The 57,671-nt window shown below is 38.8% G+C and carries 65 protein-coding genes, 1 other RNA gene and 1 pseudogene; 47 read left to right on the plus strand and 20 right to left on the minus strand.

All coding sequences use genetic code 11. From position 1 onward, the window contains the following. The 5 genes from GWJ01_RS09750 to GWJ01_RS09770 form a co-directional block, all read left to right on the plus strand. On the plus strand, positions 1–393 hold a 393-nt coding region (locus tag GWJ01_RS09750; RefSeq protein ID WP_161711027.1), incomplete at its 5' end, for a hypothetical protein. A gap of 72 nt (positions 394–465) precedes the next feature. Then, a complete protein-coding gene (locus GWJ01_RS09755) occupies positions 466–849 on the plus strand; it encodes a RusA family crossover junction endodeoxyribonuclease (RefSeq protein ID WP_036904907.1) in 384 nt (127 codons plus the stop codon). A gap of 17 nt (positions 850–866) precedes the next feature. Further along, positions 867–1,574 carry a phage antirepressor KilAC domain-containing protein gene (locus GWJ01_RS09760; RefSeq protein ID WP_161711028.1) on the plus strand — a complete coding sequence of 236 codons (708 nt, stop codon included), beginning with the start codon at positions 867–869 and terminating at the stop codon, positions 1,572–1,574. After that, on the plus strand, positions 1,574–2,599 hold the full coding sequence (locus GWJ01_RS09765) for a DUF968 domain-containing protein (RefSeq protein ID WP_161711029.1): 1,026 nt from the start codon (positions 1,574–1,576) through the stop codon (positions 2,597–2,599). Before GWJ01_RS09760 ends, GWJ01_RS09765 begins: the two co-directional genes overlap by 1 nt. A 28-nt stretch (positions 2,600–2,627) precedes the next feature. Further along, positions 2,628–3,023 carry an antiterminator Q family protein gene (locus GWJ01_RS09770; RefSeq protein ID WP_161711030.1) on the plus strand — a complete coding sequence of 132 codons (396 nt, stop codon included), beginning with the start codon at positions 2,628–2,630 and terminating at the stop codon, positions 3,021–3,023. 98 nt (positions 3,024–3,121) lie between these two features. Here GWJ01_RS09770 and GWJ01_RS09775 read toward each other — a convergent pair whose 3' ends face one another. After that, entirely contained in the window at positions 3,122–4,000 is an 879-nt protein-coding gene (locus tag GWJ01_RS09775; protein ID WP_161711031.1) for a hypothetical protein, read from the minus strand. Between the two features lie 7 nt (positions 4,001–4,007). Beyond that, the gene (locus GWJ01_RS09780; RefSeq protein WP_161711032.1) at positions 4,008–4,523 is read right to left on the minus strand and encodes a hypothetical protein; all 516 of its coding nucleotides are present in this window, start codon (positions 4,521–4,523) and stop codon (positions 4,008–4,010) included. Between the two features lie 234 nt (positions 4,524–4,757). On the opposite strand from GWJ01_RS09780, the gene GWJ01_RS09785 reads away from it, so the two are divergent. From GWJ01_RS09785 to GWJ01_RS09795, 3 genes are all read left to right on the plus strand, one after another. Continuing rightward, positions 4,758–5,027 (plus strand): hypothetical protein, encoded by a 270-nt coding sequence (locus tag GWJ01_RS09785; RefSeq protein ID WP_161711033.1) that lies wholly within the window; start codon positions 4,758–4,760, stop codon positions 5,025–5,027. Further along, positions 5,027–5,497 (plus strand): lysozyme, encoded by a 471-nt coding sequence (locus GWJ01_RS09790; protein WP_161711034.1) that lies wholly within the window; start codon positions 5,027–5,029, stop codon positions 5,495–5,497. The genes GWJ01_RS09785 and GWJ01_RS09790 overlap by 1 nt, the downstream gene beginning before the upstream one ends. Positions 5,498–5,639: 142 nt before the next feature. Continuing rightward, positions 5,640–6,104 carry a lysis protein gene (locus GWJ01_RS09795; protein WP_161711035.1) on the plus strand — a complete coding sequence of 155 codons (465 nt, stop codon included), beginning with the start codon at positions 5,640–5,642 and terminating at the stop codon, positions 6,102–6,104. Positions 6,105–6,112: 8 nt separating this feature from the next. On the opposite strand, the gene GWJ01_RS09800 is transcribed toward GWJ01_RS09795, so the two are convergent. Then, complete coding sequence (locus tag GWJ01_RS09800) at positions 6,113–6,607, minus strand: hypothetical protein (RefSeq protein WP_036901031.1); 495 nt, start codon at positions 6,605–6,607, stop codon at positions 6,113–6,115. 86 nt (positions 6,608–6,693) lie between these two features. Between GWJ01_RS09800 and GWJ01_RS09805 the strand changes: the two genes are divergently transcribed. The 21 genes from GWJ01_RS09805 (at position 6,694) to GWJ01_RS09900 (ending at position 26,290) form a co-directional block, all read left to right on the plus strand. Further along, entirely contained in the window at positions 6,694–7,041 is a 348-nt protein-coding gene (locus GWJ01_RS09805; protein ID WP_161711036.1) for an HNH endonuclease, read from the plus strand. Between the two features lie 213 nt (positions 7,042–7,254). Next, complete coding sequence (locus GWJ01_RS09810; protein WP_074924471.1) at positions 7,255–7,725, plus strand: phage terminase small subunit P27 family; 471 nt, start codon at positions 7,255–7,257, stop codon at positions 7,723–7,725. Positions 7,726–7,727: 2 nt separating this feature from the next. Then, positions 7,728–9,467 carry a terminase large subunit gene (locus GWJ01_RS09815; protein ID WP_161711037.1) on the plus strand — a complete coding sequence of 580 codons (1,740 nt, stop codon included), beginning with the start codon at positions 7,728–7,730 and terminating at the stop codon, positions 9,465–9,467. Further along, positions 9,464–9,625: a hypothetical protein gene (locus GWJ01_RS18705; RefSeq protein WP_006533924.1), complete on the plus strand. Its 162-nt coding sequence runs from the start codon at positions 9,464–9,466 to the stop codon at positions 9,623–9,625. The genes GWJ01_RS09815 and GWJ01_RS18705 overlap by 4 nt, the downstream gene beginning before the upstream one ends. Further along, positions 9,615–10,844, plus strand: coding sequence for a phage portal protein (locus GWJ01_RS09820; protein WP_161711038.1), 1,230 nt, complete (start codon positions 9,615–9,617; stop codon positions 10,842–10,844). Before GWJ01_RS18705 ends, GWJ01_RS09820 begins: the two co-directional genes overlap by 11 nt. Beyond that, the gene (locus tag GWJ01_RS09825; protein WP_006533922.1) at positions 10,834–11,439 is read left to right on the plus strand and encodes an HK97 family phage prohead protease; all 606 of its coding nucleotides are present in this window, start codon (positions 10,834–10,836) and stop codon (positions 11,437–11,439) included. Before GWJ01_RS09820 ends, GWJ01_RS09825 begins: the two co-directional genes overlap by 11 nt. A gap of 15 nt (positions 11,440–11,454) precedes the next feature. Next, entirely contained in the window at positions 11,455–12,687 is a 1,233-nt protein-coding gene (locus GWJ01_RS09830; protein WP_202611182.1) for a phage major capsid protein, read from the plus strand. A gap of 85 nt (positions 12,688–12,772) precedes the next feature. Continuing rightward, a complete protein-coding gene (locus tag GWJ01_RS09835; protein ID WP_161706121.1) occupies positions 12,773–13,075 on the plus strand; it encodes a head-tail connector protein in 303 nt (100 codons plus the stop codon). A 6-nt stretch (positions 13,076–13,081) separates the two neighbouring features. Next, positions 13,082–13,408, plus strand: a complete 327-nt coding sequence (locus tag GWJ01_RS09840; RefSeq protein ID WP_161706122.1) for a phage head closure protein — start codon at positions 13,082–13,084, stop codon at positions 13,406–13,408. Next, complete coding sequence (locus GWJ01_RS09845; protein ID WP_161711040.1) at positions 13,395–13,784, plus strand: hypothetical protein; 390 nt, start codon at positions 13,395–13,397, stop codon at positions 13,782–13,784. The genes GWJ01_RS09840 and GWJ01_RS09845 overlap by 14 nt, the downstream gene beginning before the upstream one ends. Beyond that, the gene (locus GWJ01_RS09850) at positions 13,784–14,185 is read left to right on the plus strand and encodes an HK97-gp10 family putative phage morphogenesis protein (protein ID WP_161711054.1); all 402 of its coding nucleotides are present in this window, start codon (positions 13,784–13,786) and stop codon (positions 14,183–14,185) included. The genes GWJ01_RS09845 and GWJ01_RS09850 overlap by 1 nt, the downstream gene beginning before the upstream one ends. A gap of 11 nt (positions 14,186–14,196) precedes the next feature. After that, positions 14,197–14,670 (plus strand): phage tail protein, encoded by a 474-nt coding sequence (locus GWJ01_RS09855; RefSeq protein ID WP_161711041.1) that lies wholly within the window; start codon positions 14,197–14,199, stop codon positions 14,668–14,670. Continuing rightward, positions 14,670–15,020 (plus strand): phage tail protein, encoded by a 351-nt coding sequence (locus GWJ01_RS09860; RefSeq protein ID WP_036904969.1) that lies wholly within the window; start codon positions 14,670–14,672, stop codon positions 15,018–15,020. Before GWJ01_RS09855 ends, GWJ01_RS09860 begins: the two co-directional genes overlap by 1 nt. 258 nt (positions 15,021–15,278) lie before the next feature. Continuing rightward, a complete protein-coding gene (locus tag GWJ01_RS09865; RefSeq protein ID WP_161711042.1) occupies positions 15,279–18,587 on the plus strand; it encodes a phage tail tape measure protein in 3,309 nt (1,102 codons plus the stop codon). Further along, on the plus strand, positions 18,588–19,187 hold the full coding sequence (locus GWJ01_RS09870) for a hypothetical protein (protein ID WP_036904973.1): 600 nt from the start codon (positions 18,588–18,590) through the stop codon (positions 19,185–19,187). Then, positions 19,184–19,765 carry a hypothetical protein gene (locus GWJ01_RS09875; protein ID WP_036904975.1) on the plus strand — a complete coding sequence of 194 codons (582 nt, stop codon included), beginning with the start codon at positions 19,184–19,186 and terminating at the stop codon, positions 19,763–19,765. Before GWJ01_RS09870 ends, GWJ01_RS09875 begins: the two co-directional genes overlap by 4 nt. A gap of 23 nt (positions 19,766–19,788) precedes the next feature. Next, positions 19,789–20,397 carry a hypothetical protein gene (locus GWJ01_RS09880; protein WP_036904977.1) on the plus strand — a complete coding sequence of 203 codons (609 nt, stop codon included), beginning with the start codon at positions 19,789–19,791 and terminating at the stop codon, positions 20,395–20,397. A 56-nt stretch (positions 20,398–20,453) separates the two neighbouring features. Then, a complete protein-coding gene (locus GWJ01_RS09885) occupies positions 20,454–20,852 on the plus strand; it encodes a DUF6950 family protein (protein WP_036904980.1) in 399 nt (132 codons plus the stop codon). Next, positions 20,853–23,816, plus strand: a complete 2,964-nt coding sequence (locus tag GWJ01_RS18840) for a phage tail tip protein J-related protein (RefSeq protein WP_237585711.1) — start codon at positions 20,853–20,855, stop codon at positions 23,814–23,816. It abuts the gene before it with no gap. Between the two features lie 2 nt (positions 23,817–23,818). Further along, entirely contained in the window at positions 23,819–24,865 is a 1,047-nt protein-coding gene (locus GWJ01_RS09895; protein WP_161711043.1) for a hypothetical protein, read from the plus strand. Between the two features lie 36 nt (positions 24,866–24,901). After that, the gene (locus GWJ01_RS09900; RefSeq protein WP_161711044.1) at positions 24,902–26,290 is read left to right on the plus strand and encodes a phage tail fiber protein; all 1,389 of its coding nucleotides are present in this window, start codon (positions 24,902–24,904) and stop codon (positions 26,288–26,290) included. 39 nt (positions 26,291–26,329) lie between these two features. Here GWJ01_RS09900 and GWJ01_RS09905 read toward each other — a convergent pair whose 3' ends face one another. From GWJ01_RS09905 to smpB, 4 genes are all read right to left on the minus strand, one after another. Next, complete coding sequence (locus GWJ01_RS09905) at positions 26,330–26,563, minus strand: DNA polymerase III subunit theta (RefSeq protein WP_161711045.1); 234 nt, start codon at positions 26,561–26,563, stop codon at positions 26,330–26,332. 132 nt (positions 26,564–26,695) lie between these two features. Next, on the minus strand, positions 26,696–27,514 hold the full coding sequence (locus GWJ01_RS09910; RefSeq protein WP_161711046.1) for a hypothetical protein: 819 nt from the start codon (positions 27,512–27,514) through the stop codon (positions 26,696–26,698). 184 nt (positions 27,515–27,698) lie between these two features. After that, positions 27,699–28,065: a transfer-messenger RNA gene (gene ssrA / locus GWJ01_RS09915) on the minus strand. 59 nt (positions 28,066–28,124) lie between these two features. Further along, a complete protein-coding gene (smpB, locus tag GWJ01_RS09920) occupies positions 28,125–28,607 on the minus strand; it encodes an SsrA-binding protein SmpB (protein WP_088495016.1) in 483 nt (160 codons plus the stop codon). 156 nt (positions 28,608–28,763) lie between these two features. Between smpB and GWJ01_RS09925 the strand changes: the two genes are divergently transcribed. Further along, positions 28,764–29,198 (plus strand): SRPBCC family protein, encoded by a 435-nt coding sequence (locus GWJ01_RS09925; RefSeq protein WP_109401897.1) that lies wholly within the window; start codon positions 28,764–28,766, stop codon positions 29,196–29,198. Then, the gene (locus GWJ01_RS09930) at positions 29,188–29,484 is read left to right on the plus strand and encodes an RnfH family protein (protein WP_375804068.1); all 297 of its coding nucleotides are present in this window, start codon (positions 29,188–29,190) and stop codon (positions 29,482–29,484) included. The genes GWJ01_RS09925 and GWJ01_RS09930 overlap by 11 nt, the downstream gene beginning before the upstream one ends. Positions 29,485–29,689: 205 nt before the next feature. Here the strand turns inward: GWJ01_RS09930 and bamE are convergent, their stop codons facing one another. The 3 genes from bamE to nadK form a co-directional block, all read right to left on the minus strand. Further along, positions 29,690–30,052, minus strand: a complete 363-nt coding sequence (bamE, locus tag GWJ01_RS09935) for an outer membrane protein assembly factor BamE (RefSeq protein ID WP_161711047.1) — start codon at positions 30,050–30,052, stop codon at positions 29,690–29,692. A 113-nt stretch (positions 30,053–30,165) separates the two neighbouring features. Next, entirely contained in the window at positions 30,166–31,827 is a 1,662-nt protein-coding gene (gene recN / locus GWJ01_RS09940; protein ID WP_161711048.1) for a DNA repair protein RecN, read from the minus strand. 87 nt (positions 31,828–31,914) lie between these two features. Next, positions 31,915–32,814 carry an NAD(+) kinase gene (gene nadK / locus GWJ01_RS09945; protein ID WP_083629114.1) on the minus strand — a complete coding sequence of 300 codons (900 nt, stop codon included), beginning with the start codon at positions 32,812–32,814 and terminating at the stop codon, positions 31,915–31,917. A gap of 100 nt (positions 32,815–32,914) precedes the next feature. Between nadK and grpE the strand changes: the two genes are divergently transcribed. Then, positions 32,915–33,526, plus strand: coding sequence for a nucleotide exchange factor GrpE (gene grpE / locus GWJ01_RS09950; protein WP_161711049.1), 612 nt, complete (start codon positions 32,915–32,917; stop codon positions 33,524–33,526). A 117-nt stretch (positions 33,527–33,643) separates the two neighbouring features. Here grpE and ung read toward each other — a convergent pair whose 3' ends face one another. After that, complete coding sequence (gene ung, locus GWJ01_RS09955; protein ID WP_109392965.1) at positions 33,644–34,324, minus strand: uracil-DNA glycosylase; 681 nt, start codon at positions 34,322–34,324, stop codon at positions 33,644–33,646. 334 nt (positions 34,325–34,658) lie between these two features. Between ung and grcA the strand changes: the two genes are divergently transcribed. Continuing rightward, the gene (gene grcA / locus GWJ01_RS09960; protein ID WP_023581591.1) at positions 34,659–35,042 is read left to right on the plus strand and encodes an autonomous glycyl radical cofactor GrcA; all 384 of its coding nucleotides are present in this window, start codon (positions 34,659–34,661) and stop codon (positions 35,040–35,042) included. Between the two features lie 149 nt (positions 35,043–35,191). Here the strand turns inward: grcA and srmB are convergent, their stop codons facing one another. Then, positions 35,192–36,556 (minus strand): ATP-dependent RNA helicase SrmB, encoded by a 1,365-nt coding sequence (gene srmB / locus GWJ01_RS09965; protein ID WP_161711050.1) that lies wholly within the window; start codon positions 36,554–36,556, stop codon positions 35,192–35,194. A gap of 265 nt (positions 36,557–36,821) precedes the next feature. Here srmB and trmN point away from each other — a divergent pair, with 265 nt between their 5' ends. The 12 genes from trmN (at position 36,822) to acpS (ending at position 47,406) form a co-directional block, all read left to right on the plus strand. Beyond that, the gene (trmN, locus tag GWJ01_RS09970; protein ID WP_109392967.1) at positions 36,822–37,577 is read left to right on the plus strand and encodes a tRNA(1)(Val) (adenine(37)-N(6))-methyltransferase TrmN; all 756 of its coding nucleotides are present in this window, start codon (positions 36,822–36,824) and stop codon (positions 37,575–37,577) included. A gap of 295 nt (positions 37,578–37,872) precedes the next feature. Continuing rightward, positions 37,873–38,451 (plus strand): RNA polymerase sigma factor RpoE, encoded by a 579-nt coding sequence (rpoE, locus tag GWJ01_RS09975; RefSeq protein ID WP_006533574.1) that lies wholly within the window; start codon positions 37,873–37,875, stop codon positions 38,449–38,451. A 38-nt stretch (positions 38,452–38,489) separates the two neighbouring features. Then, positions 38,490–39,116, plus strand: coding sequence for an anti-sigma-E factor RseA (rseA, locus tag GWJ01_RS09980; protein WP_202611181.1), 627 nt, complete (start codon positions 38,490–38,492; stop codon positions 39,114–39,116). A gap of 47 nt (positions 39,117–39,163) precedes the next feature. Then, complete coding sequence (gene rseB, locus GWJ01_RS09985) at positions 39,164–40,132, plus strand: sigma-E factor regulatory protein RseB (RefSeq protein ID WP_109401890.1); 969 nt, start codon at positions 39,164–39,166, stop codon at positions 40,130–40,132. A 13-nt stretch (positions 40,133–40,145) separates the two neighbouring features. Further along, positions 40,146–40,610, plus strand: a complete 465-nt coding sequence (gene rseC / locus GWJ01_RS09990; RefSeq protein ID WP_099659371.1) for a SoxR-reducing system protein RseC — start codon at positions 40,146–40,148, stop codon at positions 40,608–40,610. A gap of 301 nt (positions 40,611–40,911) precedes the next feature. Continuing rightward, entirely contained in the window at positions 40,912–42,708 is a 1,797-nt protein-coding gene (gene lepA / locus GWJ01_RS09995; protein ID WP_075673666.1) for a translation elongation factor 4, read from the plus strand. Between the two features lie 14 nt (positions 42,709–42,722). Beyond that, the gene (gene lepB, locus GWJ01_RS10000; protein WP_109392972.1) at positions 42,723–43,694 is read left to right on the plus strand and encodes a signal peptidase I; all 972 of its coding nucleotides are present in this window, start codon (positions 42,723–42,725) and stop codon (positions 43,692–43,694) included. A 195-nt stretch (positions 43,695–43,889) separates the two neighbouring features. Beyond that, positions 43,890–44,570, plus strand: coding sequence for a ribonuclease III (gene rnc, locus GWJ01_RS10005; protein WP_069367822.1), 681 nt, complete (start codon positions 43,890–43,892; stop codon positions 44,568–44,570). Next, a complete protein-coding gene (gene era, locus GWJ01_RS10010) occupies positions 44,567–45,475 on the plus strand; it encodes a GTPase Era (RefSeq protein ID WP_109392973.1) in 909 nt (302 codons plus the stop codon). The genes rnc and era overlap by 4 nt, the downstream gene beginning before the upstream one ends. A gap of 9 nt (positions 45,476–45,484) precedes the next feature. Beyond that, positions 45,485–46,225, plus strand: a complete 741-nt coding sequence (gene recO, locus GWJ01_RS10015; protein ID WP_109392974.1) for a DNA repair protein RecO — start codon at positions 45,485–45,487, stop codon at positions 46,223–46,225. A gap of 69 nt (positions 46,226–46,294) precedes the next feature. Next, a complete protein-coding gene (gene pdxJ / locus GWJ01_RS10020) occupies positions 46,295–47,026 on the plus strand; it encodes a pyridoxine 5'-phosphate synthase (protein WP_109401889.1) in 732 nt (243 codons plus the stop codon). Beyond that, positions 47,026–47,406, plus strand: coding sequence for a holo-ACP synthase (gene acpS / locus GWJ01_RS10025; RefSeq protein WP_098942282.1), 381 nt, complete (start codon positions 47,026–47,028; stop codon positions 47,404–47,406). Before pdxJ ends, acpS begins: the two co-directional genes overlap by 1 nt. 41 nt (positions 47,407–47,447) lie before the next feature. Here the strand turns inward: acpS and GWJ01_RS10030 are convergent, their stop codons facing one another. Both GWJ01_RS10030 and GWJ01_RS10035 read right to left on the minus strand, forming a co-directional pair. Continuing rightward, a complete protein-coding gene (locus GWJ01_RS10030; RefSeq protein ID WP_075673672.1) occupies positions 47,448–47,708 on the minus strand; it encodes a YfhL family 4Fe-4S dicluster ferredoxin in 261 nt (86 codons plus the stop codon). Positions 47,709–48,064: 356 nt separating this feature from the next. Then, positions 48,065–48,241: pseudogene (locus GWJ01_RS10035) on the minus strand (type II toxin-antitoxin system HicA family toxin); the annotation flags it as partial. A 197-nt stretch (positions 48,242–48,438) separates the two neighbouring features. On the opposite strand from GWJ01_RS10035, the gene GWJ01_RS10040 reads away from it, so the two are divergent. Together GWJ01_RS10040 and tadA are read left to right on the plus strand one after the other, a co-directional pair. Further along, a complete protein-coding gene (locus GWJ01_RS10040; protein WP_161711052.1) occupies positions 48,439–49,074 on the plus strand; it encodes a LysE family translocator in 636 nt (211 codons plus the stop codon). A gap of 107 nt (positions 49,075–49,181) precedes the next feature. Beyond that, entirely contained in the window at positions 49,182–49,712 is a 531-nt protein-coding gene (gene tadA / locus GWJ01_RS10045; RefSeq protein ID WP_109392977.1) for a tRNA adenosine(34) deaminase TadA, read from the plus strand. A 3-nt stretch (positions 49,713–49,715) separates the two neighbouring features. Here tadA and GWJ01_RS10050 read toward each other — a convergent pair whose 3' ends face one another. From GWJ01_RS10050 to mltF, 6 genes are all read right to left on the minus strand, one after another. Continuing rightward, positions 49,716–50,264, minus strand: coding sequence for a fimbrial protein (locus tag GWJ01_RS10050; protein ID WP_109392978.1), 549 nt, complete (start codon positions 50,262–50,264; stop codon positions 49,716–49,718). Continuing rightward, positions 50,264–51,334: a fimbrial protein gene (locus tag GWJ01_RS10055; RefSeq protein ID WP_109392979.1), complete on the minus strand. Its 1,071-nt coding sequence runs from the start codon at positions 51,332–51,334 to the stop codon at positions 50,264–50,266. Before GWJ01_RS10055 ends, GWJ01_RS10050 begins: the two co-directional genes overlap by 1 nt. A gap of 25 nt (positions 51,335–51,359) precedes the next feature. Next, on the minus strand, positions 51,360–52,124 hold the full coding sequence (locus GWJ01_RS10060; protein WP_109392980.1) for a fimbrial biogenesis chaperone: 765 nt from the start codon (positions 52,122–52,124) through the stop codon (positions 51,360–51,362). Positions 52,125–52,154: 30 nt separating this feature from the next. After that, positions 52,155–54,641, minus strand: coding sequence for a fimbria/pilus outer membrane usher protein (locus GWJ01_RS10065; RefSeq protein ID WP_109401887.1), 2,487 nt, complete (start codon positions 54,639–54,641; stop codon positions 52,155–52,157). A 178-nt stretch (positions 54,642–54,819) separates the two neighbouring features. Then, positions 54,820–55,368, minus strand: coding sequence for a fimbrial protein (locus GWJ01_RS10070; protein ID WP_109370973.1), 549 nt, complete (start codon positions 55,366–55,368; stop codon positions 54,820–54,822). An 812-nt stretch (positions 55,369–56,180) separates the two neighbouring features. Then, entirely contained in the window at positions 56,181–57,653 is a 1,473-nt protein-coding gene (mltF, locus tag GWJ01_RS10075) for a membrane-bound lytic murein transglycosylase MltF (RefSeq protein WP_075670448.1), read from the minus strand. Positions 57,654–57,671 lie beyond the last annotated feature (18 nt).

The following is a 57,671-nucleotide window of genomic DNA, read 5'->3' on the forward strand; positions in this document are numbered from 1 at the left end:
ATGAAAATCACAGAGCAAATCTTAGCGTTGTACAAAGTCGGTGAAGTAGTAGATCGCGACATTGTTATTCGTTATTTAGACACTAATTTAGCTGGCGCATCAAGAGCACTGGCACACCTTTGGACTTTAGGTGCATTAGTCAGAATTAGCGAAGAACGTCCATTACGCTACAGAGTAACTAAAGAGGCAGAAAGAGTTTATTCAGCAATAACAGAATCACGTAAATCAGGTGAGTCAGTCTACATTGAAAAGTTGAATATTCAGAAGGCTAAAAAATGCTCGTTGCCAACTATCAAATGGGTAAAACACGCCACTTCTAATTTTGCACTCATGGGGAAATTACCAACCGAGCCCTACGATTCATTAGTAAGTTCAGTAAGAGGTAATCACTAATGCTAACTAAATACATTTTGTTCGTTGGTTTTTGGTTTGTAGTGACATTGCTAATTGGCTTATGGGGGACTTATGCCTGAACTCATGCTCACATTGCCATTTCCACCTAGTGTTAACTCGTATTGGAGAAACATTAAGGGTAGAACGCTGATCAGTGAAAAAGGGCGTAAGTTTCGAATTAACACCATTGCTTCTGTATATGAGCAGTTAAAACGAAAACCCAAAGCTATTAAAGAAAATGTCTCTGTCCTGGTTCGTTTATACCCACCAACAAAACAGCGCAGGGACATTGATAACTTTTTAAAGGCCCCATTTGATGCATTAACACATGCGGGTATTTGGGAAGATGATCAGCAGGTAAAGCATATGGATGTGATGTTAATGGAAGTCGTAAAGGGTGGAAAGTTAGAAATCACTATCCGCTCATTTAATAACGTGATGTACGGACACGAGTAAGCGTGGAGAGAAATAGCATGATGCAAAGAACAATGGAAGTTTCAGCATTACCTGCAATGAATCGCGAATTAACTATGTCGAGTAGAGATATTGCCAGTTTAACGGGCAGTAATCACTCAGATGTTAAACGTTCTGCAGATAGGCTTTTTATTGCTCAAATTTTAACCCAGCCATTGGCTGAGTTCCCTTTTGAGCATAATGGCAATCAATATACTGAATACCGTTTTAATAAAAGGGACTCACTAGTGCTGGTGGCTCGATTGTCACCTCAATTTACAGCGAAAATTGTCGATCGGTGGCAGGAACTGGAGTCAAAAATGCAACCAATCATTCCTCAAACATTACCAGAGGCATTGCGATTAGCTGCAGACTTGGCAGAAGAAAAACAAAAGCTAGAAAGTGAGTTGGCGATTGCCATGCCTAAGGCTCAGTTTGTTGATAATTATGTTTTATCCACTGGTTCTATGACATTTCGACAAGTGTGTAAATTACTGCAGGTGAAAGAAACGGATTTTCGCTGTTTTCTAATAGATAAGAAAATCATGTATCGCCTGAATAATACTTTTACGCCTTATCAAACCCATGTAGACCTTGGTCGCTTTGAGATAAAGACAGGCACTAACCAAACCAATAACCATGCATTTGCACAATCACGGTTTACCGCTAAAGGCGTTAAGTGGATCGCAGGGTTATGGGCTGAATATAAAGTAGGGGATATCATCTAATGAAATTACTGTTAACACCCTACATTCAGCCAGAACTTGGTGTTGTGTTACTTAAACCGGGTGCTGAATTACTCGAGCAATTTAAAAAGCACCATCGTGTGATTATCAGTGATGTGCCTAAAAGTTTAGATGTGTTGCCCTCTGGTGCATTAACGGGTGATGAACAGCCTATTTTAAACAATAAGCACATCGTCCAATTTCTTAATAGCAAAAAAGTGATCCATACCATTGATAAAGTATCACCGATGGATACGTGGGTTATCCGTAATATCAAGTGCTGCCAGATTGATAATGATGAAGATAATTACCATCATCACGAATTAGTAACGACATTTCATGAAGCGGGCGTGATCCGCACTTGTTGGCATCATGATAACCATATTAGAAATTCATTTGCTGGGTGGGTTGCTGAATTAGCTCATAAAAATCGTATCAATTGGATGTTGGATACTATTCGTTTTCGCTTGAGATTAGATGATGACCACCAGCTAACGATACCTGATTTTTTCTCATTTGCGGTTATGCATAACTTGGTTGATGAATTACCCGAAGCGATATTGCGCCAGATTTTAAATTGGTCAGATAAACAAGAAGAACGCAGAGTTCACGGTGGTTTTCCAGAAGCTGACATTATCCCAAGCAACGTAACAGCATTATCTGCAATGAATGAGCGGTTAGATGCCATAAAGCCGGTTATTAAAGTTGCGGTTGATCCTGAGCCACCAGCGTCATTTCTTCTTAAACCTAAAATGCAACGTTGGGAAAATACCAACTGGTTGCAATGGGTGAAGACTCAACCATGTTGTGTGTGCGGGCAACAGGCTGATGATCCGCACCATATTATTGGTCATGGCATGGGTGGAATGAGCACTAAGACTCATGACTTATTCACTATTCCATTGTGTCGCATTCATCATGACGAGTTACATCGTGACCCAAAACAGTGGGAAGCCTCTCACGGCAATCAACTCGATTTGTTATTTCATTTTTTAAACCGTTCATTAGGCATCGGTGCATTTATTTAACGTGTGTACGGCACGAGGAGTATTAGGCATGAGAGATATGCAGGAAGTTTTATCGCGTTGGGGAGCATGGTCAGCGAATGAGGGTAATAGTGTGGATTACTCATCAATAGCTGCAGGGTTTAAGGGATTGCTCCCGAGCACAAACAAAAGTCGTGTTTCTTGCTGTGATGATGATGGAATAATTATTGATTCAGCTGTTGGGCAATTAATAAAAGTAGGAAGGAAAGACGAATACGATTTGATAGAAAAACACTATATAAAGAATATTTCAAAATCAGCAATCGCAAGGGATATGAAGTGTTCAGAGGGTAAAATTAGACAAAAACTCATGATAGCAGAAACCTTTATTGATGCTTGTTTAATTATGACTGGTGTAGTTTTAGAAATGGATGAATGGACAAATAAAACAACAATTGACAGTTAAATGCTTTTCGTTACGAATTTTGGGTGCTAATGTGATAAGAGTGAATACGTTGTCACCTAACTTATAGAATGAAACCTCGCGCATAGCGAGGTTTTTATTTATTTGTTAACAGGTCTTTTTGAGTTAGATCTATAAATGGTTTTACTTATCTCAGAAGTAAAATAGTCTTCATCAAGGAATGTTAATAGGTTTTTTATTTCTTTTTTGGTGGTCGGCATAGCTATCACTTCAACCCCAGATGCATCAGTTGTTGTTTTGAGGTCAAATTTAACTTTTTTTGCAGCAGATTTTAATTTTTTTAAATCAATGTCTAATACGCCTGAATTATTAATTAAGGTAATTTTAGTTCTAACGACAGTATCCGCCACTGAAAGTAAATCAAATCCAACTTCTGTTTTAAATTTACAATGTTGACTAAAAGATTTCACATCGTCGTCAGTTGCTTCACTAAAATATTTTTCCATATCAAAAATGGATCTTAATCGTTGAAAGCTTTTAAATTTAATCGTCTTTCCTTCTATTACTGCGACAAGCTTATCATCTAGATTAAATCCAACTCCATCCATCATGGAAAAGGTTTTTTTACTCAGCCACAGAGAGCGATCTATGTTGAGTATTTGACCTTTGTTAAATGACTGAATGGCTATTTTATCTGGACTGTTTGGGAATGCAGTACAAACAAATAAACATTTTATTCCTGACATAGGAATTTTTTTATGGTCAAGTTTGGGTATTGCAGTGTTTCTATTAATAGCATCGATTAGAGGTAATGCTTCATCGAAATCATCTAGAAAAAAACACTCATTATATCTAGGGGAATACCCAGCATAAAACTCGATTTGTTGGTCGTAATGGCTTTTGAAATATTCAAATTGTTGTTGAAATATTTCAGTAACTTTTTTATCTGTAGCTTTATCTGTGACTATTCTAACAATAGGGATAGCAACATCCTTATCCATGAGAGCAAATAATGGCATATTAGTATCATCCAACATGTAAGTAAGTGTAATCAGTTAGTTGTACAACTGTGAATTTTTTATTCTTTATATCTAAAATAACGTCTTTAGAGATTAGAACAAAACCGACCCCAGTATCATCTTCTGCTTCATAAAACTTATATCCCATCGCTGATAATAATGGATTGAAATTATAGTTTTCAGAAAATGAAATATAGAATAATAAAGAAGCGTAAAAAAATAGAGCATACTTCCAATCAGTAGAGATAGAATCCGTGCCTAAGAGAGGGAACAAGTAGCTTATGAAGTAGTTTGTTACCTCTTTATTAGCTGGTGATATTGAATCAATGTTTTTAGTTAGTTCACATAATCGTTGCTTAGCAATATGTATAAAAAATACACAAGAAAAAAAGCTTAAAACACAAACAGTCACGGACGAATAGACAAGCCACATAGAGTCTTTGATAAATCCAATGAAAGCAAGGGTTATACACACTGGTGCAATTGAACTTGCTGTTAGTAATAATCTGGCTAGTTTATTCATAAACTGTTTCCTTTCCCTAATATACTGTTTATTTATACAGTATAGTATAGAAAAACACATCAAACCATAACTAAGCGCCGCCTGAATGTGGGGTGCTATTATAGGTACTACAAAGAATAGCCTAGTTAATGATTTAGGTTAAGAGATTCTTCTTATTACGCACTAATCACTTCACACAATAACTGTGTGCCTGTATTCCTTTAACTAAACTCGGACACTCCGTAGGGGGTGTATATGCGCATGGAAAAATTGACCAATGCTACCTACGGAACGGCTGGCTTAACCGCCTTTTTTGCAAGTCTCTCACTTTATGAATGGGGATTTGTAATAGGGATGGGATTCAGCATGCTCCTTGGATTAGCAACTTACTTTATGACACAGCGAGAACAACGGAAACGAACAGCGTTATTTGCTGAATTAGTTCATCGCAATTGTTCTAGCGATCAGCAAGACATAGAAAAGATAGTTGGCGAGATGCTAACTAAAGCTAAAAAGGACATTTAATGAATCTAAAACAAAAGGTAGCTGCAGTTGCGAGTGCTGGTGCGGTAAGTATTGCGATAACAGTGATTGGTTACTTTGAAGGTGTTCGTTATGAACCTTATCGTGATGTTGCTGGAATTCTGACGGTTTGTTATGGCCACACTGGAAACGACATCATTCAAGATAAGACATACACACAGCAAGAATGTGATGAATTACTGCAGAAAGACTTTATCAGAACTCAACAGCAAGTTGATGTCCTGGTTAAAGTGCCAGTCGATGATAAAACAAAAGCTTCTCTATATTCCTTCGCTTTTAATGTGGGTACCACAGCTTTTGCACGTTCTACGTTGCTAAAGAAATTAAACGCAGGTGATCAGTATGGCGCTTGTGAAGAAATGAAACGCTGGGTTTATGCTGGTGGAAAAGTATGGAGAGGGTTAGTCAGTCGTAGAGATGCGGAGTCAGCACTATGTCATGGAAACCTTTAATTATCATTATCAGCTTTATCCTCATATTACTCATCACGGTTGCTGGTGGCATTTATCTCTCGATTGATAATTCATGTATTAACGATAAAGCAAGCTTAGACAAGCGCTGTCAGATAGCTCTCTCACATCATCGGTACTAATTATGAAGCATTGGAAACTTTACATTGTCATTGTGATAGTGGGTATTATTGCTGGTGGTGGCGTACTGATTAATGCACAAGCGAAAAGAATTAACACACTGACAGAAAACAACAAAGAACTTATGTCCACACTCGAAGAGCAAAAAGCTATCAATACTGATTATCAAGTACGCATAGAGCGACTAAATCAACTTGATACAAGGCACACACAGGAGCTTGTTAATGCAAAGAATGAAATTAGTCGCTTGCGTGATATTAGTGAGCGTAATCCTGAACGGGTGTACATCAAAGCCGAGTGTCCAAAAATCCCCACCACTTCCACCACCAGCATGGATGATGCAACCACCGCCAGACCTACTGACACCGCTATCCGAAATTATTGGTTACTCAGAGAGCGAATTGCACAGTCAGAGCAAATAATTAAAGGACTACAGAATTACATCGATACTCAATGCAATATTTATTAATCAGTTAACTACTTATTTAGCTTAATTTCATCAGCTAATTGTATTGCTTTATTAGCTAGGTTAAGTAATTCTTTCAGTGTGTCATAGCTGTGACCATTGGCGCTACAAAAGGATTCTGGCTTAAAATCTTGCACTATGGCTTGTAGTATTTGGTGAAAAATAACTAAATTTTTAGCAGTAGTTGGCTTTAATAAACCTACGTATGCAATATTCGCATCATAAAAGCGAGCATAGTTATCAGGAATCAGGATGTTGAATGATATCGATTGATCTTTGGGAAGTGTTTGTAGTGTACTTTCTAGATCTGTGATATATCCCCTTATATTAATTATCTCAACTAATGATTCGACTTCAGCAATAAATCCTGCTGTATATATTTCAACATTTCTCCTATGTCTTCTTCTTTCCATGTATAAGCCACTACAGGCAGTAATTCCTGCACCAATAAGAGAACCAATTAGAGCTGTAACTGCGGGGAAAATAGTAGGGTTGAAAATATTCATAATAAAAAATCCTTATATTTTGATAGTTACTAATAATAACCTGAACTCATGTTAATAATAGATATAGATTTTTTTAAGGAGATCGGATGCCACCTCGCATACCTCGCGCATGTCGTAAACAGGGATGCGCTAAGACAACAACAGAACGTAACGGTTACTGTGAAGACCATCAGAACCTAGGGTGGGAAACCCACCAGCAAGGTAAGAGCCGCCATCAACGTGGTTATGGTACCAAGTGGGATAAGTTACGAGCTCGTATACTCAAGCGTGATAAGTATCTGTGCCAAGAATGCTTAAAAGCAGGGCGAGCAACCGAAGCAAAAACAGTTGACCATATAATTGCTAAGGCGCATGGGGGTACCGATGCGGAAGAGAACCTTCAGTCGTTATGTATTCCATGCCATAGAACTAAGACCGCAAAAGAAAGAATCTAATATTAAATATAACCTATTGATATATATTAATTAAATAAACCTGTAAAAATATTTATCTTCATCTTGAAATTATAACGTATAGGGAGGAGGGGCGGGTCAAATCCCTACCACTCTCGCCACCTAGGACCGCCCCCTTACCTCTTTTCACATCACCGCAGGTTAGAAAACTTTTTTTGGGGAACCCCAAGCAATTATTGATAGGAGATTTCTATTATGGCTGGACCGCCTAAAACCCCGTCACATCTGCAATTGGTGAGGGGGAACCCATCAAAACGACCGATTAATAAAAAAGAGCCAAAACCGCCAAAAGGGGTACCCCCAACTCCGAAGCATTTCACTAAGCAAGGTAAGTATTGGTTTAAGCGTATTGCTGAAGAACTTGATGCAATGGGTGTCATGAGTCAGATGGATGCTAAGGCATTGGAGTTACTCGTCGAAGCTTACACTGAATATCGACATCATTGTGATGTTCTCGATAAAGAAGGCTATACCTACAAAAACAATACAGAAAGTGGATTGATGATAAAGGCGCATCCATCTGCTGCAATGAAGGCAGACGCATGGAAACGTATTCGCGCCATGTTAAGTGAATTTGGTATGACTCCCGCTTCTCGAACAAAAGTCACCATGAAGACTCCAGCAGAAGAGGATCCATTTACAGCATTTTTAAAAGCGAGAGATTAAAGATGGCAAAGGTTATTGATGGCATTCGTTATGCTGAGAAAGTAGTGACAGGGAAAATTGTTGCAGGTGAATTGGTTAGGCTTGCTTGTCAGCGGTTTCTCGATGATTTAAAGGAAGGTGAGAAACGAGGAATAACGTTTAGTGAACCTCGTGCTCAGCATATTTTGAATTTCTATAAGTTTGTTCCTCACGTCAAAGGTGCATTGGCGGGCAAACCCATAGACCTGATGGATTGGCATATTTTTATTCTCATCAATATCTTTGGGTTTGTTCGTCCATTAACTGATGAAAGTACGGGTGAAGTAGTCCTTCGTAACGATGGTAGCGGACGTCCTGTTATGGTTCGTCGATATCGAACAGCTTATAACGAGGTGGCGCGAAAAAATGCAAAATCCACATTGTCATCGGGTATTGGGCTGTATATGACCGGTGCTGATGGTGAAGGTGGTGCCGAAGTTTACTCAGCAGCTACAACGCGTGATCAGGCTCGTATTGTATTTGAAGATGCGAAGAACATGCTGAAAAAGTCCAAAGCGACATTGGGGCGTTTATTTGAATTTAATAAACTCGCTATTTATCAAGAAGAAACTGCCTCTAAGTTTGAACCGCTTTCCAGTGATGCTAATAATCTTGATGGTTTAAACATTCACTGCGGTATTGTTGATGAATTGCATGCACACAAAACTCGTGATGTGTGGGACGTATTAGAAACCGCTACCGGTGCGCGTCTGCAGTCTCTTCTTTTTGGTATCACGACCGCAGGTTTTAATAAAGAGGGGATTTGTTACGAGTTACGGGATTACGCGATTAAGGTTCTTCGTGGTCAAGTGGATGATGATTCTTTCTTTGGCATTATCTATACGCTAGATAAAGACGATGACCCCTTTGATGAAACCGTGTGGCAAAAGGCAAATCCGGGGCTCGGTATTTGTAAACGTTGGGATGATTTACGTCGTTTAGCCAAGAAAGCCAAAGAGCAGGTCTCTGCACGGATTAACTTCTTCACAAAACACATGAATATTTGGGTAACAGCCGAATCTTCATGGATGGACATGATGAAGTGGGATGATGCACCTGAACTCGCACCTCAACATGAATTAAAAACCTATCCATTATGGGTGGGCGTTGACCTTGCTAATAAGATTGATATTTGTGCCGCGGTAAAAGTGTGGCAACAGCCTACCAATGGGCATGTTCATGCTGATTTTAAATTCTGGTTACCTGAGGAGAGATTAGAACGCTGTTCTCGCCAAATGGCTGAACTTTACCGAAAATGGGCAGATATGGGGTGTCTTGAATTAACTGATGGTGAAGTTGTCGATCACGCTCAAATTAAAGAAGAAATCATAGCGTGGGTGGATGGTGAAAATTTAAAAGAACTGGGTTTTGACCCGTGGAGTGCGACACAATTTAGTTTATCACTGGCTGAAGAAGGGTTACCCCTTGTTGAGGTTGCTCAAACGGTGCGTAACTTTTCCGAATCCATGAAAGAGATTGAAGCACTGGTTTATGCAGGTAAGTTTCATCATAGCCAACACCCTGTTATGAACTGGATGATGTCGAACGTCACAGTTAAACCGGACAAAAACGACAATATTTTCCCTAATAAATCTACACCCGAGGCAAAAATTGACGGCCCTGTTGCACTATTTACAGGCATGAGTCGATTATTGGTGAATGGTGGCAGTGGTGGTGACTTCCTTTCCTCTTTAGATCCTAACGAAGACCTTTTATTCCTATGAAAAACTTATTACTTGATATCACTGCACTGGCTGGTGTTGGTGCGGTTATGGCGGGGTGTTATCTAAAATATGGTGTTGCTAACACGCTGATTATCGGTGGTTGCATTGCAATAACCTATGCCTTGGCGGTAGCTATGAGGGGGAAACGTGTTAATTGATGCTCTATTTCGCAACGACTCACCCAGTTTAGAGAACCCTAACACACCGATTACGGCTGACTCTATTGATAATGACGGATTATTTACGGCTGATGTGTATGTTAGCCCTGAAACATCCATGAAATTAGCAGCAGTCTATGCCTGTATTTATGTGCTTTCATCGTCTATTGCCCAGATGCCACTTCATGTAATGCGAAAGTCAGGTAATAGGGTAGAAACTGCGCGTGATCATCCTTTGTTTTATTTAGTTCATGATGAGCCTAACGAGTGGCAAACAAGCTATAAATGGCGCGAAACAAAAGAGCGTCATGTGCTGGGGTGGGGGAATGGTTATACGCACGTTATCCGTAATCGAAAAGGCGAGGTGACAAATTTAGAAGCTTGTATGCCGTGGGAAACGACACTGCTTAATACTGGTGGTCGATACACTTACGGCGTTTATAACGAATTGGGGAATTTTGCCATTAGTCCTGATGACATGATCCATATTCGAGCGTTGGGGAACAATCAGCGTATGGGGTTAAGTCCCATTGCTCAGCATGCGGAAACCATCGGTATGGGGATGAGTGGACAGAAGTATACCAGCTCCTTCTTTGGAGGGAATGCACGTCCTGCGGGGATTGTGTCAGTAAAAGGGGATATACAGCCAGCGGGCTGGGAGCGACTGAAGGATATGTGGCAAAAAGCTTCCCGAATGCTACGAAGCCAAGAAAATAAAACCATGCTTTTACCTGCGGATCTGGATTACAAGGCGCTAACAGTTTCGCCTGTTGATGCTCAATTGATTGATATGCTGAAACTTAATCGCTCAATGATTGCAGGGATCTTCAATGTGCCAGCTCACATGATTAATGACCTCGAAAAAGCTACTTTCTCAAACATCTCAGAACAATCCATCCAGTTTGTACGACATACCATCATGCCGTGGGTAGTGAACTGGGAGCAGGAGTTAAATCGACGCTTATTCACTCGACAAGAGAGAACAGCCGGATTTTATGTGCGATTTAATTTAGCGGGATTACTACGTGGAACACCAAAAGAACGTGCTGATTTCTACCACTTTGCGATTACGGATGGTTGGATGAGCCGTAATGAGGCGCGTGCCTTTGAGGATATGAATCCTGTTGATGGTCTTGATGAAATGCTAGTGAGCGTCAATGCGACTCAGTTCGCAGGGGGAAAAACAGAAGAACCGAAAGGGGATAACGATGAGCAGTGAAAAAGAAACACGATGTTATGTCGGTGAGGTTCGGGCGGAAGCAGGAGAAGAAAATAAACCGACACATATCGTGGGTTTAGGCTCTGTTTTCGATTCCCGATCTGAGCTGATTTATGGGTTCCGTGAAATCATTAAGCCGGGCGCATTTGATGATGTACTCAATGATGATGTGCGCGGGTTATTTAATCACGATCCAAATTATATTTTAGGGCGAACAACCGCAGGAACCTTGTCGCTTAGCGTCAATGAACGTGGGCTTGTTTACGATATTACGGCACCTGATACACAAACCATTCGTGATTTAGTGTTGGCACCGATGCAACGTGGCGATATCAATCAAAGTTCTTTTGCATTTCGAGTGGCGCGGGACGGTGAAGACTGGTACCAGGATGATGAGGGTGTTGTTATTCGTGAAATAACCCGATTTTCTCGACTCTATGATGTCAGTCCTGTCACCTATCCTGCGTATCAAGATGCAGACTCTGCAGTTCGTTCAATGAATGCATGGAAAGAAGCCAGAGACAGTGGCGATCTCCAAAAAGCAATTAATCAAAAATTGGCGCGTGAGCGTCTTATGACTTTACTCAATGCATAAGGTAATACTATGACTATGAAGCTTCATGAATTAAAACAAAAACGTAACACTATCGCGATTGATATGCGCGCCATTCACGAAAAAGTGGGTGATGATGTGATGACAGAAGAGCAACGCACCCAATGGAATAAAGCGCAAACTGAACTTGAAAATTTAGATGCACAAATTCAGCGTGAAGAGCAACTACGCTCATTAGATCAAGATTTTGTTGATGACAAAGAGAAAGAACAGCGTGGCCAACAACCGAATAACCCTGAAACAGAGCAAGCAGAGCGTCGCAATCAAGCGTTTGATCGCTTACTGCGCTGTGGTTTTGGTGAACTTACTGCTGAAGAGCGTCAAGCGGTAAAAGAGATCCGCGCTCAAGGCACCTCACCGGATGAAAAAGGGGGTTACACTGTTCCTACTCAGATGTTAAATAAGATTGTTGATCAAATGAAAGCCTATGGTGGTATTGCAAGTGTGGCTCAAATTTTATCGACTGCCACCGGTCAAGATATTACGTGGTCAACATCTGATGGCACTAATGAAGAAGGTGAATTACTGGGCGAAAACACCGCAGCAGGTGAACAAGATGTTGAGTTTGGCACCGCCATTTTAGGGGCTAAAAAACTCACATCAAAAATCATCCGTGTATCCAATGAGCTACTGCAAGATAGTAGTGTAGATATTCAAGCGTATCTGGCCTCACGTATTGCTCAGCGCATTGGTCGCGGTGAAGCAAAATACTTAATTAAAGGTACTGGTACAGGAACACCTCAACAGCCTTCAGGTTTGGAAACAGCGGTGACAAGCACGGTTGAGGCATCAGGTGCGTCATTAAACTGGAAAGATATTGCCGAATTAGAGCATGCGATTGATCCTGCTTACCGCAATAGCCCTAAATTCCGTCTTGCTTTTAATGATGACACACTGAAAAACCTAAAATTAATGGAAGATGCACAAAAACGCCCTTTATGGCTTCCGTCCATTTCAGGTGTTGCCCCTGCACAAATTTTAGGTATGCAGTATGTAGTTGATCAGGCGATCGACAAAATGGAAGCGGGTAAAAAATTCATCTTCTGTGGTGACTTTGACCGCTTCATTTTACGTCGTGTGACCTACATGACCCTGAAGCGTTTGGTTGAGCGTTATGCTGATTATGACCAAACTGCGTTCTTAGCCTTCCATCGTTTTGACTGTGTGCTTGAAGATACCTCTGCTATTAAGGCATTGGTGGGGAAGGGTACGAGTAGTACTAATAAATAAGCATTAGTAAGTAATAAACCAGTCACCGCTTAATTGCGGTTTTTTTGTGCCTGCGATCGGGATAGGTCGCAGGTATGGGGGATTTATGCCACTACCCACACTAGAAAAATTGAAGCAACAATGTCGATTAGATGAGGGCAGTACATTAGAAGATGAATTACTAAAAACTTATCTGATAGCGGCAAAACAACGCGCTGAAGGGTATATCAATCGACATCTCTACGAAAAAGATATTCCAGAGGGAGATCCTGACGGCCTATTAATTACTGATGATATTGAATTGGCCCTTATGTTAGCGGTTGGAAATTTCTATGAAAATAGAGAAACGGCCGTGTTACCCGCAGGATTTAAGTTATTACTCGATCCCTATCGTCATATTAATTTGTGAGGAATGATGAAAGCCGGTGAACTCAATAAACGCATTTCTCTTTCTCACTATGTTACTGAACGTGATGATTTAGGGAGTGAAAAGGTCGTTTCAAAAAAAGTGGCTGAGGTATGGGCTAAAGCAGAATCGATGTCGAACCGTAAAATTCGTACCGCTGACCAAGATCAGGTCATTGAAACTTATCATTTCACCATTCGTCCCCGTTCTGATGTTGATATGGGGTGGCTGGTGGGCTATCAGGGGCGACTATTTACCGTTCGCGCTGTTGACCGAAATCAGTCTGATAGAACCATTATTACCACGGAGGCGAATATTCAACATGATAGAAGTTGATATTAAGGCTGATCTTGAACGAATTACAGGCTTACTAGCTTATCCGCTAAAACTTCCTTCAGATAAATTAGAAGGGGTTATCTATCAACGGATTAGTGATCCCAAGATAGACTCTGGATTAGCATGTACCTCACTGGTTCAAGCTCGCTTTCAAATCGTTATCCAAATTCCCGATGATTATCAAAAGGCATTAAAACTGGAATCGACTCTCTGTCGTGAGTGGGAAGCTATTCAACACAGTTATATTGGCAACTACCCTGTTCAAACTGTTCAGCGAGGCAATTTTCTGCAGGACATGATTGAGCAAACGGAAAATCGTAAAATCTACCGCATTTATCGTGATTTTATTATCACTTATCCCGAGGGTGCAACGTGATAACCAACCTTAGCGTGACAGGGTTGGATGAATTAGGTCGGAAATTAAAGCAGTTAGAAGTTGAGTTAAAAACCAAAATATTACGTGAAGCAGGGCGAGAAGCCATGCAAGTTGTGAAAGATGATATGGAAGCGCATGCAGGGTTTGATGCAAAAAGCACTGAACCTCATATGCGAGACAATATCACCATCAAAACGACACGAGTAAAAAATACGAATGGGGCTGTTATGGTCACCGTAGGGCCGACAAAACCTCATTATATGAAAGCTCGCGCTCAAGAGTTCGGCACCATCAAACAAGTTGCTCGTCCTTTTATTCGTCCAGCCCTCGATTACAACCAACGTGCGGTGCTCAATACCTTAACTGAGCATATTCGCCATGCCCTTTCTTTATATACTTAGGAGTAAAAATAATGGCAGATCAAAAAACATCGCCAGAATACGCCATGCTTCCCGCGGGCACTATTGTGAAATTTGGTAAAGCGGGTGATACCGTTGAACAAATGAAGCCACTGGTTAACTGTAAGGCATTAGGTGCCACAGGACAATCAGGGAGCTTTGTTGACGTCACGACACTCATCGATAAAAACAAACAATTTATTTCTGACTTACCGGAAGGACCTGAAAAGTCGTTAGGCTTCATTGATGATCCAGAAAATGAAAACTTTGTTGCGTTCTTGAATGCAGCAGAAAAGCGTGAAACGGTGCAGTTTTACTGCGAGCTTCCTAATAAACGTACCGCAACCATGATCCTTTCATTGTCAGGCTGGGAATTAAATGACATCTCAGCGCCTGCTAATGAAGCCATCCAGATCACCGTAAAAGGAAAACAAAATAACCTTGTATGGGGAACTTCTTCTGCAGCATCAACAGGAGATCAGGGTTAATGAAAGGATTAAAAGCCTCTTTACTTACAGCGAAACCTCAAATTATCGAAGTCGATATTCTATGTGGAGTAAAGGTAAACATTCGTCGTATGACGGCTAACGAGTTGATGAATTTGGAACTTGAGGTTTCTGAATTAAATCAACATGGCAAATTACGTGAGGCATCATTACGTAACGTAGGTATGTTGCTGAATTGCTTGGTTGATGATGAAGGTAAACCGATAAGTAAATCGTTACTACCCAAACCAGAAGAATTGGTTAACGTCCATGATAACGCGATCCTCATCGAAGCGATTAACGTCGTGAAGCAACACTCCATTGGCACGTTAGACGAGGCAAAAAAAAACTAACGGATAGCCCATTACTCTATTTTGCTTATCAACTTTCTGAAGAGTTGGGTGAAATTGATCCCTATCGCGTTCTCAATTTGCCTGCCAATACATTACTGGGTTGGCAGGCTTATTTTGCGCTCAAATCAGAAAAACCAGGTGTAATACCACCATCAGATATACCTCCCTCTCCTGAAAGTGCACATCAACCAACAAGCACCTCTAAATCTGTTGAACAGCAATGTTCTGACGTAATGAAAATGATAGGAAGATAATATTATGGCCACTAATTTAGCCGATTTACGGGTTGGGCTATTGCTGAATGACGCCAGTTTTAGAAGCAATATTACAGGCGCATTAAACCATGCAGGGCGTGAAACAGAACGTTTTTCTAATAAAGCAAAGCGTGAAACAAAAGCGGTTGCAGATGGTTTTTATTCAATCAGTCATCAAGTGACGAATGTTGCAGGACGACTGGCGATGTTAGGTGGAGTGAGTTTATCCATTGGTAGCATTTTAAATATTTCTCGCAAGTATAGTCAGGCAATTTCTGATCTGAGTGCGATTACGGGTGCGTCTATTGAGCGCATGAAAGAGTACAGTATTGCTTCTCAAGAAATGGGGCGAACAACGGAATTTGGCGCAATAAAAGTCGCGGATGCCATGAAACTTATTGCGTCAGCAAAACCGTCATTACTGCAGACAGCGGGAGCCTTAGAAGATGTAACGGCTAAATCGATTACCTTGGCGCAAGCTTCAGGTATTGAGTTAGCCGATGCGGCGAAATCTCTTACCTTAAGTCTTAATCAGTTTGGTGAGTCCGCTGTCTCATCTGAGCGTTACATTAATGTGTTAGCAGCAGGTGCGAAATACGGTGCATCTGAAATTAACGAAACAGCACAAGCGATTGTGAAAAGTGGCACCGTTGCTTCTCAAGCTGGTGTTTCATTTGAACAACTTAATGCGTCTATTCAAGTTTTAGCAGGAAAAGGGATCAAGGCCGAAGTTGCCGGTACGATGTTGCGTAACGTTCTATTGGCTTTGGAGCGTTCAGCTGATAAAAACTTGCGTCCATCTGTTGTTGGCCTAGCCACAGCATTAGAGAACCTCGACAAGAAAAACTATTCTACTACTGCATCAACAAAGATATTTGGTCGCGCCAATGTCAGTGCGGGTACTATTTTAGTTAAGAACAGGGATCAGCTAGTCGATTTAACTAAGGCACTCACTGATACAGAAACAGCGTATGAACAAGCGGGAAAACGAGCGCAAAATCTAAATGCTGATTTAGAATTAATGGAAAAGTCGTTTGAAGGCTTGGCGATTAAAGTCGGTACCAGTGCCGATGGTCCTTTACGTACAGGTGTTCAGAATGTTACTTCCGCTGTGAATGCATTAAATAACAACTTCTCTACGTTAGCCAATATTGCGACTTACGCTGTCTTACCCGTCATTGGCGCCAGAATGACGAGAGGACTTCAAGATCAAACCAAAGAGTGGGTGAAAAATGAAGTTGCAGTAAGAAATAATGTCAAACAAATGAGAGAAACGGCTCAAAGAACCATTGATTCAGCAAAAGCATCTAGAGAGTTAGCCCAACAAGAGTCAAGAAGGCTAGCAACTCAATCCATATTGAATAGGCAACATGGTATCAATGCTAATTATCAAAAAGAGTATCTGGCATTAAATAGGCAGATTCGAGAAGCCAATCGACTAGAAATGTTAGGTAAGCAACAACTTGCTGCAGCCAACAATCAGCTGTCTTATAGTCAAAGGGCATTGCGAGCATCTAGCTTAGGACTCCGAAGTGTTGTTTCTGCCTTAGGTGGACCAGTTGGTGTCTTGGCTTTAGCAGGTTCAGCTATTTATTATTTTGCAACTAAAGCTGATGAAGCTAAGTTGAAGGTTGATGGTTTACGGGGCTCAGTTGCTGAAACAATAGAAGAGCTTCAGCGTTTATCTAGAGTCAAATTAGAAATACAGGCTGATGAAATCGCAGAAAATATTTCTTTATTAGAAGCTGAGAGATCTCGAATCTATGGTGAGTTAGCTAGATATTCTGAAGATAGACAAACCTCGATGTCAGAAATAAAAGACAGCGGTTGGTTTGGTAACGCCATGGTCAGTGCTTTTGGGGATGATCCTGAAGAGGTGCTTCGAAATAGGCGAAGTGCGTTAGGAAAATTAGAAGATATAAATAAGGATTTAGAGACTCAATATCAACGACAAACAAGAACAAAAGAAGCCATAGAAAAAGGTGTTTTTAGTCAACCGACTAAAGAAGATAAGCCACTGGGAGATAGCGGAGGCGGTGGAAATGATGGAGGGAATGACCTAGCTTCAGGTTCTAAACAAAAAGTTAGTCAATACCATCAATTACGCATGCAAATAGAGCAAGAGCATGCAACAAGTTTAGAGCGAATATCCTTAAGTGAATCGGAAACAATGCGCAAGCTTCAGGAAAACTTAAAAGCTGGTGGTATGAAGCAGGAAGAGTATGAACGATTAAAAACACTTAACGCTGAAAACCATATGAAACAGCGTGCAGAGTTAGCAGAAAAATACTCTCCTATGCGCGCATCCATCCGAAATGAACAAGAGATGACCAAAGAGCTTAAATCACTCTTTGAGCAACAATTGTTGACTGAAAAAGAATACCAATATGCACGGCGCCAAATGGCACAAGATACGACAAAATATCGTTTATCAGAGCAAGCAAAAGGTATTTCTCTCCCTAATATCAGTATCCTTGGTGAAATAGATCCGGTTATTCAATTAAGAAACCAACTTGAAGAGCAGAAAGCACTTTATCAGGCTTATTATAACGATGGCATGATTAGTAAAGAACGTTATGAACAATTGATGGTAACAGCAACCAATAAATCAAAAGAGGCTCAATATCAGGCTAGCAAAGAGTTATATGCATCTCAAGGAATGTGGCAACGCATGCAAATGAATTTAGTTGATACCATTGAACAAAGAACAGCGAATTCAATGACTGGTATTTTGATGGGTACAAAGTCATTTTCTGAAGGTATTAAAGATTTTTCAGCTTCCATTGCTAGTTCTATTATTTCGGATTTGATCCGTATCGCCATTCAAGCTCAAATCACTAATGCATTAACAGGATTGTTTGGTGGAGTTTTTGGTGGTGGCGAAGCAGCTACGGGTGCAAAAACTACGGGAAAAGTTGGTGTAAAAGCAAACGCTAAAGGTGATGTTTATAGTTCACCAAACTTGAGTCAATATAGTAATCAAGTTGTGAGTTCTCCAACGTTATTTGCCTTTGCAAAAGGCGGCACGCCTAATCTTGGCCTGATGGGAGAGGCGGGTAGTGAAGCTATTATGCCCCTAAAACGTGGACCTGATGGCTCTTTAGGTGTAAGAGCAACGGGGGCTAATTCCATCTCTTCAGGTGACACTATTATTCACCAAACATTTCATGTGACAGGTAACGGTGATGAAGCTTTGTATCAAGCCATGCAGGAAGCTGCAAGAATGGGTGCTGAACAAGGTGTCTCAAAAGCTAAATCTGACATTATGCGAGATTTTCAAACCAATGGTACGTTAAGAAGGAATCTACGATAAATGGCAACGATATTATCGTGGCCACAATCCATCGTGCCAGCCACATTAAGTTGGCAACTCGTGAGTAACAGCAAAACCTTTACATCAACCTTTACGGGAAGTGTACAGACCGTACGCTTTCCCGGCTCACGTTGGCGTTGCAGTATGTCATTTAATAATTTGACTGATGAGCAAGCAAGGGTTTTAGAGGCGTTTGTTGCCGAGTTAGATGGTGAAAGTGGTCGAGTGAAAATTAGTGATTGGGCGCGCTCTGGTTTAACTCAGCGTGGTAAACCTAAAGTTAGCCAACCCAATCAATCTGGAAAATTATTGGAGAGTAAAGACTGGTTACCCAATAGCATTGTTTTACGCATTGGTGATTATATCACGGTAAATGATGAACTAAAGAGAGTGACGGCTAATGTGATTAGTGATGCACAAGGAAACGCAACAATTCCTATTGCCCCTATATTACGTTATGCACCGACAGTAAATGATTTGATAGAAAATGAAACGCCATACGGTATTTTTAAACTAACCAGTAACGATCAAGGTAATTTCCAGCGTAAACCGGGCATACTTACTAGCACTTCTTTGTCATTCGAGGAGGCCTTAACATGAAATATCATCCCTTTAGTAATGACATGGTTAAGGCAATTAACGAGGGGTATTATTTGGTTGTTGCCTCTCGTTTAGATCTCAAATCAGGTGTTGTAAGAGCACATACTGGTGTGGGCAATATCATTATTGCAGGTGAAGTTTACCAAGGTGTAGGGCAATTTGGTGCCATTGAGTCTGTGGGTGAAAATATGACCACTAGCCCACAACAACTCATTATGAAACTCTCAGGCTTCGATTCTTCCTTGATTGGAGAAGTGATGAACGAGCGGGTTCGTGGGCGAAATGCACAATTGATGTTAGTTGCATTAAATGAAGAAGGAAAACCTGCGCTTGCTGAGGTTTTATTTGCTGGCCAAATATCAACCATTGGTGTGACAACGGGTGAAGAGAATGAAATAGCAGTTACTGTTTCTAATCGATTTGAACGTTGGTCTTATGGATTACCAGACAGATTTACTGATGAGTCATGGTCTAAACGTAAAAATGGCGATAGGATATTTCGTTATGTTGCGCAGATGGCTGATCGGGCTATTTATTGGGGTAGCAAGAAAAGTGCACCTGCGTTTATTTATAAATAACTCTGATTATTGGTGTCGATTAAATGAAAAAAAATATTATTATTTTATTATCCATACTTTTAATTTTACCTAATTTAGCTTCATGTGATAAATCCGACTCAGATAAAAATAAATATAGTGCTCCTTTTGGCCTAGAGTGGGGTATGTCTATAAATAAACTTAAAAAAGAAATAGGGAACGATATTGAAATTTTAAATAATCAAGAAAATTGTCCATTTGTTAAAGTTAAATCTGAAAGTCTACCTAATGGTTTAAATAATAAAAATGAAACCTACACACTTATATTTTTACCAGAAAATAAAGTAATTAATTTTAACGGACTTATGGGTGTGGACTATTTTTACTTCATAAAAAATAAAGAAATATATGATATAGACTTTAAAAAAATGCTAAATAATCTTGAATTAAAATACGGGGAACCAACTAGAAAAAAAGAAGACGATAAATTATTTAAATATGTTTATTATTTTGATTTGGAAAATAAGAACATTATTTTAGCTGGACATAAAACAGAGTACGGGTACACGATTTGGATGTTGCAAGCATTCTTGCCAAAAGAAAATAAAAATACCATAGATCAAGCCGTAGAAAAGTTAAATTTAGAATGTAAAAAAGAAAGAAATCCTCTGTAAAAGAAAATGAATATAAACACCCGCTTCGGCGGGTTTTTTATTGTCTGGAGAAAACCATGAGACACCCACAATGGACCACTCGCCTTCCTGAAACCTTAAAGAATGCCATAAATCACCCTTTTGCATGGGGGGAACATGATTGCTGTTTGTTTGCATCTGATTGCGTCATTGCTGTTTGTGATTTTGACCCCTGCGAAAGCATTCGTGGGCGCTATAAAACAAAGATAGGCGCATTCAGAGTATTACAAAAAGAGTTTGGAACATTGGACGGCGCTGTGAGCCGTTTTTTTGATGAAGTTCCAACAAACGAAGCAGGGCGTGGTGACATTGTGATGTTTGAGGGGGATGAGGGAAATACATTAGGTGTTTTGTGGGCGGGTAAATTGTGGGCAGTTTCAACGGATGGAGTTCGCGCTGTGAGCAATAAACCGATTAAAGCATGGAGAGTACAATAAATGGGTAAGACAGTCACAAGCGTTGTCTCTGCGGGCTTAATGATAGCAGGGGTTATTGCTACAGGTGGGTTGGGTACCGCATTGATTGTTGCTGGTATTGCTGTTCAAGCGGCGAGTGCGTTTATTTTTAAAGATAAAGTGCCTGGTTCCGGTTATCGTGACCAATCTGAACGTAAACAGATGCTACGTTCTGCCTCTGCACCTGAGACGGTGGTTGTAGGTAAAACAATGATGTCAGGGTTGCTTTTCTTTGCCGAAGAAGAGGAAGGTGAACAAGACGAAAATGAAGAACTCTACATGGCATTAGCCATAGCATCCCACCCTATCCATAAATTAGGTCAAATTTATTTCAATGATGACAAAATTGAAGATTTAGGCGACAACGCACAATACGAATTTCATAACAGTAGAACTGAGGCGGATCCATACCTATTAAAACATGCCCCTTCATGGAAAGAGGATATGATTGGTCGAGGGCTTGCATGGTTACGCTTAACATTACGCTTTGATCAAGAAAAGTTCCCTTATGGTGTGCCTAATGTTAAAAGTGAACTATGGGGAAAAGAAATTTACGATCCTCGCAATGAAAAAACAGTATGGTCAAATAACGGTGCTTTGATCATATTAGATTACTATCGGCATTACTTAGGTGTTCCAGACTCCGATATTGATTGGGATGCATTTAAAAGTGCAGCAGATATTTGTGATGAAACCGTACAAACGCCAGATGGAAAAAGTGAGCCTAGATACACTTTAAATGGCGCTTATGAACTTGAAGAAAGTCCTGCCTCTGTATTAGAGATGATGCATAAATGTATTGCTGGAGAGCCCACTTATATAGCGGGTAAGCATGGCATTATGATGCAAGTCTATAATGGGCCAGCACTACTGACGATTGATGAGTCACAAATTATCGATACAGTGACGGTGACACCCGAACTTTCATTACGTGATGCAACTAATGCGATTTATGGCACTTTTGTTGACGCAGAACAACAGTATAACAAAACCGATTTTGAGCCAGTGGTTATTGATGAATGGATAGAAGAAGATGGCTTAGAAATTAAAGAAAATATGGACTATCGTTTTGTTACTAGCCCATACCAAGCCAATCGACTAGCCAATCTCTATTTACGTAAAAAACGCGCAGGTCGTCGTATTCAATTGCGCATGAATTTAGATGGTTATGCTTATCGCCCTGGTGATGTTGTAAAACTCGAATTACCTTCGCTGGGGATTAGCGATTTAGAATTTCGCATTGCTGATTGGAAATTTCACCCATCAGAGGGGGTAGAGATTACTCTCGAAGAAGATGGTCCTTATATCTATGAAGACTTAGCCAGTAAACCTTTTGTTAGACCTCCATTCACTAAACTACCCACTGGTGGCGTACCAGCACCGATCAATCTGGCTTTTGTTCCTCTTGCTGTCACCGATATCGTTCAAGGTTACATATCATGGCAGAACGTGGCATCTGATATTCGCTATAACACGGTTAATATTCTCCAGAATGGCAAGGTTATACAGTCTATTCAGGTACCGAGTGAGCGTGTTGATATTAATGGTTTAGCGAGAGGTACTTATCGTGTCGAAGTGAGAGCTATTAATGTTGCTGGCGCTATGTCTGCACCGGCTATCAGTGATTTTGCAATTCAAGCACCTCCGTCACCAATCGGTGTTGAAATAACGCCAGGTATGTTTAGTTTAACGGCGTCACCTAAACAGGGTGATAGTGCTGTTTTTGGTTATACCTTTGAGTTTTGGTTTAGTGAGAAAAAACTCGCTAATCTCTCTGAAAATGAAGTGATCACCAAAACAAACAAAGTTGGTCAAGGAAATTTCTGGACGCAAGAGAATTTAAAAGCTGGCCACACTTACTATTTCTATATCCGAACGATCAATAGTTATGGTAAATCTGCATTTGTAGAAGCTTCAGGTATTCCAGTTTCATTGCCAGACGACATATTTGATGATTTAGATAACACGGTTAGAGAAACGGATGCGTTTAAAGAGCTGGATAATAAGCTTGATTGGAATGCTGAGACCGCAATTATTTTAAGTAACGCAAGTCATCGTAATTTCAGGCAGTTGCTAATAAAACATGCTGAATCTCAAGCTGGCATTAGTGAGCTATGGCAAGCTAATGCAACTCAAGAGGAAGCATGGGCACAGGAAGTTAAAGAAATTTACTCCGCTGTTGGTGATAACACGTCTGCTATTAAAGAGACTCAAACGTCAATTACTGATCTAAATAAAGCTTTCGGTCAAACAACTACGGAGATCCGCACAGAGTTAAAAACAACTAACCAAAATTTAGCTAACACAGATAAAGAAGTTGGGCGCATTCGTGCTGATGTTGCGACGAATAAAGAGGCAATATCTGAAACAAATAAAGCTATGGCTAAATCCGAGGAGCAAGTGCAAGCTCAATTTGGCAAACAGCAGGGCATGATTAACCAAAAAATGCAGGCTGAATTTAGCCAATCTGGCGACGGTGTTGTCACTCATTCCATCAATATCACGATTGTTCATAACGGCACTAAATACAATGCAGCAGGTCAGGTCATTAGTGCTCAAGTTAAGAATGGAAAGCTCGAAAGTTTCATAGGCTATAATGCTAATAATTTTGCGTGGTACAACCCAAGTAACGGAAAAATGGAATTATTCATGTACGTTAAAAACGGCCAGATGTTTATGCGCGAGGCCTTTATTAACGAGGCATGGCTTAATTCCGTTGTTGTTACTGAATATATTAAATCAGGCGATTATGTTCCGGGAAAGAGTGGTTTTTTGATTGATGGTAAAACTAGCAATATTGAAATGAATAAAGGAACGTTCCGGGGTGAATTAGATATAGGAACAAATAAAACGGGTGCGCATACCGTTATCACCAATGAACGGATTGCGGTTTACGGTGCTCAAGGAGAAATTAGGATTGAAATAGGAAAAATAGAAGGGAGATAACCATGTATGGTGTTTATGTTAAACCAGATATAGGCAACGAATATTATTTAGATGCTGATGATAATCAGGTTATGGGGTATTTAGGTTCAGCAAAAATAGGGTGGTACAATAACCATTTCTACCCAATAAATGAAGGGTGGAATACAATGAAGCACAATATTCCTGAATATGAAAAGTACAATATTATTATTATCCCACGAGTAGTATCTCGGACATACAAAATACCCGGTTCCTATTATTGGTTCTCATCAAATGTAACAGTGTATAATATATCCGGTGATAATTTTAATTTTTATGTTGATGAAAGGCCAGCCGGATCGCGAGTAGATTCAGAAGATGACGAAAGAGACCCAGAATTCATGTTTGATTTTTATGGTTACCCAAAATCAAATAGTGAATCATACGGAATACGTCTACATGGAATGAATGGTATTAGTGAATTAACGCCCTCAATGCGAGGGTATTGTGTATTTGCCGACATCGTACAAATAAATGCAGGTAAAGATAATGGCTGGAGAATGCCATCAAATATTACTGATGAAATGAACCCCATTATTTTCGTGAGGCCGAAAAATTCAGGTGCTGTCTTCTCATATAATAAAGCTAGGGGTTTAGTTGTTAGTAGTTCATGTGAAATGTATGTCGTTATATTTTGTACTAACTTTACTTTAACTCCTCCAAAATATGGCATTGTAATTTATAACGATAAAAAAGAAATTACATTTTCATCTAACTACAAACCCATGAAGCTCGGAGAGACAACGCGATTTAGTAATCGAAATGGAGCTTCGTTTTCTAAACTCAAAAAACCAATGATTATTCCAGATGCACAATTCGTTAACTGGAGAATACAGGGAAGCAATAGAGATGATGTTATTTATATGCGAACAGGATTTGGTTTTAGAAATGACGGGAATAATGTCTATTGGGATGACATATACAGTATCAGATCAGAATATGGCGGGCCATGGGGGGCTGATGGCGGTAATGCGTTTAAAATAGAATTTGACATATACGGCATCGAACTCAGCGACTACTTCAATATTTAATTAACTCTTCGTTTATACATCTAGGAAAACATATTCATGATATACACAACAGGTACTGTTAATACAGTGTCAGGGTCTGCTATTGTCAAAGGCACTGGCACTAAATTTAAAAATAATAATCCAGCTATTAATATCGGAATGACTATTTTAATTAAATCGGGAACAACAAATATTCCGTATATGATTAAATCCGTTAATTCCGACACTGAATTAGTATTAGCACAACCGGCATTAGCCACAGCAACTAACACCACATTCTCAATTCATATTACTGAGCCCGACAATAATAGTGATGCAGCTAGAACCATGGTCGCTATTAATAGTTATGTCGAGTATTTCCTCGACGCCATGAATACGTGGATGACTCAAACGGGCCAGACAAAAATTGAGATGCCAAATGGCGAGATTATCACGCTCGATAGTATTAAGAAGATGCAAGGGGATATACAAAATAAGGCAGACTTAACAAAAACGACTCCTCAAGATTTTAAAGGGGGTATTGTTTCGGCGGGTGCTGTAGGTTCAAGAAATAGTAGCTATGACTTATTTCTGAGCTTAGACCCTTCACCATCATTTTTATATAAAATAAATGGAACATATTATAGGGCAACGCTTCCTGAAAAGACTGGCAAAATGATGTTGGTTGGTGATTATGGTATCGGTGGGATCGCTCCAAGAGTCACTAATGATGAATTAAAAGGTACTCTATTCAGCCAATTTATGGCAATGGGAGCAGGGAGTGATTCAAATCATTTCGGTAGTTATGGTGGTGGTATATCAATAAAGCAGAGTGAAGATGCATCACTTCGAATGTTCGTTACGGGGAATGCTGATTTTATTGCTGAATATTATAGTAAAGGTGCAAATGTTGTTAGAAGTAACACAATGTGGGGAACTAGGAATACCACAACGGACCCTCAAGGGTTCATCAAAAAAGCTTCTCCAATCGTTAACATCAACTCCGATGGCACATTCATAACTAACGACGAATCAGAAGGCGCAACGGTTACTCGGGTAGCTCAAGGTGAATATCTTATCGAAGGTGTACTTGGTTTTAACTCAGATGCAGGCTGGGGCGGTGTTGATGGAGGTATTGAAATTCCACTCGATGTTAATAAACAACCACTGATATGGGTTAACTCTAAAGTTAACAAAGATGGTTCTATTCTCGTTAAAACGTATCATCGCACTCACCCTAACGCACCTGAGTTTGCCCGTAATGATATTGATGGTTACAAAGACGGCGATCCAATAGATATCCCTGATGGTCGTTTTATTTCCGTTCGTGTACAAATGCCAGAGCAATCAATCTATAACGTGAGAATGCGTGAAATGGAAGAAGCGCAGAAAGCGGAAGAGGAACGCAGACAAAAAGAAGAGGAAGAAAATCAGGACACCAATAAGACACCAGAAATTGATAACTGATTGATTATATAACTCAGTCGGTTCCATCGAGCATCGGCACTACTCTGTTTTCAAATACTGCACTGAATTTCCATCAGGCAACTTCCTACTTCTCTCACGATAAAACGCTAGTCGTTCATTAAAATACTCGCGCAAATATGCTGGTTGTTGTCGTTCAATTTCGGACGCGACAACTGGCATATTGAGTCGTTCTTTATATGCGACACCTGAAGCTGTTAAATTGACATTGATCTTATCTTTTTCTTCCTGCGTTAGTTCAGCTAGATTTTTCATTTGGTAATCTCTATTATTGAATTGAATCTAAATATAGCGCAAAAGATTGGTCCGAAGTTACACCAGATTCTTATTTTAAGTAAATTTTATATATGATAACGCTATAATTAGTCAGTTATAACAATAATCTAATTAAAATAGACCAAATAAGCGGGTATAAAAAACAATTATAGTGCTCGCAACGCCTATAAAAGAATACATAGGGTGTGTCTTGATTAATTCAATTATAACTACTGGGTGAATACCATTACGATTGAACCAATTGGCATCTGTCTTTAATGTATTTTCATGAACCCTATCAATGATATTTGCAAAAATATCTACTTTCCTTAAGGTGGATCTGTGAAGTTTTAAATATTCTCCATTTTCAAAAGCTTCTGCTTCTTCTGCACCTGATAGTGCATCTAAATCAGCTATTCCATTCATTTCAGTTAATACCATCAATCGACCATGTTTCCCACTTTTAGATTCATGGGAGCAATATGCACGGCTGAATAAAGCAACCAAAACTCTAGCTAAATCTAGCTTCTTATCATCCTGAAGTATAAATGGTTCTCCACCAAGAACCCTAAATCTATGTTCTAATGCTTGGAAGCCATAAGCCTCATCACGCATATTCCAGTGAATATATGTAAAATCTGCATTTTTTCTCAAAAAATCAAAGTAACTAGACAACATATCGCATTCTAAATTATCGATATCTTCATTTATCGTATTAATTTTATTATGTAATTCTGCTGTTTTATGTATTGACCATGAGTGAGTTTGAGCAGAGCTTAAATTTCTAACTGCGATTGAGGTTACACGGCGAGATGTGCCTGATTTATTATCATAGAATGATTCGCAGGAGTAGTGAATTAAATAGGTTCTATTGGAATTTTCAAAGGCTTTTTCAACTGCTTTTCTATTTTCTTTGCGTTTTGATAAACGAACTAATTCAGAAGAAGCCATCTAATACTCTCCATTAATATTATTCTATAAAAAAGGCCCACCGAAGTGAGCCTTTCTAAACTTTAAATGATCCGCGTGTCATTTGCGTGTCATTTATAGTCCTTTTGTTGTCAGTGTGTAGTCTTGATGATTTCGCTAACTTCTTGATTTTGAAACCGTTGTCCTATCACTGACCCACCAAATTTGGTGGAGCTGGCGGGAGTTGAACCCGCGTCCGAAATTTCTACATCCTCGGTACTACATGCTTAGTCTATCTTTAATTTCACTTACCCACTGCGGACAGACGCGCCATGAATAAGCTAGCTTGATTAAGTTTAACGCTTTGACCCCAAGCTAGGTCTCCACGCGATCTCTTTTGGGTTTGACCTCTCTTGATCCCCGTCTTAAGAGCGGAAGCTAGGGAGAGAGGGCTCTAAGCAGGTTATTAAGCTGCTAGTGCTTCGTACTGATTGTCGTTTGCGACTATCTTTTTTGCGGCTTTTTACGAGGCCAACCGCCCCTCGGCATGCACCTTGGGTTTCGCAAATCCCGTCGAATCCAGAATCAGCCCCAAGTTGTTGAAAGCGAGTATATCAGAAAAATACTTGTAATTGCTAGTACTTAACGCAATTTAGCGGTTAGCATTTTTCATGATACGTGCTTTGTCTAATTTCCACTCACGATCTTTAATGGTATCGCGTTTATCGTGATCTTTCTTACCCTTTGCAACGCCAATTTTAATTTTGCACCAAGCGTTTTTCCAATAAAGAGAAAGAGCAACAACGGTGTAACCATCACGGTTGATTTGACCGTAAAGTGAATCTAATTCGCGTTGCTTTAATAATAGTTTACGGGTACGAGTCGGGTCACAAACGACATGGCTTGATGCAACATTTAAAGGAGTAATGGTTGCACCAAAAAGATAAGCTTCGCCATCACGCATGATAACATAGCTATCACTGATGTTTGCTTTACCGGCACGCAGTGATTTAACTTCCCAGCCTTGGAGCGCCAAGCCCGCTTCTATCTCATCTTCGATGAAATATTCATGGCGAGCACGTTTGTTTAACGCAATGGTCGCAGAACCAGGTTTGTGTGATTTTTTCTTTGTCATAATGTCCACATTATACTGTATGAGCAATAGAAAGAAATCATTTAACCGACTGTTTTCTTTTCAATTGCATAAAACTTAAGCTATATTCCATTAGATTTTTAATTAGTCACTGTTCAATGATATGATCACACACAGTGTTGTCGTACAGGAATAACTATGCCTCAGATTAGTCGATCTGCTCTTGTCCCTTTTAGCACAGAGCAAATGTTTAAACTGGTTAATGATGTTCTTACTTATCCTGATTTTCTACCAGGATGCGTTGGAAGTAAACTGATCAAAAGCACACCAGAAGAAATGATTGCATCAATAAATGTCTCTAAAGCGGGAATTAGTAAAACATTTACTACCCATAACTTTTTAAAGACTAATGAACGTGTTGATATGCATCTTGTTGATGGCCCCTTTCGTAAATTAACTGGGGGGTGGGTGTTTACCGCACTCGATGATAATGCGTGTAAGATAGAATTTCAGCTAGACTTTGAGTTCACTAATAAATTAATTGAGTTAGCTTTTGGCCGTATTTTTAAAGATTTAACGAACAATATGGTTCAAGCATTTACTCACAGAGCGAAAGAGATCTATCGTGACTAAAATATGGGTAGAGGTAACCTATGCGTTGCCCGATAAGCAGTATCTTATCCCTGTTGAACTAACGTTAGGGGACACGGTTGAACAAGCTATTATTGCTTCAAATATCTTAACGATTTGTAATGATATTGATTTGACTAAGAACAAAGTGGGTATTTATAGTCGACCAACAAAATTAAGCGATAATGTGCGAGATGGCGATAGAATCGAAATCTATCGGCCTTTAATTGCTGATCCTAAAGAAATGCGTCGTAAACGTGCTGAAAAAGCACGACAAAAAGCGGATTGATATTATGCTTTCTGCCTAATAGGTGGGAGCTTTATATACTGCATTGATAGGTCATTTGATTACAGACAGATACAAGAAAGACAACACTGTTATAAAGCATTTTCTCCTTATAAAAACACACCCCAACGTCAAATTTAACGTATGGGGTGCAATTCGTTTTTGCCAATCTTATACAAAACTAAGTTTTTTTAGCACTGCAATCGCATTACGATTTTGTTTCAGGTGCTGAGAAGCCAGGCATATTGCCTTGTTTATCAATCTTAGTCAGTATGCCATTGCTATCAAAAGTCAGGGTGAGCGTCTCTTGACGTACTGCTTGATGACCAGGCTCTTCACGGAAAACATAATACCAAGTTTGGCTTCCGAAAGGATCTTTAAGCATTGGCGTACCAAGGGCAAATTGAACTTGCTGCTGTGTCATTCCTTGCTGAACTTTTGCGACTTCGGCTGGAGTTAAATAATTTCCCTGATTGATATCTGGGTGATAAACCAGTCTCTCGAATATAGAGCAACCTGAAGTCATTACGACTAAAGATAAGGCGGCAACTTTTAACAGTTTAAAACGCATGGTTATTACATTCCTTTTAGGGTCATAGTGACGATGATAATCGACAACGCAGCAATTGAAAACCTTTCACGCTCTGCCTATGACCTTAAATATCAATAAAAGTTTGTTAATCGTTATGCAGCCAACAAATCTTTCGCATTTGCTAGGGTATTTTTGGTGACTTCACTACCTGCTAATAAACGAGCGAGCTCTTGTAAACGCTCTTTTTTCGATAATAATTTCATTGTTGTTTCAGTTTCTTCACCATTTGTCTCTTTATTGACGAAATAGTGTTGGTGACCACAACCTGCAACTTGAGGTAAGTGAGTGACACACATAACTTGAGTAGACTCGCCTAGCTCTCGCAGTAATTTACCTACAATAGCCGCCGTTGGACCACTGATACCCACATCAACTTCATCAAAAATAAGTGCTGGAGTATCCATTTTTTTTGCTGTGATCACTTGGATTGCGAGTGCAATACGTGATAACTCACCCCCTGAAGCTACTTTAGAAAGTGCTTGATGAGGTTGCCCCGGATTTGTGGTGACATTAAATTCAACTTTTGTAGCACCATCGATTTGTAGTGAGCTGTCATCAAAATGGGTATCAACAGTAAAATAACCATGTGGCATTGATAACTGATGCATACTGTTAGTAATAAGTTGGCTTAATTCACTCGCATATTGTTGGCGAACTTGGTGCAATTGTTTTGCGACATCTAATGCAATTAAGTGGTCAGCTTTGACTTGTTCTATTAAAGCCTCACAATCATCATTTTGACGAAGTAGAGCATTTTTCTCTTCAATTAATTGCTGATGAAGATCATAGAGTTCCTCAGGCGCGACACGATGTTTACGTGACAAACTAATATACTTAGACATGCGTTTTTCTACTTCAAATAAGCGATTAGGATCCATCTCTAAGCGATCGCTATAGTGACGAAGTTCATCGCTTACTTCACTAATTTGGATAGTGGCTTCTTCTAGCATCTCTAATAATGAATTGAACTGACTTTCCATTGAGCTTAGTTCAGTAATTTCATGTTTAGCCACATTGAGCATACTTAAAATATTTTGCTCTTCGTTGTCACTTAAAATTTGTAAACTATTTTGGCTTAGCGTTAAAAACTGACCACAGTTAGAAAGGCGTTTATATTCTTGATCTAATTCTGGGTACTCACCTTGCACTGGTTGAAATTCATTGAGCTCTTTTAAGTGGTAATCAACCAATTGCTGCCTTGCTTCTCGTTCTAAAGAGAGTTGTTGAAAAGCAGCTAAAGTTTGGCAACTTTGATGCCATGTTTGATAAGCCGACTTCATGTTTTTTAATAAAGCTGGTTCATGGGCATAGATATCAAGCAGTTGTTTTTGATAGCGAGGTTCTAGAAGTTGCTGGTGAGCATGTTGTCCATGGATTTGAATAAGTAATGAACCAAGCTCTCTTAATTGTGAAAGTGGTACGGAAGTACCGTTGATAAAACCACGAGAACGCCCATCAGTAGAGATAGTTCTTCTTAATAGGCATTCGTTATGATCATCAAGATGATGTTCTTCAAGCCAGTGTTGTGCTGATGGCGTATCAGAGAGTGAGAATCGTGCACATAAATCGGCTCTAGTTGCACCTGGGCGCACCATATTGGCATCACCACGGTTACCTAAGCATAAACCTAAAGCATCAATTGCAATAGACTTACCTGCGCCAGTTTCGCCTGTAATGGTGGTCATGCCACCAGAAAAATCGATTTCAAGTTCACGGACTATGGCAAAATGACTAATGGTTAATTGAGTCAGCATAGTGCCTCTCCTGTGTATAAAAACATATCTGTAATTACATACAGTATAAACTGGTTTTTTATACAGTAAAGTAGGGAGGCACAAAAATTAGAACATTTTTTTCGACCAACCTAATTTTGAGCTGAGTGTATTAAAATAGTTGTAATCAGTAGGGTGAACTAAATTGAGCTTTTGACGACTTCTCTTAATAATAACTTCATCACCTTCTTTAATCGGTAACACTAATTGGCTATCGCAACTGACTTCATAATCGATATTTGTTTGTGAGAATTTTAAGCGAATTTGGCTATCACTGCTGATAACTAAAGGACGTGCTGATAAAGTATGTGGAAACATAGGCACAAGCGCAATAGCATCAAGGTTTGGCGTTAAAATAGGGCCACCCGCAGAAAGTGAGTAGGCGGTTGATCCCGTTGGTGTTGCGATAATTAAGCCATCAGAACGTTGAGAGAAAGCAAAGCGATCATCAATGTAAACTTCAAACTCAATCATATGAGCGACTTTGCCGGGATGAAGCACGACTTCATTGATTGCTGTACCAATGCGTGTTCTTTGACCTTCAGCACAGACTCGAGCTTCAAGTAAGAACCGTTTTTCTTCGCGATAATGCCCCGCTAATACGTTAGTTAATTGCTGTAAAGCATTATCAGGGTCAAGATCAGTAAGAAAACCTAAATTACCCCGGTTAACACCAATCACTTTGATATTATAACGAGATAAAACACGCGCTGCGCCAAGCATATTGCCATCACCACCAACAACAATGACAAGATCGGCAACTTTGCCAACTTGTGTTAAATCACCAGTTTGTGCATTTTCTAGTTTTAATTCTTGAGCAACTTGTGTGTCAATAATAACGTCATAGCCTTGAGCCAATAGCCAATGATAGAGCATTTCATGAGTTGAAATTGCTTCAGGGTGGCGTGGATGACCAACAATGCCAATGCATTTAAAGTGTTTTTCTTCCGTTACGGTATTGTCTGGCATTTTTTTACCCTCGTTTTGCGCCAATTCCTTGAAACCCGTTTATTGATCCCCATAATAAACTAAATATGAAGATGAATACTAAAACTACGCGGAGATGTTCATGAGTAGTAAAGAACAAAATGTACATGAAGAGCAAGCCTCAAAAGAAAAAGAAGGAATGGGATCTGCAATGAATGAGTCTCAAGAGCCAGCAATGACCGAAGAAGCACAAGCGGACTTTAATGCTCAAGCTGAATTAGTGGAAGCATTAGCGCGTGTTGATTCTCTCGAAAAACAGCTTGAGCAATCACAAAAAACAGAACGTGAAGCTATGGCTCGTGCTTTAGCTGAAGTTGAAAATGTGCGTCGTCGTACTCAACAAGATATTGAGAAAGCACATAAATTTGCACTTGAGAAATTTTCTAATGAGTTATTGCCTGTACTCGATAATTTAGAGCGTGCTTTATCTGCGGCTGATCATGAAAATGAGGCATTAAAACCAATGATTGAAGGGTTAGAATTAACGCTGAAATCATTCTTAGATGCAGTTCGTAAATTTGGTATCGAAGTGGTTGAAGAAAAAAATGTGGTATTCAACCCTGAAGTTCACCAAGCGATGACTTTAATTGATAGTCCTGAACATGAACCCAATCATGTGGTTGATGTTATGCAAAAAGGTTATACCTTAAATGGTCGTTTATTACGCCCAGCTATGGTTATCGTTTCTAAATAATATCGATAAAGTATCTGTTATCACATGTGTTATTACATGTAGATAAAGTAAACCGCACAATACGAAGATTATTTAATATTCTTGTTATTGTGCGGTTTTATGTTTTATAAGGCGATATTATTCAATAGGATCAAGATGCCAATTGATCGGTGTGCGGCCTTGCTGCTGTAAAATATCATTGGCTTGTTTGAAATGGCCACAACCTAAAAAGCCTCTATGGGCAGAGAGTGGTGATGGATGAGGTGCTTTTAAAATAACGTGTTTATTGGTATCAATAAAACGTCCTTTTTTCTGAGCATGGGCGCCCCAAAGTAAAAAGATAACCCCGGCTCTACGCTGATTGATCTGCTCAATTACTGCGTCAGTAAAGATTTCCCAACCATAGTTAGCGTGAGAATGGGCTTGGCCTTTCTCTACGGTTAATACGGTATTAAGTAATAAAACACCTTGTTTTGCCCAGCTTTCTAAATAGCCGTGGTTGGGGCGTTTAAAATCAGGGTATTCTTTTTCAAGCTCTTTATACATATTGACTAACGAAGGTGGTGCTGGCACGCCCGGTCGTACTGAAAAAGAAAGGCCATGTGCTTGATTAGGGCCATGATAAGGATCTTGCCCTAAAATAACTACATTCACATTATCAAAAGGCGTAAAACGAAAAGCATTAAAAATATCTTCTTGAGGTGGATAAACGATTTTACCTGCGGCTCTTTGTTGTGCGACTTGAGACATAATTTGATGAAAGTAAGGCTTTTCTTTTTCAGCGCCTATCACATCATGCCAAGTTAGTGTTGTAGTCATAACCTAAAATCCTTGTTGATATCTTATAGTGTTTAAGCTTACCGATTTCATCAGGGGAATGAAAATATTACGACCTAAAAATAAGAATTAATTGATTCCTCAACTTTTATTTGAAAATTTACAAAAAAAATTGCAAGCTAGCCATAAGTGATTATTGATTTAAAACAACACTTTGCACCTCACTGGCTAAAATGCTTATGAATTTTATTGATATTTATCAAAGAATGACGCCATTTATACTGGTATATAAGTAGACAGAAACATTGGTTAGACCAAATACCCAAGTTCTGATATTAGATTGGAATTTGATTTTGTGCCCACATTGGAGGTCGAAATGATTACTGGTATCCAAATTACTAAAGCTGATAACGACGATTTATTACATTCTTTCTGGTTATTAGATGATGAAAACGGCGAAGCTCGTTGCATCTGTGCTAAAAAAGGCTTTGAAGAAGGCCAAGTGATTAACCGTAAAGAGTTAGGCAATATCGAATACCGAGAAGTGCCTGTAGAATCTAAACCGGTTGTTCGTGTGGAAGGTGGTCAACACCTTAACGTTAACGTACTAAGCCGTGAAACTCTGGAAGATGCTGTTAACAATCCTGAGAAATATCCTCAATTAACTATTCGTGTTTCTGGCTATGCTGTGCGTTTTAACTCACTGACTCCAGAACAACAACGTGATGTTATTACTCGTACTTTCACAGAAAGCCTGTAATTTTCACTAAAGTAATAAGTTAATAATAAGCTCGATATGAAAATATCGGGCTTTTTTTCTATATAAAATAAGAAAGAAGAGAGAACAGCAAAAAACCGTAACTACGTTATATAGCTACGGTTTTTTTATAAGATCAGAAAGAGTACAGATTATTCGTTATCAGTATTCGTTTCTTTTGCTGGCGCAGTAGGAGCCACATTCTTTTCTGTATGCTTAGCAACTGCTTTACGACGTTTACCAATATTTTTACGATCGCGAGCCCGTACTTTTTCTTTAACTGCTTTTTTCTCTTCTTCTTTTTTCGCTTTACGTTTAGCGAGCACTTTTTTAGAAGGTTTGAATGTTGCTTTCAGGCTTGGTGCTTTGGTTTCTGGACGTAGTTCAGCAACAACACGATATTTAATAGGCTCTTGAACGTAACGACCAATTTTCCCTAATAATGGATGATCGTGAGCTTCAACTAATGAAATAGCGATACCTTTACGACCTGCGCGTCCTGTACGACCAATACGGTGCAAGTAAACATCTGCAGTACGAGGTAAGTCAAAGTTGAAAACGTGTGTGATGTCATCTAGATCAAGGCCACGAGAAGCAACGTCTGTGGCAACAAGTACATTCATTTTGCCTGATTCTAAACGTTTGATCGCATCGTTACGCTGTGTTTGCGCCATTTCACCTTCAAGGTAGCTACATTTAATACCTTGTTTTTCTAGCGCAGTGACAAGCTCTCTTACACGCTCTCTTTTGCGAACAAAGACAATCGATTTTTTAACATCGTCTTGCTTCAATAGTGCAGCAAGCAACGCTGTTTTATGTTCGAGATTATCAGCATGATAATAGAACTGCTGAATTTTTTTACGTTCACGGCGAGATGGATCAGCATTAAGTTCAACAGGTTCGTTGAGGATACGCTGTGCAAAATCAATAACTGCATTACCTTCTAGTGTTGCAGAGAACAGTAATGTCTGTTTGCGCCAGCGAGTTTCGCCTGCAATCGTTTCGATATCGTTAGCAAAACCCATATCTAGCATGCGGTCTGCTTCATCTAAAATCAGCATTTCTACCGCACGGCAGTCAAAGTTTTCTTCTTTGATGTATTGTAATAAACGTCCTGTTGTTGCAACAACAATATCTTGGTTCTCGCTGAAGACTTCAGCGTGATTCATATAAGCAACACCGCCTGTGATAGTGGCGATATCTAAATGTGTATGCGCACATAATTCTTTTGCCTGCTCTGCAACTTGCATAGCAAGTTCGCGAGTTGGTGTTAGGATAAGAATACGTGGCGGGCCTGATTTTTTACGTGGATAATCAAGCAAGTGTTGAATTGCCGGAAGCAAAAAGGCTGCAGTTTTCCCTGTGCCTGTTGGCGCAGATCCTAAAATATCGCGTCCATCCATTGCAGCAGGAATTGCATCTGCTTGAATAGCTGTAGGACGTTGATATCCTTTTTCTTCTAATGCGGTCAATAAACTTTCATCAAGTTCAAGACTGGAAAATGTCGTGGCTGTCATTGTATACCTCTGTTTAGGGCGCGGATTTTGACATTATCCCCCGCTAAAAGCCAGAGGATTTACCGCTATCACATTATATATTACCGATAGACGAAGGTATTTGGTGTTTTTAGGCTTAATCTAAATAAGCGTGCATCGTATACAAATAGTTTAATGTTAAGATAGGGGTTGCAGAAGCGTTATCATACCATATATCTCTTTTCCAATGACATGAATGATAAGCAATAAAAAAAGAGATAGTAATACGAATCAATAGAGCCAATAGATGAATCAAAAGAAAGTGAAAAAAGCGGGATTACGTAAAGGTGGTTTTACATTTAAACAATTTTTTGTAGCTCATGATAAGTGTGAAATGAAAGTGGGTACAGATGGTGTTTTATTAGGGGCTTGGGCGCCTATTGATAATGTAAAAAGAGCGCTTGATATTGGTACAGGGAGTGGATTAATTGCATTAATGCTGGCTCAGCGAGCGAATCAAATTGAGCACCTAGATGGTATTGAACTTGATGAAAAGGCTGCATCACAAGCTACGGAAAATGCTCAAGAGTCACAATGGCGCTCACTTATTCATATCCATCATGATGATATCTATCATTATGCTGAACAAGCGCAAAATAAGTATGATTTGATTGTAAGTAATCCTCCTTATTTTGAACCAGCAATTGCTTGTCGTAATGATGTTCGTGAGCAAGCACGTTATACCAAAACCTTAACGCATGAGGGCTTGCTGGATAGTGCGCAATCACTTATCACCGAAGATGGTTTGTTCTGTGTGGTATTACCTTACTCTATTGGTGAGCAATTTATTGAAATTGCAGAAAAAAAGGAGTGGAATATTGCAAAACGCGTTAATATTAAAGATAGTGCAGATAAACCTTATCATCGAATTTTGTTAGCATTTCAAAGACAAAATCAAAGCAGTGTTGAATGTAGTATAGATGAACTTATTATTCGTAATAATGAAGGGCATTATACTGATAAGTTTCGCTCTTGGGTGACTGACTTTTATTTATATTATTAAATCTATATTTAATAATACATTGTTTAAGATAATATATATTGTTGTAAGTAATCGTATATATTTAAATAATATCATTGTGTTATCGTTTTTTTATTGGCAAATTGCATTTTGGTTGGGTGATCACCATGATGATTTTTTTGTGATTCATCTCTTAAAATAATGATTGAATTGAACTTCATACTATTTTTGCACTCCAAGTCTTGTAGCTCATAAAACGAGAAGGAATAACGAGAGTAAATATGACGGAGTCATTTAAAAATAGTGCGAAGCTTGACTTCGGGAGAGTCCATCTCTAATGAGCGAGCAGTTAACGGACCAAATGTTGGTTGAAAAGGTACAAAATGGTGACCAGAAAGCCTTTAATTTGCTGGTTATCCGCTATCAACACAAGGTAGCAAGCCTGATTTCCCGTTATGTACCACAGGGCGATGTGCCAGATGTTTCGCAAGAAGCCTTTATTAAAGCTTATCGTGCCATCGGTTCTTTCCGTGGAGATAGTGCTTTTTATACATGGCTTTATCGCATTGCTGTGAATACAGCAAAAAATTATCTGGTTGCACAGGGGCGACGTCCGCCTTCGAATGATTTAGATGCGAGTGATGTTGAAAACTTCGAATCACCAAATGCACTAAAAGAAATTTCGAACCCTGAGAATTTAATGTTGTCTGAAGAATTACGGAGAGTGGTTTTTCACACCATAGAGTCATTACCTGAAGATTTAAGGGTTGCTATTACACTTCGGGAACTTGACGGACTAAGCTATGAAGAGATAGCGGTCATTATGGATTGCCCTGTCGGAACAGTACGTTCACGTATTTTTAGGGCGCGAGAAGCTATTGATAATAAGGTTCAACCATTAATACAAGAGTTTTAATTGTGGGTGAACCATCATTGACTGAAAGGTACTTTTATATGCAAAAAGAAAAACTTTCTGCATTTATGGATGGCGAAGTTCTTGATAAAGAATTAATGGGTACAATCGCTCGTGATGACTCTATGAAAGAGACATGGCAACGCTACCATTTAATTCGTGACACAATGCGTGGTGATGTAGGTGAAGTAGTCCACTTCGATATCGCAAGTCGCGTTGCGCTCGCTTTAGAGAATGAACCTGTTCGCATAAGTCCTGAACAACAACGAGAGCAGCAACCTGCGCCATCACAATGGCGTAAGCACTCTTTCTTACAAACGTTACGTCCTTGGGCAAGTCAGTTAACTCAAATCGGTGTCGCGGCTTGTGTTTCATTAGCTGTTATTGTTGGTGTTCAGCAATATAATGGAAAAAGTGGTTCTGAAGATTTTCAAGTAGATACACCTGTATTTAATACTCAACCTATTATGGGTTCAGGTTCGCCTGTAAGTTTAAATCTTCAAAACGATACTTTAGGTAAAGACCAGCAAACACGTTTACAAGAGCGTAATCAGCGCCTTGGATTAATGCTGCAACAGTATGAGTTAGATCGTCGTATCTATAATGCACCACAAAATGAAGCGCCAATCAGCGCTCAAGGTGAAACTCAACCTGTAGTAGCACAGTAATAATAGATGTGAATGTATAAATAACGAGTGGGAATGAAACAGTCGTAATGAAAAAATCATGGTTATCCACCTTATTGCTGGTGGGCAGCCTGTCAATGCCGATACAAGCCTTGGCACAACCTCAAACAGGTAGTGTCGAGGCTTTGTTGCAAAAGATGGGTCAGACAAGTCAAAGCTCTACCTATGAATTATCTTTTATCAATATCAATTCTCAAGGTATTGTTCCTATTCGCTACCGTCATACTCTGATTGATGGCAAACCACTTGCACAATTAATGCAAATGGATAGTACTCGCCGTGAAATTGTTCAACGTGGCGATGAAATCAGCTATTTTGAACCCGGTTTAGATGCCTTCAGCTTAAGAAATGATCATATTGTTGATTATATCCCTTCTATCATTTACCAAGATTTCAATGAATTATCGGGTTATTATAATTTTATTGATGCAGGTAGAACGCATATTGGTGATATTCCAAGCCGAGTTGTTCGTGTGCTATCGAAAAACAATGACCGCTACGATTATGTCTTGTTTATTGATGAGGAAAGATATCTGCCTTTAAGAGTCGATTTGTTAGATAAGAATAATGACATCATTGAACAATTTCGAGTGATCACGGTTAATGAAGGAAGTGAAGTCGGAACTGAGCTTAATTCATTACGTACTGTCAATATGCCTCCTTTATTACTTGTGCCAAAAGTTAAGCCATTGGTTTATAACTGGTCGGTTAGTCAATTACCTGAAGGTTTTAAAGAGGTAAAACGCAGTAACCATCAGATCTCTGAAACTGAGTTTAGTCAGTCGATTTTATTTAGCGATGGCTTATTTGACTTCTCTATTTATGTTAATAAAAGTGGTCAACAGGTTAATTCGCCCGAACGCGATAAAATGTTAAGGTATGGTCGTAATACAATTTATACCTATGACAAAGAAGGTAATGAAATTACCTTTATTGGTCAGTTACCGTTTCCTACAGCACAAGCAATAGTTAATAGTGTTGTATTTACGAAAAAGTAAAAGGGTATAAGTTATGGTTAAAGAGTGGGCAACAGTTATACATTGGCATGAAGGACGTGCGTTATTACGCTACGGCTCTTCTTCTGGCTGTGGTAGTTGCCAAGCTCGTGCTGCCTGCGGCTCTTATTTATTAAATAAAATAGGGCCAGAGACAGTTCATCAACTTGAACTTCCTGTTGCACAAACTTTAGTCGAGGGGCAAAAAGTGGAAGTGGGTATTCCTGAAAATAATCTACTTCTTTCTGCAATGCTTGTGTATTTAACGCCACTTATTGGTCTATTTATTGTCGCAGGCATTGCGAGCCTTTGGTTTTCTAGTGAGTTTGCTATTTTTTGCAGTGGGCTTGTAGGTGGTATCCTTGGTTTCTTATTTGCAAAAAAAGTGGCGACTTGGTGGAGTAAAGACGAAGGTTTTGAGCCTGTTATATTGCAAATAGGGCTTCCACCTCATGAACTTAAAGTTCAATTTCAAGAATAATGAGCAGATTAAAGAGATGGGGCATTTGCCCCATTATTTTTATCATGCCGCTTTTGTAATAATACTCATCTTAAATTAACGCATTTCTTTATCTAGAAAATACTCGCAAAAAATTACAAATAAATGCAAGTCTTAGCATAAATGTTTGTGTTTGATGAACGTTTCTTTGAGTATAATGTCTCTAATGTGTAGAATGCGTCATCAATCATAACTCCTGCAATATAGAGTTTTCGCTTTGTGTCCATGAATGACTCCAAAGCCAGATTTATAGAGCAAAGCAATAGAGAAAAATAATTTCAGAATGAAAAACATACGTAACTTTTCCATTATCGCACATATTGACCACGGTAAATCGACGTTATCTGATCGAATTATTCAAATTTGTGGTGGCTTAACAGATCGTGAAATGGCTGCGCAGGTTCTTGATTCTATGGATCTTGAGCGTGAACGTGGTATTACAATCAAAGCGCAAAGCGTAACCTTAAATTACACCGCTGATGACGGTGAAGTTTATCAGCTTAACTTTATCGATACCCCAGGACACGTTGACTTCTCTTATGAAGTATCTCGTTCACTCGCAGCGTGTGAAGGCGCCTTATTGGTCGTAGATGCCGGGCAAGGGGTTGAAGCGCAAACATTAGCTAACTGCTATACAGCGATGGATATGGATCTCACCGTCGTTCCTGTTTTAAATAAAATAGATTTACCAGCAGCAGAGCCTGAGCGTGTTGCTGAAGAGATTGAAGACATTGTGGGGATCGATGCCACAGATGCAGTGCGTTGCTCTGCAAAAACAGGTATTGGTGTTAAAGAAGTTATCGAGCGTCTTGTTAAAGAAATCCCAGCGCCTGAAGGCGATCCTGAGGCACCATTACAAGCACTGATTATTGACTCTTGGTTTGATAATTACTTGGGTGTTGTTTCACTTATTCGTGTTAAAAACGGTAAAGTAAGTAAAGGCGATAAAATCAAGGTAATGAGTACGGGACAAGTTTATAATATTGACCGTATTGGTATTTTTACACCCAAACAAATTGATACAACATCATTAAATTGTGGCGAAGTTGGTTGGGTTGTTTGTGGTATTAAAGATATTTTAGGTGCACCTGTTGGGGATACTTTAACAGCATCCCAAAAACCAGCAGATAAACCATTACCTGGCTTTAAAAAAGTTAAGCCACAGGTTTATGCCGGTTTATTCCCAATTAGTTCTGACGACTATGAATCATTCCGTGATGCATTAGGTAAATTGAGCTTAAACGATGCTTCATTATTCTATGAACCAGAGAGTTCATCTGCATTAGGTTTTGGTTTCCGTTGCGGTTTCTTGGGTCTTCTGCACATGGAGATCATTCAAGAACGTTTAGAACGTGAATATGACCTTGACCTGATTACAACGGCCCCAACCGTAGTTTATGAAGTTGAAATGACTAACGGTGATATTGTATTAGTGGATAGCCCGTCTAAATTACCACCACTGAATAATATTGAAGAAATCAGAGAGCCTATTGCTGAGTGTCATATGCTATTACCGCAAGAATACTTAGGTAATGTAATTACTTTATGTATCGAAAAACGCGGCGTTCAAACCAATATGGTCTATCATGGTAATCAGGTTTCATTAACTTATGAAATTCCGATGGCTGAAGTGGTATTAGATTTCTTTGACCGTCTAAAATCAACATCACGTGGTTATGCTTCTTTAGACTATAACTTTATCCGCTTCCAAGGCTCTAACATGGTACGTGTAGATGTCTTGATTAATGGTGAGCGCGTTGATGCTTTAGCATTGATTACACATAACGATAATGCACCTTATCGTGGTCGTGAGTTGGTGGAAAAAATGAAAGAATTTATTCCACGTCAACAGTTTGATATCGCCATCCAAGCGGCAATTGGTAACCACATTATTGCTCGTTCAACTGTTAAACAGTTACGTAAAAACGTATTAGCCAAATGTTATGGCGGTGACGTTAGCCGTAAGAAGAAACTGTTACAGAAACAGAAAGATGGTAAAAAACGTATGAAGCAAATTGGTAACGTAGAGCTACCACAAGAAGCGTTTTTAGCCATCCTTCATGTTGGTAAAGATAAATAATTTAAGGAGAAAACATGGCTAACACGTTTGCCTTGATCCTAACGCTGGCAACGCTAATAACGGGAGTTTTTTGGGGAATTGAGCGCTTTAAGCTCAAGCCTGCCCGAAAAGCAAAACTAAAGCGTCTTCAAGAGATGACGCAAGGGACCGAGGATCAGCAAGAGTTAGCAAAATCAATTAATAAGCCAAGCTGGGCGGAGACATTAGGCTCTTTATTCCCAGTCTTGATTATTGTTTTGGTTCTGCGTTCATTTGTGTATGAGCCGTTTCAAATACCTTCTCGCTCCATGATGCCAACCTTATTGGTTGGCGATTTTATCTTGGTTGAAAAATTTGCTTATGGATTAAAAGATCCAATTACACAGACAACGTTAATTAATACAGGGAAGCCAAAACGAGGTGATATTGCAGTATTTAAATATCCTCGTGATCCTTCTACTGATTTTATTAAACGTGTTATTGGATTACCGGGCGATAAAATTGTTTATGATATGATGTCGAAAAAACTTCATATCTATCCAAATTGTGATAAAGCCATTTGCAATGAAGATATTTCAGTAACTTACGGTACTGCTTACCCAAGTGAATGGACGTTGTTATTACAAAATGTACCGGGCGGTCAGCGTATTAATGGTATGAAATCTATTCCAATTGAAGAGCCTATTTCAACAGCAACTCAATTACGTGAAGAAGAAAGGGTAGAAACTATTGATAAAGTCTCTCACCGTATTATGACAATACCCGGTGATATGACGATGCCAGAGTTTATTCAACCCGGATTACCTGTCGGTACGTGGATTGTTCCTGAAGGTCATTACTTTATGATGGGTGATAATCGAGACGGTAGCTCTGATAGTCGATTCTGGGGCTTTGTTCCAGAGAAAAACTTAGTCGGTAAAGCGACAACAATCTGGATGAGCTTTGAAAAAGTAGAGAATGAATGGCCAACAGGCGTTCGTTTTAGCCGTATCGGTGGCATTAAGTAATAATTAACAAAATAGCGACAGCATTCTTTCTTATCTAAGTGTAGAATATGTCGCTTCTTTAAATATGATTGGCCCTTGTTATTGGCAGGGGTCAGTGCAAACGCAACAGTTCTGTTATCCAACTCGATAATTTCTCGTTGTCTTAAACAGATTTGTTGCGTGTGCTTCAAATTAAGTTATGGAAATTGATCGCACATGAATACTTTATTAGTAAACCAGTTACAAAAGAAACTGGGCTATACTTTTACGCAAAATGAATTATTACTGCAGGCTTTAACGCATCGTAGTGCCAGCAGTAAACATAATGAACGTTTAGAATTTTTAGGTGATTCAATTCTAAGCTATGTGATTGCTAATGCACTTTATCATCGCTTTCCTCGTGTTGATGAAGGTGATATGAGCCGAATGAGAGCAACGCTTGTTCGTGGGAATACACTCGCTGAGTTAGCGCGTGAATTTGAACTAGGCGAATGTCTACGTTTAGGCCCAGGGGAGTTAAAAAGTGGCGGTTTTCGTCGTGAATCAATTTTAGCGGATACGGTGGAAGCTTTAATTGGTGCCATTTTCCTCGATAGTGATATTCAAAATATCGAAAAAATTATTTTAAATTGGTATGAAAATCGTTTGGCTGAAATCAGTCCGGGCGATAAGCAAAAAGATCCTAAAACTCGTTTGCAAGAGTATCTGCAAGGCCGTCATTTACCATTACCTTCTTATATTGTGGTACAGGTTCGTGGCGAAGCCCATGATCAAGAGTTTACGATCCATTGTCAGATAAGCGGTATCGAACAACCTGTCAAAGGGATGGGTACAAGCCGTCGTAAAGCTGAACAGGCCGCTGCTGAACAGGCATTAATACAACTGGAGCTTGAATGAGCGAAGAACAAACCTATTGCGGATTTATTGCGATAGTCGGTCGCCCAAATGTGGGAAAATCAACACTGCTGAACCAATTACTGGGGCAGAAAGTTTCTATTACATCACGTAAACCGCAAACTACGCGTCACCGTATCATGGGTATTGATACAGACGGTGCTTACCAAGCGATTTATGTGGATACACCGGGCTTACATATTGAAGAGAAGCGAGCCATCAACAGACTGATGAACCGTGCAGCAAGCAGTTCAATTGGTGATGTTGAATTGGTTATTTTCGTTGTTGAAGGCACCAACTGGACGCCTGACGATGAAATGGTATTAAATAAATTAAAATCATTACGTTGCCCTGTTTTATTAGCAATTAATAAAGTGGATAACGTGATTGACAAAACCAAGTTACTTCCACACATTGGCTTTTTAAGTCAACAAATGGATTTTCTTGATGTTGTACCAATCAGTGCTGAAAAAGACATGAATATCGATACGATCGCGAAAATCGTACGTAAATGTTTACCAGAAGCGACTCATCATTTCCCTGAAGATTATATTACTGATCGCTCTCAGCGTTTTATGGCGTCAGAAATTATTCGTGAGAAACTGATGCGCTTTTTAGGTGAAGAATTACCTTATTCTGTCACGGTTGAAATCGAACAATTCGTTACCAATGAGCGTGGTGGTTATGATATCCACGGATTAATTCTGGTTGAGCGTGAAGGCCAGAAGAAAATGGTTATTGGTAATAAAGGTGTGAAAATCAAGAAAATTGGTACTGAAGCCCGTATGGACATGGAAGACTTATTTGAAAACAAAGTTCACTTAGAACTTTGGGTGAAAGTCAAAGCTGGTTGGGCTGATGATGAACGTGCTTTACGTAGCCTTGGCTATGTGGACGATTTAAAGTAGGTAACTGAGGTGGATGGCTGGCAACGTGCATTTGTTATCCATGCTCGACCTTACAGTGAAACGAGTTTGTTACTCGATTTTTTCACTGAAAATGAAGGGCGAGTACGCATATTGTCGAAAGGTGCGCGAGGCCGTCGTTCACCCTTAAAAGGGGCACTTCAACCTTTTACTCCTTTGCTCATTCGTTGGAGTGGGCGAGGAGAAATAAAAACACTTCGTGATGCTGAACCTATCTCTTTAGCATTACCTCTGACAGGCTCTGTACTATACAGTGGCTTGTATCTCAATGAGTTATTATCTCGCGTTTTAGAAAATGGTACGTCTTATAGTGTACTTTTTTTTGAATACCTTTCCTGTTTGCAAATTCTTGCTGCTAGCGATACTACACCTGAAGCTGCACTGAGACGCTTTGAACTCGCGTTATTAACACAACTTGGCTATGGTTTAGATTTTTTGCATTGTGCGGGAAGTGGAGAGCCAGTTTCAGATTCGATGACTTATCGTTATCGAGAAGAAAAAGGCTTTATTGCGAGTTTAGTGGTTGATCATAATAGTTTTACTGGATTTGAATTAAAATCCTTAGCCAGTCGCGAATTTCCTACTGTTGAAACATTAAAAGCGGCGAAAAGGTTTACTCGAATGGCATTGAAGCCCTATTTAGGCGGAAAACCATTAAAAAGTAGAGAACTTTTTAGACAATTTGCCATTAAAAAAGCCCCAAAGAAAAGAGCATTGATGGCAGAACAGTAATATTGTCTTTTTCTTCTCTATGGAATGTGTAAACTAAGGTAATGCAACGTTATTTTTCAGGAGAAGAGCATGTCTGATATTCTACTTGGCGTTAATATTGACCATATCGCCACCCTTCGTAATGCCCGTGGCACAACTTATCCCGATCCTGTTCAAGCGGCTTTTATTGCAGAACAAGCTGGTGCTGATGGTATTACTATCCATTTACGTGAAGATAGACGTCATATCACTGATCGTGATTTAATGCTGATAAGCCAAACGGTTCAGACAAGATTAAATCTGGAAATGGCAGTCACTGAAGAGATGATCGAGATTGCTTGTCAAACTCAGCCTGATTTTTGCTGTTTGGTACCTGAAAAACGCCAAGAAGTGACAACAGAAGGTGGTTTAGATGTTGTTGGCAATGAAGATAAAGTTGCTGAGGCAATTAAACGCTTATCTTTAGCAGATATCAAAGTTTCTCTATTTATTGATCCTGACCATGAGCAAATTAACGCAGCCGACCGTGTTGGTGCGCCTTTTATTGAGATCCACACTGGCGCTTATGCTGATGCTGAAGATGAAATGGCTCAAGAAAAAGAGTTTGTCCGTATTCGTGATGCAGTTACTTATGCCGCATCTAAAGGTTTAAAAGTGAATGCAGGACATGGTCTGCACTATCACAACGTGCAACGTATTGCTGCATTACCTGAACTGTATGAACTGAATATTGGTCACGCTATTATTGGTAGAGCAGTATTTAGTGGGTTAGCGCCAGCGGTTGAAGAAATGAAACGCTTAATGCGAGAAGCGCGTCGCTAATGGCTATTGTTGGTTTAGGTATGGATATTGTCGAGATATCACGTATCGAAGAGATTATAGGGCGTTCTGGTGAACGCCTTGCTCGTCGTATTCTTACTGATACTGAATGGGAAATTTATCAATCCCATAAACAGCCAATACGTTTTTTAGCTAAGCGATTTGCAGTAAAAGAGGCAGCGGCAAAAGCATTAGGAACAGGTATTCGTTTAGGATTAGCTTTCAACCATTTTGAAGTGCGTAATGATGAGTTAGGCAAACCCACATTGCATTTTTTAGCGGTTGCAAAAGAGATGGCAGAGAAAGCGGGGATAAACTCTATTCACGTAACACTTGCTGATGAACAGCGTTATGCTTGTGCGACAGTTATTTTAGAAAAATAGCTCTCTTAGATTTATCACCCACAAAATCCATCGATTAAGGTTTAGATCTTATCTGCGTGGTGGATCAACACAAATTTTTCCCATAATTCATCTTGAGATTCAGTATGAGCAGGATCAGTGATGATCGTGTTAGTAATCGGACAAACCGATTGGCAAGTTGGTTTATCGTAATGTCCTACACATTCAGTGCAAAGATCAGGATTAATTTCATAAATTTCATCCCCCATTGAAATCGCATCATTTGGACACTCTGGTTCACACATATCGCAATTGATGCATTTCTTCGTAATTAGTAAAGCCATATCAGTCACTTAACATATAAATTATTAAATTTCAGTAACTTATATCTTGCACTTATATGTTACTCTTGGTCTTTTGCTTGCTTTCTATAATACATAGGTCACTTTTAAAGAGAATAAAGTGTTTATATAAAATAAATATACAAGCATATGCATAAAAATTGGGTTATTACGTCAAAAAAATCTCAAAACATATCAATAGAGAAAGGGAGATTATCATATACACTGAGTATTCTAAATATATGGTTTTGAAAGAGTGAAAATTAACATTTTTTAGGTGAATAAAAAAATGCCGCCTTTGCCTCTAAGCAAAGGTGGAATAAAGTTAATTGGAAATAAGTTCGTGGCGGGGGATTATATCCCCGCCGATTTTTTATGGATTTAACAGTGCCAATCGGTAAGTCTTTTTTGGGATGAGAAACAGGAAATGTTTTTTCTGTTATTGGAGACCACTAGATCTGATGGCTTCCTCCATTATGCCGTTTTAACTCATAATTTGCGGCTATGAACTCCTTTATCAGGTCAGCTGATCTCATATAACCTCCTAACCTAAAATCATTTCACACACATATACACAATGAGAGTTTTTTGTGACCTAATTTTTTCAATAAAACAATAAATAGGAGCATCTTTCTTTTTTTTCTACATGAAGGAAATAGTATTTTTTGTGGTATCCCGCACATCTAACACTCTGTTATTGATGTTAAATAATGCAATAAATAAGGGGTATGCTATGCCAACATTGTTCAATATGTGGACATTTGCGCTTTTGTCCTTGGGTTTGGTACTAACTCCAGGCCCTAATATGATTTATCTGATTTCACGCTCAATCTCTCAAGGGAAAAAAGCTGGATTTATTTCATTAATTGGTGTGGCTGTTGGCTATATTTTTTATATGTTATTAGCTGCATTTGGTATTACAGCTATTTTTATGGCTGTGCCTTATGCTTACGATACATTAAAAATTTGTGGTGCTATTTATCTTTTTTATATTGCTTGGCAATCTATTAAACCCGGTGGACGCTCTATCTTTCATCCCCAAAAATTACTTTCAGGTAATACAACAAAGCTCTTTGTAATGGGCTTTATCACTAATCTGCTAAATCCTAAAATTGCATTAATGTACTTATCACTGTTACCTCAATTTATTAGCCTTCAAAATGGCAGTGTTTTAAATCAATCATTAGTGCTAGGTAGTATTCAAATTATTATTAGCATTGCAGTAAATGCATTGATTGTTATTGCCGCGGGCTCTATTGCTGGGTTCTTTATGCAAAGGCCTCGTTGGGCATTGGTTCAACGTTGGTTTATGGCGACAATCTTAGGCACTTTAGCTGTCAAATTAGCCACAGAAGCTCGCGTAAACTAAAGTTTCATCTTGCTATCTTTGTCATAAACAATTCAAGACAATCTCTTTAGTTATCAATAGAAAACAGGGTACAATATCCCGCTATATGATAATGAAGAGATATCCTTGTGAATAAAGTTAAAGATGATATTTATTGGATGCATAAAGCGATTGAGCAAGCGCAAAAAGCACAAGAAATCGGTGAAATACCAGTGGGCGCAGTATTAGTCGTTGATAATAAAATCATTGCTAAAGGATGGAATCATTCAATTATCGATAACGATCCCACTGCACACGCTGAGATTATGGCGTTACGCAAAGGGGGAAAGCATTTACAAAATTATCGCCTACTCGATGCAACTCTTTATATTACTCTTGAGCCTTGTGTGATGTGTGCGGGAGCGATTGTTCATAGTCGGGTAAAACGCGTGGTTTATGGTGCCTCAGATTTAAAAACAGGTGCGGCTGGTTCATTTATTGATATCTTGCAGCATCCCGGGATGAACCATAAAGTTGAGATAACTTCAGGTGTATTAGGTGAAGAATGTTCGCAGCTTTTAAGTCAGTTTTTTAAAATGAGAAGGGCTGAAAAGAAACAGCTTAAAAAGCAAAAAAACAGTCCAGCCATAATCAATACTGAAACAGCAATAAAAGAATAATATTTACTGATAATTAAGGGTATACGTTGCTTGGGCTTGGAAAGGGCCTGTTAGTAAAGTTTGATTTTTTAGTGCAGAGGGCGATGCCTCAACATACGTCATAAAATTAAATTGAATACGTTTATTATTAAGAAGTCGAGTTGAGCTCGGTTTTTTTAATTGAATAACATTGTGTTGAACATCTGTAAATACAATCCCGATACTTTTAGGATCTTCAGATCCTGTGCCGACAACAGCAAGATGATTGGGCATTGTAGGATGTTCTTTTCCATCTAGCGTAATCGTGACGCTTCTATAAATGTCCTGACTGCAATTTTCTAAACTAATACTAAAAGCAACGGGTTCACTTTTTTGAAAGGTATAGAGATCTTTGGCAGATATCTGTTTAAAATCGATTACTTTATTTTCATCACCAGCAACAATGGTACAACCATGCGCAACCACAACACCTTTAAATTCCATATCACCGCCAATAAGCTCTGTCACAGCAAAGGCAGAAGGTGAAAGTAATAATAAAAGAGAAATAGCCGATTTTATTATTGAGTTTTTCATTACATAAACTCCGCAACTAATGTGGCATGTGCTGAAAACTCACCTTCTGTAATTTTGCTTCCTGCCTTTGCAATAGGAGCAGCAGTAACTTCCCAATTACCTTTAAAATTATTCAGCTTCCCAACAGAGAAATATTGATTAGGTGGCACAATCGTTCCTGATTTGTCTCTTAAAACAATACCTAGATTTGTTCTATCTACAGGTCCTGTTGTACCAAGATAATTAGGGTTAAAGCTAGCAACACCTGAGCTTCCTGTTTGAATTTTAAACATAATTCGACTGTTAGGATTAGTAAAACTACCACCTTCACATTTTATTGGAATATTGCGAGTGATCTTGTAGTTTTGACCATTCAAATAGTCAGAAGTATTACCGACATTGCCAAAATCAAAGGTAATTGGAGAGCCATTATTAAATGTGCATTTATCTTCAGTGGTTAGTATTCCAGAGCTAATCACTAATTTTGAAATTGGTTCCGGGCCATACTCTCGATATAAGCCATTGCCCACACGGGCATACATTTGAGCTACAGCTTGCCCTGTTAATGAAACTCCATTAATAATCGGTTTTTTTAGACGAAATACTAATACACCGCTACTTCCTGATGACATGTTGGGTTTTGGTGATTCAGGAACGCGACAACCTTGTTGCCCATTTCGATTGTTAGGTTTTTCAATAAAAGGAACAGTAGGAAGTGATTCAGGACCCCAAATAGAAAACTTGATCTGAACATCAACGTATTCATTAAGTTCATAGTAATTATTGCCTAAATAGCGTAGGTCAGAATTCGCCATATAATAAGTGCGAGAATTAGGAACTAAGGGATCTTTAGGGCAATAAACTGTCGCTAAATATCTATCAGGTAAAGAGAAATTTACTCTGGCAGTTTCACCTGGTCTGTTATTAGGAAATGTTGCGTTATTTAACTCAACTCTAAAGATATTAGGGCCACCAACGGTACGAACCTCACCATGAATGTATGCGGAAGCAACAATTGGAGTACATAACATTGCGCCAGTAAAAAGTAATCTTAGCGTATTGAAATAAAAATTTGCTGTCGTTAATTTCATTTTATTCCTACCGGCGTCAAGTTAATTAGTATTTGGGTTGTTGTTCTTTTGGTGCCGCTGTACAGCTATTTTGTTGGCAAACAAATTTTAATTCTGGATGTCCACCGTAGTCATTTACATACATCATGTAAAATTGATTGACGCCATTGGTTTTAACTGGAATTTCCAGTGATGATTTAGGTGCAACCATTAATCCGGGGAATGTGGTTAACTTATCGCTATCTTCACCATTCAATTTATTGGAAAGACCAATAATAGTGATGTAGTAAGGTGTAGGATTTTCGGCAATAAATTGATTACCTTGTTTTTTAAATACCAACTGGTCTTGCCAAATCATGCCCGGTTTTTCAGGAATAATGGCAGTTGGGCGGTAGAATAATTTAATGCGAGACTGCATTGCCATTTGTAGCACGTTAGCTTGTTTTGGTGCTGGTGGGATTTCACGCACATTTAAATAGAACAGTGATTCTCTGTCTTGTGGTAAAAGTCCAACTTCTGCTGTTTTGGTTATTCTAACAACCCCTTTTTGATCACCATCAAGACGCTGTAAAGGTGGCAATGCCACTAAAGGAGAGGCAATTTTTTGACCGTGTTCATTTTCAACCCATGATTGAGCTAAAAAAGGAATGTCAGGGCTAGTATTTTTTAGATTTACGCTAGCTGAATTCTCGTTGCCTGTTAATACAATACGAGTTCTATCTAATGACACGCCCGCTTGAGTTGTACTCACTATGCTGAGTGCAATTAATGAGCCACAAAAAAGCGTTTTGAGTGTGTTGAATGAGTTCATACAATTATCTCTAGTAATTCATTTTGTTCATTAAAATCCCTGACATAATAACAACTCACGTTTTAGTGGATCGTTAATTGCCGCTGGAATTGTAATCGTACACTGGGTTTTACCACCCCAAATCACGTTTAAGGATTCATTAAGGTTAACACCGGCGATATAAACTAAACCATCTTCCATCACCATTCCCATATTTTCACCGTTTTTATTGGTGACTTCGGCACCAAATGGCGGGTATTTTTGATCGGTAGTTTGTAAGATAGCCATTAGGCGCTCACCTTGGCGAACAGGGAATTTATAGTATCCAATCGCGCCTTCAGTTAATGTTGCAGAAGTAATGGCTTTGTGTGTTTCAATATCTGAATCCATTTTATCAACATCAATACGAGCATCAACATTGTTATAACTAGTTAAGTCAGTTAATACCCCTATACCAAATAGATTTGTAGTCGTACTTTGATTATTAAATGGTACGCCTGAAACTCCGCCTGTATCAACCATCATGCGGGCAGTACTTGATGTCATGCTACTACTATGTAATGCAGCACCATGGCGCGTTGCAGTAAATCCGCCTTTAACTGTTGCTCCCACTGCAATGTAATTATCTTGTTGATAGCTTGCATTGGCGTTAATTTCTGCATATTGCGAACGATGTTGATAATAACCATCAGTATTGGCTTTATTGTCTGAGCTTAAACCTGCACGGACACGCCAAAGATTATTATAATTGCTATTATCAGAATAAGAGGCCATTTGGTTAACTTTACCGTTACTATCTTGTAAGCTATAACCAATGCTTTTACCGCTTCCTAACGGAACTGAAATATTGAAAGAAATACTATCATCAGTATTTCCCTTATGCTGAGTACGGAATGCAGATAAGTTAGTATTAATCTGTTCTATACCCATAATAGAAAAATTCCGGCTTACAGTAACACCATATTGCTCTTGTGTATTTTTATCCCAATAGTTTTGGTGTCGATAAGAGAGGTAAAGTGTTGTCGATTTTTCAATATCATCAGCCCAAAAAGTTTTGTTACCTGTAATGGTATACATCTCTTTTTCATAACCATTGTTATTAATATCGTTATAACGCTCATCTATATATTGAGAGAAAGATCGGAATGTTTTCTCTGAAAATCGGTAACCTGCAAAAGTAATCGTACTATGGTATTCATCGAATGTTTTAGCGTAGTTCAGTTTGAATGACATCCCGTTGATATTCTCATTATCATAAGTTTTGCTATAAGACTGAGTAATATCACCTGAGAGTGTACCTAAACGACCCATATCGTGACCTAATCCTAATGACCAAGCATTGTAATCTTTAGCCGTCAACAAAACCCCGCCATACAGCGACCATGTGTTGTTCATACCCCATGAAAAATCACCTTGATAAAAAATAGGGCCTTGCATTTTATGGTTATTGAGCGATGACTGACCCATTGATGTGTTATAACGCACAGAGCCAGGACGCGTCATATAAGGTAGATTGGCGGTCTGTACTTGGAATTCGTTTACCTTACCGTTTTGCTCTTCGACTCTAACATTTAATTGACCTTGTACTGTGTCTTGTAAATGTTTAATAGCAAAAGGGCCCGCAGGTACTGTGGTTTCATAAATTAAGCGGCCATTTTGCGTTACTGTCACTTTAGCATTGGTGTTTGCGATGCCGTGGATTTCAGGTGCATAACCTTGTAAAGAAGGTGGCAACATTCTTTCATCACTTTGTATATTGGCACCGGTAAAACGGAAACTATCAAAAACTTGAGAGTTTAAATAAGTTTCACCCAGCGTTAGTTTTGCTGCTTGGTTAGGTAATGGTTTATAGGCGTAAATCTGATTCCAATCAAAGCTATTATTTGATGAATATTCAGATGAATAGTTTCCTTGATATTCAGCACGTAGTCGCCATTCACCAAAGTTAATTCCAGCCTGTCCATAACCTGTTAATGAGTTGTTATTATTGCCTTTATTCGGACGAGTTGATGTACCCGTTAAGGTATAGTCAACTAATAACCCAGATACACCTGGATCCCACAATTCAGGGGGTGTCCAATCGGTATCTTCATATTTCATTAATGAACGAGGCATAACAATATCAAGAATACCGCCATCATTTTTGATGGAGATACCCGGTAATTGACTAATATCGAAACAATCTGGCGAGATTTCTTCGATAAATTTTTGATTTTCTTCGTTAACTGTTAACTTTTTTAGAAGAGTAGGGTCAATACAGGCAATGGAGTAATTGGGTTTAACTTCAATATAATTAATGTTTTGGCGAGGAAAGTCACGGTCATTTATACGGATATCTAAGTAGTACATACCCGGAATAATGTAATTAGAGGTTGCAAAACGAGATAAATCGACATTATCTCTGTCTTCGGCATCTAGCATATGAATGTTAAATTCCACAGAATCATCTTGCTCGGCTTGAGCGAAAAACGCTAAGCACAATAGCAAAATGGCACAAATGTTTTTCCATATTGTGCTGTGAAAAAAAGAAATTAACATGAATAAACGCCTAATTATTAATTAAATAAAAACTAATTAAATAATGAATATTTATTTAATTAGTTTTTATTTTATTCTTATTAAATTGAAGTGTTTTATCAAATTTAACGCAGAGGAAGTCCTCTGCGTTAATGCAGTAATTAATCTATTATTTAATTAATTTAAATAAATAAAACGATTACTGATAATCAACTTGGAAGTTGATGACGGCTTGGAATTCACCTGGAGTTACAGTAGCGTCTGCTGATTCAGCTTGAACATAAGCAACGAATGGGATCTTAGAAACACCATTAACTAATTGTACAGGTGTTGTTGCTGTGTTCCATTTTACTGACTTGCTGCCTGCATCCATTAAGCCAATACCTGCGCCAGAAGCAGAGCCAGATACGAAAGATGCTAAGTCTTTATTTGTTGCATTAACAACGCTTGGTGTATAGCTAACAGTAGCTGTTTTTGCTACGGTAGTATCACAATCTTGTAATTCGATATCTTTTTTAACGTTACCTGCTTTCTGCATATTTGCTAATGCAGAAGTTGGGATTTCACTGAAATCAACAATAACAGGACTTGAAGAAGCTGCTAATCCACAAGCTGAATTAACAATTTCACCTTTTAATTGAATTTCGCCTTTAGTTGCGCCAACTTTTGGTGCAGAAGTTTCAGCAGTTGCAACAGAATTAATACCAAATACTAAAGCAGCAGCTAAAGCAATTTTACTCAGTTTCATTATAGATAATCCCTTGAAGATCGTGCGTATTATTATTTATAGAAAAATAATATTAATGTCGGAATATAAAAATTGATTTGCATTATATTTCGAGTTGTTTCGAATAATGACTGGTTTATATGATATCAACAAAGGCGCTCTATTTGATATAACATTTTGTTGATTTCCTCAATTTTCATATTTAATCTTGCCTATTCCATATTAATAGAGTTTTATGTAGATTTATTCTTTTTATTACTCAATTTATGGGTGAAAAAGTTTATCAGGCAGATAAATTTAATAGACAATATAATTAACATTACTTTAACTTTACAAAAAGTAATGTTATTAACATTAGGTTAAGAAAATTAATAAAATCAATTATAGATTATCATAATATATATAATTCAATAAGTTAGATGTTAACAAAGACCTATTTAGGTTAATTCTTATTGCAAAAAAAGTTTCTCCAAAAATTATAATCATAAAATGAATAATAACTAATGAGATAATTCCTACGTATTTAAGTTAATTTTTTCTTATATTTCACTTATTCTGATAGTCTTAAAATGACTAGTTGGATCGTTTTAAATACAATTTACTCATTAGCTGAGTGTTTTAGCTAATGAGTGTTACATTTTTTAACACATGTGTTTTTCCTATTTTGGATAAAAAGTAGGATGAAAAAATGTAACAATTTTTAATATTAAGAAAATATTAATTTGGGGGTTGCTTTAATGGTTGGAGCGATTTTTTTGAATAGTAGAAAGAAAATAAATAAGCCTCTGTAAAAGAGGCTAGGTTGTTTAATAGACTGTTTTTAATTACAAAAATTATTGATAAGCCATATCTTGAGTTAATGACAATGATGATCTTTCTTGTTCTTCATCGTTATCACTCTCTTTATCTTTAGATAATATTTTGTTTTTGCTCTCTTTAGCTTGAAGGTAACCGACAAGGCTGAGCTGATATCGTCGAATGTTTTCAACGTAGCGATAAGCCTCATGGCCTCTGGCATAGCCGTAAGGGAGGTCAGCATAATATTTCTTTTGGCTAAGTAGAGGTAATCTTGATTTTACATCTAACCAACTGTCAGGATCGGCATTTTGTTGCTCAGTAAGCCTTCTGGCATCAAGCATATGACCAAATCCCATATTATATGCCGCTAATGCAAACCAAATTCTTTCATCTTCAGGAATAGAATCGGGTAAGCGCGAAAGAAGATGTTTAAGGTATTGCGCTCCTCCTCGAACACTCTCTTCAGGATCAAGCCTATCAGTAACGCCCATACTTGATGCAGTAGGGCGAGTCAACATCATCAATCCTCTAACACCAGTTGGTGATGTAGCATGAGGATCCCAATGTGATTCTTGCCATGCCATCGCTGCCAATAAGCGCCAATCGAAGGTATCTGCATACTTTTCAAAAAGAGGCTGATAATTTGGCAAAATAGAATCTATCGCTGTAATAAAAGAGATAGTATCGAAGTAATCAAACGAACCAACATGGCCAAAATACTTTTCTTCAAGTCTTGCTAATACATCTTCTTGAGATAATTGATTAAAGTAATCGAGCATCGCTGCATATAAGCTATTATCTTCACCATCTGGCAGATACCATGTTAATGGACGGCTTTCAGTGACTTCAAATCCTACGGCAACATTAGGATGAATGCGCTGTTGTACAGCAACACTGATTGAGTCTGCTAATACATAGGTTATTTTGCCTTCCGATAATGCTTCTAGCAGTTGTGAGGTTGTCTGATTATCTGATTCTTCCCATTCAAGCTCGGGATATTGCGTTTCTTTTAATGTTCGCAATAAACTTGCATGAGCAGAGCCAGCAGTGACAACAAGGCGCCCATCTAACGCATCAAAGCTACGTGGTCTTAATGTCCCTTTACGGTAAATAAGCTGTTGAGAAACTGAAAAGTAAGCAGGGCCACTGCGTGTCGTTTCTAATCTTTCTTTATTGTAAAGTAATCCGGCGGCGATAAAGTCAGCTTTATTATTCTCCAGATCATCAAACATTTGGTTGATATTTGTCCGCATATTAACGACAAGTTTCACGCCTAGGTAATCTGCAAAGCGCTTCACTAATTCATAATCGAAACCTACGGGGTCCTTTTTATCGTTCATCGTTATCAATGGTGAAGGTATCGTACTAATTCTTAACTCACCACGAGATAAAATCTTATTTATCTGCGCTTTTTGCCTATCCGGCCATGTAATATTCAACGCGATAATAGCCGCTGAAAAGAGCGCTATGATAACGATAACGAAATAGTTTATCCTTATATTATTCAATAGGTTGGTTCTCGTTAA

This window comes from Proteus sp. G2618, assembly GCF_009915995.1.
GTDB classification, from domain to species: Bacteria; Pseudomonadota; Gammaproteobacteria; order Enterobacterales; family Enterobacteriaceae; genus Proteus; species Proteus terrae.

Coding starts and splice junctions, on each gene's coding strand:
- pdxJ (WP_109401889.1), top strand. CDS start 46,295: ATGTCTGATATTCTACTTGGCGTTAATATTGACCATATCGCCACCCTT.
- grcA (WP_023581591.1), top strand. CDS start 34,659: ATGATTACTGGTATCCAAATTACTAAAGCTGATAACGACGATTTATTA.
- GWJ01_RS09795 (WP_161711035.1), top strand. CDS start 5,640: ATGAAGCATTGGAAACTTTACATTGTCATTGTGATAGTGGGTATTATT.
- ung (WP_109392965.1), bottom strand. CDS start 34,324: ATGACTACAACACTAACTTGGCATGATGTGATAGGCGCTGAAAAAGAA.
- GWJ01_RS09870 (WP_036904973.1), top strand. CDS start 18,588: ATGGCAACGATATTATCGTGGCCACAATCCATCGTGCCAGCCACATTA.
- nadK (WP_083629114.1), bottom strand. CDS start 32,814: ATGCCAGACAATACCGTAACGGAAGAAAAACACTTTAAATGCATTGGC.
- recN (WP_161711048.1), bottom strand. CDS start 31,827: ATGCTGACTCAATTAACCATTAGTCATTTTGCCATAGTCCGTGAACTT.
- GWJ01_RS09865 (WP_161711042.1), top strand. CDS start 15,279: ATGGCCACTAATTTAGCCGATTTACGGGTTGGGCTATTGCTGAATGAC.
- GWJ01_RS10050 (WP_109392978.1), bottom strand. CDS start 50,264: ATGAAAAACTCAATAATAAAATCGGCTATTTCTCTTTTATTATTACTT.
- GWJ01_RS10030 (WP_075673672.1), bottom strand. CDS start 47,708: ATGGCTTTACTAATTACGAAGAAATGCATCAATTGCGATATGTGTGAA.
- GWJ01_RS09805 (WP_161711036.1), top strand. CDS start 6,694: ATGCCACCTCGCATACCTCGCGCATGTCGTAAACAGGGATGCGCTAAG.
- GWJ01_RS09900 (WP_161711044.1), top strand. CDS start 24,902: ATGATATACACAACAGGTACTGTTAATACAGTGTCAGGGTCTGCTATT.
- GWJ01_RS09765 (WP_161711029.1), top strand. CDS start 1,574: ATGAAATTACTGTTAACACCCTACATTCAGCCAGAACTTGGTGTTGTG.
- GWJ01_RS09830 (WP_202611182.1), top strand. CDS start 11,455: ATGAAGCTTCATGAATTAAAACAAAAACGTAACACTATCGCGATTGAT.
- GWJ01_RS09860 (WP_036904969.1), top strand. CDS start 14,670: ATGAAAGGATTAAAAGCCTCTTTACTTACAGCGAAACCTCAAATTATC.
- rseB (WP_109401890.1), top strand. CDS start 39,164: ATGAAAAAATCATGGTTATCCACCTTATTGCTGGTGGGCAGCCTGTCA.
- GWJ01_RS09835 (WP_161706121.1), top strand. CDS start 12,773: ATGCCACTACCCACACTAGAAAAATTGAAGCAACAATGTCGATTAGAT.
- rpoE (WP_006533574.1), top strand. CDS start 37,873: ATGAGCGAGCAGTTAACGGACCAAATGTTGGTTGAAAAGGTACAAAAT.
- GWJ01_RS09855 (WP_161711041.1), top strand. CDS start 14,197: ATGGCAGATCAAAAAACATCGCCAGAATACGCCATGCTTCCCGCGGGC.
- GWJ01_RS09775 (WP_161711031.1), bottom strand. CDS start 4,000: ATGCCATTATTTGCTCTCATGGATAAGGATGTTGCTATCCCTATTGTT.
- GWJ01_RS09790 (WP_161711034.1), top strand. CDS start 5,027: ATGAATCTAAAACAAAAGGTAGCTGCAGTTGCGAGTGCTGGTGCGGTA.
- GWJ01_RS09845 (WP_161711040.1), top strand. CDS start 13,395: ATGATAGAAGTTGATATTAAGGCTGATCTTGAACGAATTACAGGCTTA.
- GWJ01_RS09800 (WP_036901031.1), bottom strand. CDS start 6,607: ATGAATATTTTCAACCCTACTATTTTCCCCGCAGTTACAGCTCTAATT.
- rseA (WP_202611181.1), top strand. CDS start 38,490: ATGCAAAAAGAAAAACTTTCTGCATTTATGGATGGCGAAGTTCTTGAT.
- GWJ01_RS10055 (WP_109392979.1), bottom strand. CDS start 51,334: ATGAAATTAACGACAGCAAATTTTTATTTCAATACGCTAAGATTACTT.
- GWJ01_RS18705 (WP_006533924.1), top strand. CDS start 9,464: ATGAAAAACTTATTACTTGATATCACTGCACTGGCTGGTGTTGGTGCG.
- GWJ01_RS09905 (WP_161711045.1), bottom strand. CDS start 26,563: ATGAAAAATCTAGCTGAACTAACGCAGGAAGAAAAAGATAAGATCAAT.
- lepB (WP_109392972.1), top strand. CDS start 42,723: ATGGCTAACACGTTTGCCTTGATCCTAACGCTGGCAACGCTAATAACG.
- GWJ01_RS09880 (WP_036904977.1), top strand. CDS start 19,789: ATGAAAAAAAATATTATTATTTTATTATCCATACTTTTAATTTTACCT.
- GWJ01_RS09910 (WP_161711046.1), bottom strand. CDS start 27,514: ATGGCTTCTTCTGAATTAGTTCGTTTATCAAAACGCAAAGAAAATAGA.
- trmN (WP_109392967.1), top strand. CDS start 36,822: ATGAATCAAAAGAAAGTGAAAAAAGCGGGATTACGTAAAGGTGGTTTT.
- GWJ01_RS10060 (WP_109392980.1), bottom strand. CDS start 52,124: ATGAACTCATTCAACACACTCAAAACGCTTTTTTGTGGCTCATTAATT.
- GWJ01_RS09755 (WP_036904907.1), top strand. CDS start 466: ATGCCTGAACTCATGCTCACATTGCCATTTCCACCTAGTGTTAACTCG.
- GWJ01_RS09780 (WP_161711032.1), bottom strand. CDS start 4,523: ATGAATAAACTAGCCAGATTATTACTAACAGCAAGTTCAATTGCACCA.
- GWJ01_RS09760 (WP_161711028.1), top strand. CDS start 867: ATGATGCAAAGAACAATGGAAGTTTCAGCATTACCTGCAATGAATCGC.
- grpE (WP_161711049.1), top strand. CDS start 32,915: ATGAGTAGTAAAGAACAAAATGTACATGAAGAGCAAGCCTCAAAAGAA.
- GWJ01_RS09810 (WP_074924471.1), top strand. CDS start 7,255: ATGGCTGGACCGCCTAAAACCCCGTCACATCTGCAATTGGTGAGGGGG.
- GWJ01_RS09895 (WP_161711043.1), top strand. CDS start 23,819: ATGTATGGTGTTTATGTTAAACCAGATATAGGCAACGAATATTATTTA.
- GWJ01_RS09875 (WP_036904975.1), top strand. CDS start 19,184: ATGAAATATCATCCCTTTAGTAATGACATGGTTAAGGCAATTAACGAG.
- GWJ01_RS09770 (WP_161711030.1), top strand. CDS start 2,628: ATGAGAGATATGCAGGAAGTTTTATCGCGTTGGGGAGCATGGTCAGCG.
- rseC (WP_099659371.1), top strand. CDS start 40,146: ATGGTTAAAGAGTGGGCAACAGTTATACATTGGCATGAAGGACGTGCG.
- GWJ01_RS09885 (WP_036904980.1), top strand. CDS start 20,454: ATGAGACACCCACAATGGACCACTCGCCTTCCTGAAACCTTAAAGAAT.
- srmB (WP_161711050.1), bottom strand. CDS start 36,556: ATGACAGCCACGACATTTTCCAGTCTTGAACTTGATGAAAGTTTATTG.
- GWJ01_RS09840 (WP_161706122.1), top strand. CDS start 13,082: ATGAAAGCCGGTGAACTCAATAAACGCATTTCTCTTTCTCACTATGTT.
- GWJ01_RS10040 (WP_161711052.1), top strand. CDS start 48,439: ATGCCAACATTGTTCAATATGTGGACATTTGCGCTTTTGTCCTTGGGT.
- acpS (WP_098942282.1), top strand. CDS start 47,026: ATGGCTATTGTTGGTTTAGGTATGGATATTGTCGAGATATCACGTATC.
- smpB (WP_088495016.1), bottom strand. CDS start 28,607: ATGACAAAGAAAAAATCACACAAACCTGGTTCTGCGACCATTGCGTTA.
- GWJ01_RS09825 (WP_006533922.1), top strand. CDS start 10,834: ATGAGCAGTGAAAAAGAAACACGATGTTATGTCGGTGAGGTTCGGGCG.
- GWJ01_RS09815 (WP_161711037.1), top strand. CDS start 7,728: ATGGCAAAGGTTATTGATGGCATTCGTTATGCTGAGAAAGTAGTGACA.
- GWJ01_RS10065 (WP_109401887.1), bottom strand. CDS start 54,641: ATGTTAATTTCTTTTTTTCACAGCACAATATGGAAAAACATTTGTGCC.
- bamE (WP_161711047.1), bottom strand. CDS start 30,052: ATGCGTTTTAAACTGTTAAAAGTTGCCGCCTTATCTTTAGTCGTAATG.
- GWJ01_RS18840 (WP_237585711.1), top strand. CDS start 20,853: ATGGGTAAGACAGTCACAAGCGTTGTCTCTGCGGGCTTAATGATAGCA.
- lepA (WP_075673666.1), top strand. CDS start 40,912: ATGAAAAACATACGTAACTTTTCCATTATCGCACATATTGACCACGGT.
- era (WP_109392973.1), top strand. CDS start 44,567: ATGAGCGAAGAACAAACCTATTGCGGATTTATTGCGATAGTCGGTCGC.
- GWJ01_RS09925 (WP_109401897.1), top strand. CDS start 28,764: ATGCCTCAGATTAGTCGATCTGCTCTTGTCCCTTTTAGCACAGAGCAA.
- rnc (WP_069367822.1), top strand. CDS start 43,890: ATGAATACTTTATTAGTAAACCAGTTACAAAAGAAACTGGGCTATACT.
- GWJ01_RS10070 (WP_109370973.1), bottom strand. CDS start 55,368: ATGAAACTGAGTAAAATTGCTTTAGCTGCTGCTTTAGTATTTGGTATT.
- GWJ01_RS09785 (WP_161711033.1), top strand. CDS start 4,758: ATGCGCATGGAAAAATTGACCAATGCTACCTACGGAACGGCTGGCTTA.